Source organism: Facklamia sp. P12950 (assembly GCF_050409465.1).
Taxonomy (GTDB): domain Bacteria; phylum Bacillota; class Bacilli; order Lactobacillales; family Aerococcaceae; genus Facklamia.
This window is the reverse complement of record NZ_JBNUPK010000002.1, coordinates 173,014-230,684: the sequence shown is the minus strand read 5'-3', so window position 1 is coordinate 230,684 and position 57,671 is coordinate 173,014. Positions and strand designations below refer to the sequence as shown.

48 protein-coding genes and 1 riboswitch (2 of these 49 only partly in view) are annotated in these 57,671 nt (G+C 38.9%); of the genes, 47 read left to right on the top strand and 1 reads right to left on the bottom strand.

The genetic code is table 11. From position 1 onward, the window contains the following. The 47 genes from recG to ACQV2Q_RS02805 all read left to right on the top strand — a co-directional run. On the top strand, window positions 1-1,217 hold the 3' portion of the coding sequence (gene recG / locus ACQV2Q_RS03035) for an ATP-dependent DNA helicase RecG (RefSeq protein WP_428881888.1). The gene continues 820 nt to the left of window position 1, outside the view; 1,217 of the gene's 2,037 nt are visible here — the last part of the coding sequence; its start codon lies off the left edge, out of view; the stop codon is at window positions 1,215-1,217. A 14-nt stretch (window positions 1,218-1,231) separates the two neighbouring features. Then, entirely contained in the window at window positions 1,232-2,257 is a 1,026-nt protein-coding gene (plsX, locus tag ACQV2Q_RS03030) for a phosphate acyltransferase PlsX (protein WP_428873768.1), read from the top strand. A gap of 58 nt (window positions 2,258-2,315) precedes the next feature. Next, the gene (gene acpP, locus ACQV2Q_RS03025; RefSeq protein ID WP_428873749.1) at window positions 2,316-2,558 is read left to right on the top strand and encodes an acyl carrier protein; all 243 of its coding nucleotides are present in this window, start codon (window positions 2,316-2,318) and stop codon (window positions 2,556-2,558) included. A gap of 35 nt (window positions 2,559-2,593) precedes the next feature. After that, entirely contained in the window at window positions 2,594-3,604 is a 1,011-nt protein-coding gene (locus ACQV2Q_RS03020; protein WP_428873748.1) for an ABC transporter ATP-binding protein, read from the top strand. After that, complete coding sequence (locus ACQV2Q_RS03015) at window positions 3,604-4,566, top strand: ATP-binding cassette domain-containing protein (protein WP_428873747.1); 963 nt, start codon at window positions 3,604-3,606, stop codon at window positions 4,564-4,566. Before ACQV2Q_RS03020 ends, ACQV2Q_RS03015 begins: the two co-directional genes overlap by 1 nt. Continuing rightward, the gene (opp4B, locus tag ACQV2Q_RS03010) at window positions 4,567-5,529 is read left to right on the top strand and encodes an oligopeptide ABC transporter permease (RefSeq protein WP_428873745.1); all 963 of its coding nucleotides are present in this window, start codon (window positions 4,567-4,569) and stop codon (window positions 5,527-5,529) included. 11 nt (window positions 5,530-5,540) lie between these two features. Beyond that, the gene (locus ACQV2Q_RS03005) at window positions 5,541-6,464 is read left to right on the top strand and encodes an ABC transporter permease (RefSeq protein ID WP_428873744.1); all 924 of its coding nucleotides are present in this window, start codon (window positions 5,541-5,543) and stop codon (window positions 6,462-6,464) included. Between the two features lie 382 nt (window positions 6,465-6,846). After that, window positions 6,847-8,631 carry an oligopeptide ABC transporter substrate-binding protein gene (locus ACQV2Q_RS03000; RefSeq protein ID WP_428874813.1) on the top strand — a complete coding sequence of 595 codons (1,785 nt, stop codon included), beginning with the start codon at window positions 6,847-6,849 and terminating at the stop codon, window positions 8,629-8,631. 147 nt (window positions 8,632-8,778) lie between these two features. Next, window positions 8,779-9,474 (top strand): ribonuclease III, encoded by a 696-nt coding sequence (gene rnc / locus ACQV2Q_RS02995; RefSeq protein WP_428881886.1) that lies wholly within the window; start codon window positions 8,779-8,781, stop codon window positions 9,472-9,474. Window positions 9,475-9,478: 4 nt separating this feature from the next. Next, window positions 9,479-13,045 (top strand): chromosome segregation protein SMC, encoded by a 3,567-nt coding sequence (smc, locus tag ACQV2Q_RS02990; RefSeq protein WP_428881884.1) that lies wholly within the window; start codon window positions 9,479-9,481, stop codon window positions 13,043-13,045. Between the two features lie 5 nt (window positions 13,046-13,050). Then, window positions 13,051-13,860 (top strand): Cof-type HAD-IIB family hydrolase, encoded by an 810-nt coding sequence (locus ACQV2Q_RS02985; protein ID WP_428873740.1) that lies wholly within the window; start codon window positions 13,051-13,053, stop codon window positions 13,858-13,860. Between the two features lie 15 nt (window positions 13,861-13,875). Beyond that, complete coding sequence (gene ftsY, locus ACQV2Q_RS02980; RefSeq protein WP_428881882.1) at window positions 13,876-14,901, top strand: signal recognition particle-docking protein FtsY; 1,026 nt, start codon at window positions 13,876-13,878, stop codon at window positions 14,899-14,901. Between the two features lie 81 nt (window positions 14,902-14,982). After that, window positions 14,983-15,984, top strand: a complete 1,002-nt coding sequence (locus ACQV2Q_RS02975; protein ID WP_428876367.1) for a helix-turn-helix domain-containing protein — start codon at window positions 14,983-14,985, stop codon at window positions 15,982-15,984. A 3-nt stretch (window positions 15,985-15,987) separates the two neighbouring features. Then, the gene (pgsA, locus tag ACQV2Q_RS02970; protein WP_428873737.1) at window positions 15,988-16,569 is read left to right on the top strand and encodes a CDP-diacylglycerol--glycerol-3-phosphate 3-phosphatidyltransferase; all 582 of its coding nucleotides are present in this window, start codon (window positions 15,988-15,990) and stop codon (window positions 16,567-16,569) included. A 95-nt stretch (window positions 16,570-16,664) separates the two neighbouring features. Next, window positions 16,665-17,942, top strand: a complete 1,278-nt coding sequence (locus ACQV2Q_RS02965; protein ID WP_428873736.1) for a competence/damage-inducible protein A — start codon at window positions 16,665-16,667, stop codon at window positions 17,940-17,942. A 44-nt stretch (window positions 17,943-17,986) separates the two neighbouring features. After that, window positions 17,987-19,048, top strand: coding sequence for a recombinase RecA (gene recA, locus ACQV2Q_RS02960; protein ID WP_428874803.1), 1,062 nt, complete (start codon window positions 17,987-17,989; stop codon window positions 19,046-19,048). Window positions 19,049-19,300: 252 nt separating this feature from the next. Next, a complete protein-coding gene (gene rny, locus ACQV2Q_RS02955) occupies window positions 19,301-20,863 on the top strand; it encodes a ribonuclease Y (RefSeq protein WP_428874802.1) in 1,563 nt (520 codons plus the stop codon). 238 nt (window positions 20,864-21,101) lie between these two features. After that, window positions 21,102-23,666: a DNA mismatch repair protein MutS gene (gene mutS / locus ACQV2Q_RS02950; protein ID WP_428881881.1), complete on the top strand. Its 2,565-nt coding sequence runs from the start codon at window positions 21,102-21,104 to the stop codon at window positions 23,664-23,666. Window positions 23,667-23,681: 15 nt separating this feature from the next. Further along, window positions 23,682-25,565 (top strand): DNA mismatch repair endonuclease MutL, encoded by a 1,884-nt coding sequence (gene mutL, locus ACQV2Q_RS02945; RefSeq protein ID WP_428881879.1) that lies wholly within the window; start codon window positions 23,682-23,684, stop codon window positions 25,563-25,565. Continuing rightward, window positions 25,558-25,995 (top strand): peptide-methionine (R)-S-oxide reductase MsrB, encoded by a 438-nt coding sequence (gene msrB, locus ACQV2Q_RS02940; protein WP_428873731.1) that lies wholly within the window; start codon window positions 25,558-25,560, stop codon window positions 25,993-25,995. The genes mutL and msrB overlap by 8 nt, the downstream gene beginning before the upstream one ends. Window positions 25,996-25,998: 3 nt before the next feature. Continuing rightward, window positions 25,999-26,586, top strand: a complete 588-nt coding sequence (ruvA, locus tag ACQV2Q_RS02935; RefSeq protein WP_428873730.1) for a Holliday junction branch migration protein RuvA — start codon at window positions 25,999-26,001, stop codon at window positions 26,584-26,586. Between the two features lie 19 nt (window positions 26,587-26,605). Further along, entirely contained in the window at window positions 26,606-27,610 is a 1,005-nt protein-coding gene (ruvB, locus tag ACQV2Q_RS02930; protein WP_428873729.1) for a Holliday junction branch migration DNA helicase RuvB, read from the top strand. 13 nt (window positions 27,611-27,623) lie between these two features. Further along, the gene (gene queA / locus ACQV2Q_RS02925; RefSeq protein ID WP_428873728.1) at window positions 27,624-28,661 is read left to right on the top strand and encodes a tRNA preQ1(34) S-adenosylmethionine ribosyltransferase-isomerase QueA; all 1,038 of its coding nucleotides are present in this window, start codon (window positions 27,624-27,626) and stop codon (window positions 28,659-28,661) included. Between the two features lie 29 nt (window positions 28,662-28,690). Further along, window positions 28,691-32,038 (top strand): DNA polymerase III subunit alpha, encoded by a 3,348-nt coding sequence (dnaE, locus tag ACQV2Q_RS02920; protein ID WP_428881877.1) that lies wholly within the window; start codon window positions 28,691-28,693, stop codon window positions 32,036-32,038. A gap of 91 nt (window positions 32,039-32,129) precedes the next feature. Next, on the top strand, window positions 32,130-33,101 hold the full coding sequence (locus ACQV2Q_RS02915) for an ATP-dependent 6-phosphofructokinase (protein WP_428873726.1): 972 nt from the start codon (window positions 32,130-32,132) through the stop codon (window positions 33,099-33,101). Between the two features lie 18 nt (window positions 33,102-33,119). Further along, complete coding sequence (pyk, locus tag ACQV2Q_RS02910) at window positions 33,120-34,877, top strand: pyruvate kinase (protein ID WP_428881875.1); 1,758 nt, start codon at window positions 33,120-33,122, stop codon at window positions 34,875-34,877. Window positions 34,878-35,116: 239 nt separating this feature from the next. Continuing rightward, window positions 35,117-35,989 carry a CvfB family protein gene (locus ACQV2Q_RS02905; RefSeq protein WP_428881872.1) on the top strand — a complete coding sequence of 291 codons (873 nt, stop codon included), beginning with the start codon at window positions 35,117-35,119 and terminating at the stop codon, window positions 35,987-35,989. Then, window positions 35,982-36,902: a site-specific tyrosine recombinase XerD gene (gene xerD, locus ACQV2Q_RS02900; protein ID WP_428881870.1), complete on the top strand. Its 921-nt coding sequence runs from the start codon at window positions 35,982-35,984 to the stop codon at window positions 36,900-36,902. The genes ACQV2Q_RS02905 and xerD overlap by 8 nt, the downstream gene beginning before the upstream one ends. 22 nt (window positions 36,903-36,924) lie before the next feature. Next, a complete protein-coding gene (gene deoB / locus ACQV2Q_RS02895) occupies window positions 36,925-38,091 on the top strand; it encodes a phosphopentomutase (protein ID WP_428873721.1) in 1,167 nt (388 codons plus the stop codon). Window positions 38,092-38,100: 9 nt separating this feature from the next. Beyond that, window positions 38,101-38,898, top strand: a complete 798-nt coding sequence (locus tag ACQV2Q_RS02890) for a purine-nucleoside phosphorylase (RefSeq protein ID WP_428874794.1) — start codon at window positions 38,101-38,103, stop codon at window positions 38,896-38,898. A gap of 86 nt (window positions 38,899-38,984) precedes the next feature. Continuing rightward, on the top strand, window positions 38,985-39,416 hold the full coding sequence (locus ACQV2Q_RS02885; RefSeq protein ID WP_428873719.1) for a hypothetical protein: 432 nt from the start codon (window positions 38,985-38,987) through the stop codon (window positions 39,414-39,416). After that, complete coding sequence (locus ACQV2Q_RS02880) at window positions 39,416-40,180, top strand: segregation and condensation protein A (protein ID WP_428881868.1); 765 nt, start codon at window positions 39,416-39,418, stop codon at window positions 40,178-40,180. Before ACQV2Q_RS02885 ends, ACQV2Q_RS02880 begins: the two co-directional genes overlap by 1 nt. Next, window positions 40,173-40,754 (top strand): SMC-Scp complex subunit ScpB, encoded by a 582-nt coding sequence (gene scpB / locus ACQV2Q_RS02875; protein WP_428873717.1) that lies wholly within the window; start codon window positions 40,173-40,175, stop codon window positions 40,752-40,754. Before ACQV2Q_RS02880 ends, scpB begins: the two co-directional genes overlap by 8 nt. Before the next feature lie 9 nt (window positions 40,755-40,763). Further along, the gene (locus ACQV2Q_RS02870; RefSeq protein WP_428873716.1) at window positions 40,764-41,489 is read left to right on the top strand and encodes a pseudouridine synthase; all 726 of its coding nucleotides are present in this window, start codon (window positions 40,764-40,766) and stop codon (window positions 41,487-41,489) included. Between the two features lie 47 nt (window positions 41,490-41,536). Next, window positions 41,537-41,658: riboswitch (FMN riboswitch) on the top strand. A 102-nt stretch (window positions 41,659-41,760) separates the two neighbouring features. Next, window positions 41,761-42,390, top strand: coding sequence for an ECF transporter S component (locus ACQV2Q_RS02865; RefSeq protein WP_428876360.1), 630 nt, complete (start codon window positions 41,761-41,763; stop codon window positions 42,388-42,390). A 148-nt stretch (window positions 42,391-42,538) separates the two neighbouring features. Next, window positions 42,539-43,141 (top strand): LysM peptidoglycan-binding domain-containing protein, encoded by a 603-nt coding sequence (locus ACQV2Q_RS02860; protein WP_428881866.1) that lies wholly within the window; start codon window positions 42,539-42,541, stop codon window positions 43,139-43,141. A gap of 61 nt (window positions 43,142-43,202) precedes the next feature. Continuing rightward, complete coding sequence (gene cmk, locus ACQV2Q_RS02855) at window positions 43,203-43,868, top strand: (d)CMP kinase (protein ID WP_428873712.1); 666 nt, start codon at window positions 43,203-43,205, stop codon at window positions 43,866-43,868. 351 nt (window positions 43,869-44,219) lie between these two features. Then, window positions 44,220-45,500, top strand: coding sequence for a 30S ribosomal protein S1 (rpsA, locus tag ACQV2Q_RS02850; protein ID WP_428874828.1), 1,281 nt, complete (start codon window positions 44,220-44,222; stop codon window positions 45,498-45,500). 98 nt (window positions 45,501-45,598) lie between these two features. Continuing rightward, entirely contained in the window at window positions 45,599-46,912 is a 1,314-nt protein-coding gene (der, locus tag ACQV2Q_RS02845) for a ribosome biogenesis GTPase Der (RefSeq protein WP_428881864.1), read from the top strand. Window positions 46,913-47,044: 132 nt separating this feature from the next. Continuing rightward, window positions 47,045-47,320 carry an HU family DNA-binding protein gene (locus tag ACQV2Q_RS02840; protein WP_428873710.1) on the top strand — a complete coding sequence of 92 codons (276 nt, stop codon included), beginning with the start codon at window positions 47,045-47,047 and terminating at the stop codon, window positions 47,318-47,320. A gap of 160 nt (window positions 47,321-47,480) precedes the next feature. Beyond that, window positions 47,481-48,677, top strand: coding sequence for a tetratricopeptide repeat protein (locus ACQV2Q_RS02835; protein ID WP_428881862.1), 1,197 nt, complete (start codon window positions 47,481-47,483; stop codon window positions 48,675-48,677). A gap of 33 nt (window positions 48,678-48,710) precedes the next feature. After that, on the top strand, window positions 48,711-49,241 hold the full coding sequence (locus tag ACQV2Q_RS02830) for a YpiB family protein (RefSeq protein WP_428873708.1): 531 nt from the start codon (window positions 48,711-48,713) through the stop codon (window positions 49,239-49,241). 4 nt (window positions 49,242-49,245) lie between these two features. Next, on the top strand, window positions 49,246-50,460 hold the full coding sequence (locus ACQV2Q_RS02825; RefSeq protein WP_428881860.1) for a CCA tRNA nucleotidyltransferase: 1,215 nt from the start codon (window positions 49,246-49,248) through the stop codon (window positions 50,458-50,460). A 26-nt stretch (window positions 50,461-50,486) separates the two neighbouring features. After that, window positions 50,487-53,021, top strand: coding sequence for a 3'-5' exonuclease (locus ACQV2Q_RS02820; RefSeq protein ID WP_428881858.1), 2,535 nt, complete (start codon window positions 50,487-50,489; stop codon window positions 53,019-53,021). Between the two features lie 36 nt (window positions 53,022-53,057). After that, window positions 53,058-53,534 carry a hypothetical protein gene (locus tag ACQV2Q_RS02815; RefSeq protein WP_428881856.1) on the top strand — a complete coding sequence of 159 codons (477 nt, stop codon included), beginning with the start codon at window positions 53,058-53,060 and terminating at the stop codon, window positions 53,532-53,534. Between the two features lie 15 nt (window positions 53,535-53,549). Then, complete coding sequence (asnS, locus tag ACQV2Q_RS02810; protein ID WP_428881855.1) at window positions 53,550-54,848, top strand: asparagine--tRNA ligase; 1,299 nt, start codon at window positions 53,550-53,552, stop codon at window positions 54,846-54,848. Between the two features lie 19 nt (window positions 54,849-54,867). Beyond that, window positions 54,868-55,596, top strand: coding sequence for a DnaD domain-containing protein (locus ACQV2Q_RS02805; protein ID WP_428875889.1), 729 nt, complete (start codon window positions 54,868-54,870; stop codon window positions 55,594-55,596). A 117-nt stretch (window positions 55,597-55,713) separates the two neighbouring features. On the opposite strand, the gene ACQV2Q_RS02800 is transcribed toward ACQV2Q_RS02805, so the two are convergent. Beyond that, window positions 55,714-57,671, bottom strand: partial view of a transglycosylase domain-containing protein gene (locus tag ACQV2Q_RS02800; RefSeq protein WP_428881853.1) — the 3' portion only. 514 nt of this gene lie beyond the right edge of the window; 1,958 of the gene's 2,472 nt are visible here — the last part of the coding sequence; the start codon falls outside the window, past its right edge; it ends in the stop codon at window positions 55,714-55,716.

The window sequence follows — 57,671 nt, the reverse complement described above, 5'->3', positions numbered from 1 at the left end:
ATCCAATGAACCGCTTATTGCAAGGAGATGTAGGTAGCGGTAAGACCTTAGTTGCCTTCTTGACCATGATTGCTAGTGTGCAAGCAGGTTACCAAACAGCCTTGATGGTTCCAACAGAAATATTAGCTCAGCAGCATTATCAATCTTTTAATCAATATTTTGAAAAGAGTGGTTTTCATGCAGAAATATTAACTTCTGAGAGGCAAGTTTCAGAAAAAAAAGCTGTTTTACAAGGTCTAAAAACAGGACGCATCCGATTGATTATCGGTACCCATGCTTTAATTCAAGAGGGTGTAGATTTTAAATCACTCGGCTATATCGTTATAGATGAGCAACACCGCTTTGGTGTTGGCCAAAGACAGAACTTATTAGAAAAAGGTCTGGCTGGTCAAGAAGCCAATGTCCTGCAAATGACAGCAACTCCCATACCCAGAAGTTTGGCTCAGACCCTTTATGCCGACCTTTGCGTCTCAACCATGGAAGGTCTACCGCGTGGAAGGGTTGAAATTAAGACACAAGCCGTTAGTGATAAGCACATTGCCACAGTCTATGACCGTATGCAAAAAGAATTAGATAAGGGTCATCAAATCTATTATGTATTGCCTTTAATTGAAGCCAGTGAATTTATGGAACAAGTTGAAAATGTACAAGAGACTTGTCAACGTTTAAGAGAAATATTTCCACGAGTTACAATCGATAGTTTGCATGGTCAATTGAGTAAAGAAGAACAAAAAGAAGTGATGAAAGCTTTTAAGGCTCAAACAATTCAAATTTTAGTAGCAACCACTATGGTTGAAGTCGGTGTGGATGTACCGAATGCAACGGTCATGGTCATTCAATCAGCCGAACGTTTTGGTTTAGCCCAGCTCCATCAGTTAAGAGGGCGGGTAGGGCGAAGCCCATTACCCTCTTACTGCTTTTTAATTGCCAACCCAACGACCCAACAAGGAAAAGAACGTCTGATTAAGATGGTCGAAAGTCAAGATGGCTTTGAACTATCAAAAGCGGATATGGAAATTCGTGGCATGGGAGATGTCCTAGGACGAAATCAAAGTGGAATTGCCCAATTTACATATGGACATCCCTTACAAGACGAAGCCATTATGACAGCAGCTTATCAAGCAGTCGACCATTTAATGAGACAACCAGATATAGTGACTGAGAAAGAAACAAAAACAATTGAAAAGTATACCCAATTAATTAAATTAGAAATTTAGGAGTGGAATTTATGATTAAAATAGCGATTGATGCAATGGGTGGCGACAATGCACCACAAGCCGTATTTGACGGAGTTCTAAGAGCCTTAGATGCTTATAAGGACATCGAAATTCATCTTTATGGCGACGAGAAAGCCCTTAAAAATCTTCCAGATATGTTTGATGACCGTTTAATCCGAATACCGACTACTGAGGTTATCAAAGGAGAAGATGAACCGGTAAAAGCTGTTCGTCGCAAGAAAGATGCTTCAATGGTGGTTGCTGCCAAGGCGGTAAGAGAAGGTAAAGCAGATGTACTGCTTTCGGCTGGGAATACAGGCGCCTTATTAACAACCGGCTTATTGGTGGTTGGTAGAATTAAAGGTGTCGATCGACCGGGATTGATGCCGGTCATCCCAACCATTAATGAGAAATCTCCTCATTTAATTTTAATGGATGCCGGAGCCAATGCGGAATCAAAAGCAGAGCACCTCTTACAATATGCTCAACTAGCTAGCTATTATGCTGAGAGTGTTTTAAAAATAGAGCAAGCAAGAGTAGGGCTTGTTAATAATGGAACAGAGGCTGGTAAGGGAGATGAATTACGTAAACAAGCTTACCAACTCCTCAATCAAGCGAGTGGTTTAAATTTTGTAGGCAATATTGAAGCCAAAGATCTTTTAAATGGGCAGGTAGATATTGCGGTGACAGATGGCTTTACCGGTAATGCTATCCTAAAAACATTGGAAGGAAGCCTAAAATCCATCTTCAAATTACTCAAACGAACTCTAAGTGAGAGTAGTATCACCAATAAAATTGGTGGCCTTCTCATTAAACCCTCATTAAAAAAGATGGCTGAAAATTTTGATGATAGCAAGCAAGGAGGAGCAGTCCTTTTAGGGGTTAAAAAGCCAGTAATTAAAGCGCATGGATCAGCAGATGACATCGCCATTTATCATGCTATTCGACAAGCTCGTGAAATCGTTTTATCAGGTTTTTCCGAAGAAATAAGCACTTTTTTTGAAAATAGTGACAAAAATGATAGACAGATTAGAAAATAATCGTTATTATAATATAACCGGCATTGTGGTATAACTTTTTAATTAAGGAGTGGAAAATTTGAAGACAGAAACATTTGAAAAAGTTAAAACTTTATTAGTAAAGCATTTTGATCTTACTGAAGATCAAGTAACTGAAAATCTAACCTTTGAAGACCTAGGCGCCGATTCTTTAGATATGGTGGAATTCGTGATGGGGATTGAGGAAGAATTTGATATAGAATTCGAAGATGAAAAAATTGAAAAGCTCTCAGATATTAAGGACGCCGTTTCTTATATCGACCAATTACGATCAGAAAAATAAATGGATGTCATAGTCATTGATAAAGGAGGCCTCAAATGGAATCAAAAGAGATATTATTAGAAGTTAAAGATTTGCACACTGGTTTTCGCATTAAAGACCAGTATTTCGATGCTGTCGATGGGGTTTCTTTTACCCTAGCGCGTAATGAAAAGTTAGCCATTGTTGGGGAGTCAGGCTGTGGAAAATCAACCCTGGCCACTTCAATCATAGGCTTACACAATCGCATGAATACAAAAATTACCGGGGAAATTAATTACAAGGGTGATAATCTCGTTAATTATGATGAATCAGATTATGACAAAATTCGCGGGAATGATATTGGCATGATCTTCCAAGACCCTTTAGCGTCATTAAACCCTTTAATGACAGTAGGTGAGCAGATTGAAGAAGCTTTGTATTATCATACTAAGTTAGATGGACAACAACGAACTCAGCGCGTACTTGAATTACTCGACCAAGTAGGTATTGAAAACCCTCAAAGAATGGCCAAGCAATATCCACATGAATTATCAGGTGGAATGCGTCAGAGAGTAATTATTGCCATTGCATTATCTTGTAAACCACCAATAATTATTGCAGATGAGCCGACAACTGCTTTAGATGTAACTATTCAAGCACAAATTTTGGATCTTTTGAATGAAATTCAAGAGGAAACCGAATCAGGAATTATTTTGATTACTCACGATTTAGGAGTAGTTGCAGAGACGGCTGATCGAGTAGCAGTTATGTATGCAGGACAATTTGTTGAAGTTGCAAGTGTCGAAGAACTCTTCAATGATCCGAGACATCCTTATACCCGCTCACTCTTAAAGTCCATTCCGCAATCCAATGATTTAGTTGATGAAAAGGGCGATCTACATGTAATACATGGGGTTGTACCTCCATTAAACCGTTTAGAACGCAAAGGCTGTCGTTTTGCTCCTCGTATTCCTTGGATTCCTGAAGAACATCATGAAGAGCATCCAGTTCTCCATGAAGTAAAACCAGAACATTGGGTACGTTGTACTTGTCATGAACACTTTTATTTCACTGAGGAGGTGGACTAATGTCAGAATTTCTTACAATTGAAAACTTAAAGGTTCACTATCCAATTCGATCCGGTTTCTTTAACCGTATCACTGACCATGTCTACGCAGTGGATGGTGTGGACTTAAGCTTTGAGGCAGGAAAAACTTATGGCCTGGTGGGTGAATCAGGCTCAGGTAAATCAACTATTGGAAAAGCTATTATCGGTTTAGAAAAATTGACCGAGGGTAAAATTATCTATGAAGGGGAAGACGTTTCGAATGCTGCATCCAGTCGCAGGTCAAATTATCGGCGCAATGTTCAGATGATCTTCCAAGATTCATATTCTTCTTTTAATCCGAAGAAGAGGATTCTAGATATTATGGCGGAGCCCTTGCGTAATTTCACCCATTTAACGATTGAAGAAGAAAAGAGAAAAGCAAGTGAACTGTTAGAAATAGTCGGTTTGACTTCAGAAGCTTTAGTCAAGTATCCGCATGAATTTTCAGGAGGACAAAGACAAAGAATTGGGGTAGCTAGAGCTGTTGCGCTGAACCCTAAATTAGTCATTGCTGACGAACCGGTTTCAGCTTTAGACTTATCGGTTCAAGCTCAAGTCTTAAACTTTATGAAACGTATTCAAGAAGAATTTAATGTTTCTTACTTGTTTATTTCGCATGATTTAGGCGTGGTGAAACACATGTCTGACGAATTGGCCATTATGTATCGTGGAAGATTTACTGAATATGGCTCTAATTATGAAATTTATAAAAATCCTCAACACATATATACTAAAAGGCTTTTATCAGCTATACCGCATGTTGATCCAAACAATCGAAGAGAGCACCATATAGAGCGTCTCCGAGTGGAGAAAGAATATCATGAAAATGCCAGTCAATATTTTGAGGAAAGTGGACGGGTCTATGATCTGAAGAAGATTAATGATCACCACCAAGTGGCTTTAAAAGAAGTCGGCTTTGCTCAAAGAGAGGAAGTGAAATAAATGTGGAAGACGATTTTAAGAAGGGTCATTTTGATGATTCCTCAAATTTTTCTTTTAAGTATCATTGTCTTTGTTTTGGCTGCTTTGATGCCAGGGGATGCGTTGACGGGTTTACAAGATCCAAATGTGGACCCTGCTCAAATAGCAGCCATGCGGGAGCAACTAGGACTAGATAAACCGTGGCCAGAGCGTTATGTTGATTGGATTACTGGTATCTTTCAAGGTGATTGGGGACGGTCTTGGCATCACCGTCAACCGACTCTAAAGATTATTGGTCAAAGAGTTTGGCCCACCTTACAATTATCTTTATTAACAGTGATCATTTCGTACGGAATCGCTTTACCATTAGGTCTGTTTTCTGGTCGTTATCAAAATTCCGTTTTTGATAAAACCGTTAACTTATATACCTTTGTAACTTATGCTATTCCATCTTTCGTATTGGGTTTATTTATGATTTGGTTATTTGGTTATATTCTTGGCTGGTTCCCTACAACTGGAACAGTAGACCCGGGTCTTGAGCCTGGAACGCTTGATTTTGCTTTGTCAAGATTTAAACACATTATTTTACCAGCTATTACAATGGCACTTTTATCAACAACCTCTACTATTCAATACTTAAGAACAGGAGTCATTGATGCTAAAACGGAAGATTATGTTCGCACAGCTAAGGCTAAAGGCGTTCCAGAAAATGTTGTTTATCGCAAGCACATCTTCCGGAATTCAATCCTACCAATTGCTGCCTTTTTAGGCTTTACCATCACTGGTTTGTTAGGCGGATCTGTCTTCACTGAGACAGTCTTTAATTATCCAGGAATGGGAAAATTATTTGTCGAATCAATCGCTTTACGTGATTTTTCTGTAATGATAGCTATTACATTGATCTACGGATTTACGACCCTTTTAGGTTCGTTATTATCAGACATCATTATGGTTTTTGTTGACCCTAGAATTCGAATTAAATAGGAGGTGGAATAATGGCTGAAAATAATACACAGGTAACAGTAAATGAAGAACTATTGCAAGACCAAGTTTCCACTCCACCGATGGGTTGGGAAGTTATTCGTCGAGAGTTTGCACGTGATAAAATTGCTGTTTTATCATTAATTCTTTTATTAATTATTGTCGTAGCGGCGGTCTTATCAGCATTCTTTATTGATTCCGATGCTGCAGGCATAGTTAATATTTTTGACCGCTTTACACCGCCAGGAGAAAAAGGCTATCTTTTAGGTACCGATGAGGGTGGAAAAGGCATTTTTGAACAGCTTTTACTAGGAACAAAAAATTCCTTAATTATCGCTTGGGCTGTCACTATATTAACAGCAGGTTTTGGGACGATTATTGGTTTGATTGCCGGTTATTATGGGGGTCGAGTGGATGATTTCATTATGCGTGTGGTAGACTTTTTAATCGTTTTACCGAGAATCATGATTATTATTGCGGTCGTAACAATCGTTAAACGCTTCGACCCTTGGACTTTGATTTGGATTATATCTTTATTTGGTTGGATGGGGCAGACCCGTTTGATTCGAACGGCTTCTTTATCAGAAGCATCCAAGGATTATATCAAGGCATCAAAAACCATGGGGACTAGAGATTGGAAAATTATGCTCGGCTCCTTATTACCGAATCTTTCTTCGCTAATGATCACCAACTTAACCCTATCCTTTGCCGGTAATATCGGTTTAGAAACAGGACTTTCTTTCTTGGGCTTTGGTTTGCCTGTTGGAACACCTTCTTTAGGAACGCTAATTGGTTACGCTAGAACACCAGATATTATTGAAAATAAATGGTGGGTTTGGTTGCCAGCTGCCTTGTTAGTATTGATCATGATGTTATCAATTAACTATATCGGACAAGCTTTCCAACGTGTAGCAGATTCAAAACAAAGAAGAGGATAAAAATTTTAAGAGCTTTACCCTTTATTTACTTTAGCGTTAAGCGATGAGTAAGAAGTGGGGCTCTTTTTTTATGAGAAAATTTTAATCTTACAGAAAAGTTTTCGTTTTGAAATTTTATTATATCTTGTAAGTGCTAAATAAAAATCAAAAGATTTTTCTGCTAGAAATTACTAGTTGGGTCATAAGCTTTAAAATAATGAAAAGACATTTTCATGAAAAACCTTTAAGACAAGTGAGCTTTGGAAACTTTTCATAAATAAACCCCTAATAAAGCTTGTTTTTATTAGAAAAAGATAAAAATATTAAAAAAAAATTAGAAAAGACTTGATTTAATCATATAATTTCTATATGATAGGATTATCACATTTAGAGGAGGCTTAGTATGAGAAAATCATTAGAAAAACATCTTATACAGTTTATGACAACAATGACAATCGGTTCCTTGGTATTGAGTTCCCTACCTATGGTCCAAGCTGAGGAAGCAGATGGAGAAGGAGCCCCCGCACCGGACATTTCGACTTCTGTAGAGCATGAAGGTGAAGTCATGGAGGGTGGAACACTTAAGGTAGCCTTTGTTTCCGATACCGCATTTGCAGGTGTCTTCAATAATATGTTTTACACAGGAAACCCAGATGCAACCGTAATTGCTTACTTTAACCCTGGCCTATACGGCTACGACAATAACTTCAAGATCGATGATTCCGGTTTTGCCAAAGTGGAAATGGATGTTGAAAATAAACAAGTAACTATCACAATCCCAGAAGGAGTTAAGTGGGATGATGGCGAACCGATTACGATAGATGACGTTATTTTTCCTTACTATGTAGTAGGACACCCTGATTATACCGGCATTCGTTATGGTAGCGATTTTGAGAATGTGGTAGGAATGGACGAGTATCATAACGGCGAAGCCGAGGAAATTTCTGGGTTGGAACGTGTCGATGATTATACCCTAACCGTTACTTATAAGGCTTTTCCGAACTCAATGGTTCAAGCTGGTGGAGGAATTTCTTCTTATATCGAACCTGAGCATGTCTTTGAAGGTATCGAAGTAGCTGATATGGAAGACTCTGCACCTGTACGTGAGAAACCAGTAGGCTTTGGACCTTTTAAGGTGGAATCAATGACACCAGGTGAAGCAGTCACTTATACTGTAAATGAAAATTATTATAAGGGGCGTCCTAAATTAGATGGAATGACGATGAATGTCATCAACCCTAATTCAATTGTTGCTGAATTAAAGGCTGGTAATTTTGATATTGCAACCTTACCAACTGATAAGTATGATACTTATAAAGATGCAACGAACTTTACTACCATTGGTTATGAGCAGAATGCTTATACATACATTGGCTTCAAGATGGGTAAATGGAATGAAGAAGAAGGTAAAAACGAATTTGATCCTGAATTAGTTACATCCAATAAAGCTCTTCGTCAAGCGATGGCTTATGCCATGGATAATGATTCAGTCGGTCGTGAATTCTATCAAGGATTGCGTCGTGCTGCAGACTCAATGATTACACCAAACTTTGTAGAATACTTAAATCCTGACGTTAAGGCCTATGAATACAATCCAGAAAAAGCTAAGGAAATTCTAGCAGAAGCTGGCTTTAAGGATGTGGATGGTGATGGTCTAGTGGAAGATCCTAATGGCGAGAAATTCACCTTGAACTTCGCTTCAATGTCAGGTGGTGAAACAGCTGCTCCATTGGCTCAGTACTATGTACAAGCATGGAACGCAGTCGGTATTCCTGTAGAGCTATTAGATGGACAATTACTAGAGTTTAATTCTTTCTATGAACGTATTAAGAAGGATGATCCAGAAATACATATTTTCCAAGCTGCTTTTGGTACTGGTGGCGATCCAAATCCAAATGGATTATTTGGTGAACGAGCACAATTCAACTACAGTCGCTATGTGAATGAAGAACATAACCAATTATTAGCGGATATTGAATCAGACGAATCGTTTGATGATGACTACCGTCAAAAAGCCTTCTACGCTTGGCAAGAATTTATGCATGAAGAGCTTCCTGTTATTCCAACGCTTTGGAGATATGAATTAACAGCCGTTAATAAGCGTGTGACGAATTGGGATGTTGAAATTGGAGCAAATCTTGATTGGACACAAGTAGGCTTAACTGCTGAAAGTCCAATTGCTGAATAATTTAAAATTTTAAAAGATGAAGATCAAGCATAGCTTTGCTTGATCTTTTTATTTATATACGGTATTTCATTTTTGTATTGCTGAATGACTTTGTGTAATCAGGGGATTTTTGGTAAAATCAGTGTATATTTGATAGGAGTCGAAGCCATGCATCAGTTAATAGAACACATCGAAAAAGAATTAAAAATTAAAGTTACTAACCAGAAGATTATTCAGCAAGCTTTCTACCATCGGTCATATATTAATGAGCAAGGTGAGAACTTAATTCAGTCCAATGAACGATTAGAATTTTTAGGCGATGCTGTGCTTGAGATTCTGGTTAGTCAATTTTTATATGGACAATACCCCCATAAGCCAGAAGGAGATCTTTCACGCATGCGAGCTCAGCTCGTCAGGGAACCAAGCCTGGCTTATTTAGCTAGACAAGTAGACTTTCCTCAATTTATCCAATTAGGTAAGGGGGAAAGATCGTCGGGAGGTAAAGAAAGAGATTCCATTTTAGCAGATACATTTGAAGCCTTTTTGGGGGCAGTTTATTTGGATACTGGTATGGATATGGTTGAAAACTTTCTGAGTAGAGTCCTCTTTGATCACCATCAAGAAATTTTGACACTAACCGTGCAAGATTATAAGACCAAGTTCCAAGAAATGGTTCAAGTCAAGGGAACAGTTAAGATTGAATACCGTCTCCTAGCAACCCAAGGACCTTCTCATGCACAAACCTTTACCATTGGGCTGTATTTAGAAAACGACTTAATAGCTAAGGCCAGTGGCAAAAGTAAAAAAGAAGCAGAAATGAAGGCCGCTAAAAAAGCCATTCACCATCTTCAAAAAGGAGTGTAGCTGTTTGTATTTAGAAAGAATCGAAATGACTGGTTTCAAATCTTTTGCTGATAAAACAGTCATTAATTTTGATCAGGGCATGACAGCAATAGTCGGTCCCAACGGTTCAGGTAAATCGAATTTATCTGAAGCCATTCGTTGGGTCTTAGGAGAACAATCGGCTAAATCCTTGCGTGGTAACAAGATGGAAGATGTTATCTTTAATGGTTCACTCGATCGAAAGCCAGTCAATATTGCTAAAGTATCCTTGGTTTTAAATAATGAGGATCGTTATATTGATATGGACCCCAAAACGATTACGATAACGCGTCAATATAACCGTAATGGTGAGAGTTATTTTTTTATCAATCAAAAAAATGTTCGCTTAAAAGATATCACTGATTTGCTGTTGGATACAGGCTTAGGTAAAAATTCTTTCGCCATGATTTCCCAAGGTAAAGTCGAGTCCATCTTTTTAAGTAAACCAGAAGAAAGACGAGGAATTTTTGAAGAAGCAGCTGGTGTACAAAAATATCAATACCGCAAACAAGAAGCTCAAAGAAAATTGCTGCGGTCACAAGACCATTTGAACCGTGTCAGGGATATTTTACATGAATTAAAAAATCAACTGCAGCCACTTAAAGAACAAAGAGAAAAGGCTTTGACCTACCAAGAGAAAGCGGCCCAATTGAAAGAAGAAGAAATATCCTTATATACCTTTCAAATACAAGACTTTAAAGCTAAATGGCAACAAGCCAAGGACCACTACCAACAAATAAAAGCTGAATTAGACCGAGTTAAGAATGATCAAAAAACTTTTTCGCAATCAATCGATGATAAACAGAACCAATTAGACTTGATAAATCAAAGCATTGATCAAGAAGAGATGGAAAGTCGAAAACTTATCCAATTGATTGAGAGATTAAAGGGCCAAATTGAAGTGTTTCAGCAAAAAATGCTTTATGCCAATCAATCCAGTCAAGAAAGAAAACTAAATCAAGATCGCTACCAAAATCAATGGGTTGACCACCAAAAACAACAAGAGGCCCTTAATCAAAATTTAAACTCATTAGAAGAAGGTATTCGAAAAGCAAAAGAAGAAGTAAAAGCATATAATCAACAACTTAATGACTTTCAAGCGCTAAAGAATGAAGAGTTAGATCAGTTAAGGGGAGAATTGATTGACTATTATCGTCAAGAGTCGGCTATAAAGAATCGCTTGCAACAATTTGATAAATTTAGCCAACAATTCGATCAACGCAAGGAAAGCTATCAAGACCAAATCAAGGAAAATCAAATTCAAATCCAAGCTCTTGAAGACCAAGAAGTTAGCTATCACGATCAAATAAAACAAGTGAAAGCAGACTTAGAAAGCCTTCAAACTGAAGGGGAAAAGGCCCACCAAGCATTGGATCAAGCCCAAGCCAATCGTGATCAATTAAGGAAAGTAATCTACCAAGCAGACCACCAAATCCAAATGCTCCACTCCAAGTATCAAAGCTTGCTACAAATGCAAGTGGAATATGCCGGCTATTACCAAGGAGTCCGAGTCGTGATGAACCACCGTGATCAACTACAAGGAATCATTGGAACGGTAGCCGAATTAATCGAAGTTGAAAAAAACGATCAAGTTGCTATCGACATTGCTTTAGGAGCTGGTTTGCAAAATATTGTTGTAGAAAATGACCAAGCTGCTAAGCAAGCTATATCACTTTTAAAAAACAAAAGAGCCGGACGAGCCACCTTTTTACCAAGAAGTAATATGAAAGCTCGGACCCTAAAGGCCCATCACCAAGAGCTACTCCAACAAAACCAAGGAGTGGTGGGGATTGCTAGTGAACGAGTTTCTTATAAAGCAGAAAATCAGCGAGTGATTCAGCAGTTATTAGGGTCTACAGTGATTGTTGATACACTTGAAAATGCCCAGTCACTTGCTAAGGCTAGCCATCAACAGTTAAAAATCGTAACACTTGAAGGCGACTTGATCCTTCCTGGAGGCTCTGTTACAGGGGGAAGAAATAAGCATAAGTCACAATCTGTAATGGGGCGCTCTCAAGAGATTGCAAGCCTTGAAAAAGAGTTGAAAGAACTAAAAAAGAGTCAAAAAGAACAAGTGGCAACTTTTGAAAGGTGTGATCAGAAGGTTTCGCAATTTCAAACGGCTTATCAAAAAGCTTTATCAGATCACCAACAACTTAGTCAAGACCACCAAAAATTGCTGAATTTAATTGAAAATATACAGTCACAGCGAGATCAAAAAAATAAACATCTATTGATTTTAACCGATGAATTCAAGCAAATGACTCAAGATTTTGAGACTTCTCACCAAGATTTTCAAGCAGCTGAGCAAGACTTACAAGCTCTAAAGGCTAAAATTGAAGAAGTCCATCAAACCATTCAATCCATGCAATTGTCTCAATCGGAAAAACAAATGAAGATTGGGCAACTTCAAGCCGACTTGAATGAAAGCAAAACCAATTTAGCGCTTTTGGAAATGGAAACCAAACAAAAAAGAGAAAGCCTGCAAAATGAAATTAAGCAAGCACAAAATTTAGAAGAATTAATTGCTTCCAGTCAACAGTTAGAAGAAAGTGACTGGAATGAAGTTCAAAACTTAGAAAAATCAATCAGTCAATTTAAAATGGATTTAAGCCAAGCAGAAGGCGATTTAGACCAAGTCAACGCTGATTTAAGCGTTCTACGCCAAGACCGCCAGAGTTTAAATGAAAGTTTAAGGAGTCATCAGCAGGCCTTAAAAAATAGCGAAGATCAACTTCAAAATCAATACCAAGCAGAGGCCAAATGCCAAGCTAAGATTGAAAGATATGAAGATCAGATGGATCAAGATTTACTCTATCTTAATGAAACCTATGCCTTGTCGTTCGAAGCAGCTACTCAATTAGCCCAGCCTGTAGAATCTGTTGCTCAGGTAAAAGAAGTGGTTAAAAAGTTGCGTAAGGAAATTGATCAATTAGGACCTATCAACTTAGCAGCAATTCAAGACTATCAAGAAGTGGATGAACGTTATCAATTGTTATTTGAGCAAGAAAATGACCTGTTAACAGCTATGGAGCAGCTAAATAATACCATTGATGAAATGGATTCAGAAGTGGGTAGTCGCTTTAAAGAAGCCTTTCAAGCTATTAACCATCAATTTCAAAAGACCTTCACTCGTTTATTTGCTGGCGGTAAGGCTAAGTTAGAATTAACCGACCCGACCGATTTATTAACTACCGGTGTCGATATTATTGCTCAACCACCCGGTAAGCGTAAGCAAAACTTAGCCCTCTTATCAGGAGGCGAAAGAGCTTTAACGGCCATTGCTTTATTATTTGCTATTTTGGAAACAAAGACCGTTCCATTTGTGGTTCTAGACGAAGTGGAGGCAGCTTTAGATGATGCCAATGTTTACCGTTATGGGGAATACATTCAAAACTTTACCCAAGAAACGCAATTTATTGTCATTACCCACCGCAAAGGGACCATGGAATATGCCGATATTCTATATGGAGTGACTATGGAACAAACCGGTATTTCTAAACTAGCAGCGGTGAAAATGAATGATTTTGTAGCATTAGACCATCAGGAGTAGATAAAATGATTCAATTACTAGCCATCGATTTAGATGGAACCTTATTAAATAGTTCCAAAGAAGTTACAGCTAAAAACCTTGAAGCACTTGATTACGCTCAAGAGCGAGGCGTTAAAGTCGTAATATGTACAGGTAGACCTTATTCAACCATGCATCATTTAATCGATCAAATCGGCTTAAAAAGTGAGGATGATTATTTAATTCTATATAACGGTGCCTTTGTTCAAAGAATTAGTGATGGGCAAGTCTTAATACAAGAAGAGTTAAGCAGCCAAGATCTTCACTCATGGTATCGAGAGTTAACAACTTTAAATTTACCTTTAAACGTTCTAGACCAGGATTTAGTTTATGAACCCTTAACTTACCCAAAAGGTTATGAAAGTTTTTATGTGGGCAATGTTTCTACAGCCCCCCATACCAAAATTGATTTTAATGATTTTGATGAAGCCCATCGTTTTATGAAATTTGTGGTCACGATTGATGAAGCCCATTTATCGCGGCAAATTCCACTGTTAAATAAAGAACTTGTCAGTCAATATACCCTATCAAGATCCCATCCTTTCCAATTAGAAATTATGAAAGCGGGAGTCAATAAAGGAAATGCTTTAAAAAAGTTGTCTGATCAGTTAAATATTCAACCTTCTGCTATAATGGCAATAGGAGATCAGATGAATGATGAGCGCATGATTGAATTTGCTGGTCTTGGAGTGGTGATGGGAAACGGCGCAGAGACTTTAAAGCAGAGGGCTGATTTCATTACTTTATCCAATGATCAAGAAGGTGTCGCTCATGCAATTTATCAATTTATTCAATAGAATGGAGGAAGTCATATGGGATTGTTTGATCGCATCAAACGTGCTTTTACAGGTGAAGATAAGGTTGTAAAAGAAGAGGTTTTAGACCAAGAAGAACAGATTGTCTTTGAGAAGTATGATAAAGGGATGGAAAAAACACGTAAATCCTTTTCTGACCGCATCACGGATTTATTTACTTCTTGGCGCGAATTAGATGATGAATTCTACGATGATCTAGAAGAAATCTTAATTTCAGCCGATGTTGGCTTCAAAATGACTCTAGCTTTAACGGATGCTATTCGTGATGCAGTAGAAGCTGAAAATGTTCATAAAGCTCAAGATGTTAAGCGTGTTATGTTAGAACAAATGGTGGCAATTTATGAAAAAGACCAACCAGTCAATCCTGATTTAATTGAAAATCCAAACGGGCCAACCGTAGTCTTATTTGTGGGGGTCAACGGGGTAGGCAAGACGACTTCTGTCGGTAAAATTGCTTATAATTTAAAACAATCCGGACATAAGGTTTTAATGGCTGCTGCCGATACTTTTAGAGCAGGTGCAGTTGAGCAACTAAATGTTTGGGGAGAGCGCTTAGGAATACCAGTAGTGACCGGAGCGGACCAAGGAGACCCTGCTTCTGTAGTTTTCGACGCTGTGAAAAAAGCCAATGCGGAAGAGTACGATTACCTTTTAGTTGATACAGCAGGGCGTTTACAAACTAAAGCAAATCTCATGGCTGAATTAGCTAAAATGAAACGGATTATCGAAAGAGAAAATCCGAATGGCGTACAAGAAGTTCTCTTGGTTTTAGATGCAACAACCGGACAAAACGCCTTAATTCAAGCGAAACAATTTAATGAAGCAACCGAGATCAGTGGACTAGTCTTAACAAAATTAGATGGGACAGCTAAGGGGGGCGTCATTCTTTCTATTCGCCATGAATTAGATATTCCAGTTAAATATATTGGTTTGGGTGAACAAGCGAGTGACCTACAAGCTTTTGACGCTGAGAAATATATGTATACGCTTATTCGTGACTTACTTGAGAAAGAAGCCAACTAAACTTAATTAGGGACTTTTATCTGACCCAAGGCTTTTAACTGTGCTATAATGTGAATGATAGAGATAGAAGGGGTCATAATTATGAGTGAATTAGGAACAAGATTACGTGAAGCACGCGTAAATAAAGGGTATACACTTAATACCCTGCAACAAATGACTAAAATTCAAAAAAAATATTTACAAGCGATCGAAGAAGGCCAACTGGAAGAACTACCGGGAAACTTCTATGCCCGAGCCTTTGTGAAACAGTATGCCGATATGGTAGGTTTAGATGGAGATACTCTTTTAAAGGAATATGCTAGTGAGTTGGAAGTGCAAAACAATGAAAGCAGTCCGATAAGAGAAGAAGAGGCTGAAATGCCAAGTCGGTTACGTAGCCGTCATTTAAATGATGAATCGAATCGGATGGAGAAAATCCTCTCTTATATTCCCATGGCTATTCTATCAGCAATTATTATCTGTATTATCGGTATCTTAATTTATACCATTCGTCAGATTTCAACGGAAGATAATCAAGTCGCTCAAACCAATAATAATGCTGATGTCTTAGAAATTGTTAAGCCGTCGGCTAATCCAGTCGATGGATCGACAAAAGAGCCAGAGGTGACTGAAAAAGCTAATAACAAAAAAGACTTAGCGGAAAACCAGCTTTTAGTTGGAAAAGAAGTAATTACTGAAATCTCTCAAGCTGGCGAGATTAAAACCTACCAATTAGAAGGTCCAATTGAAAATTATCAATTTGGTGCCAAAGGAAATGCCTTTGTTTGGGTCGGTATTTATGAAGAAGGAAGTATGGTAGTTGACCAAACGATTTCTAAAGATGAAGTTTTAGAACATCAAGCCAATGATACAACCAAGACTGTGCGGATGGAATTAGGTTATCCAGAAGGGGCTCAATTTATAGTCAACGGTAAAACAGTTGAGCCTGATCCGAGTGTTCCTGGCGTTATTATCTTTAAAGTTAAAGATGAAACGGCCTCTTCAACTGAAGAGCTAGCCATTGATGAGCTGGGAGAAAAGAATGAAGAAACTTCTTATGAAGGTCCAGCGGTATTAGACCCCAATTATTCATCAGGAGAGTAAATTATGAACATTGCTAATCGTTTAACTGTTTTTAGAATATTCTTAATCCCTATCTTTGTTTGTCTTTTAACTTTACCTTTGGATTGGGGCAATCTAACACTGTTAGGAACGACTCTTGCTACCCCTTACTTTATTGGGGGGCTCGTATTTGCCATAGCATCCTTTACGGACTATTTGGATGGTTACTTAGCGCGAAAATTACATTTAGTCACTTCCTTTGGTGTCTTTGCGGATCCAATGGCAGACAAGCTGTTAGTCATTGCAGCACTTATCCTGTTGGTTGAACACCAATTCATCCCAGCTTGGATCGTTATTATTATTATTAGTCGTGAGTTATTAGTGACCGGTTTAAGAGTTCTACTCGCTCAATCTAATGGTAAAGTAATGGCAGCGGCCTGGCCTGGAAAAGTTAAAACCTTCAGTCAAATGTTTGCCATTTTGTTCTTTCTTTGGAATAATGCTGGCTTTACATGGTTGCCTTTCTCATTGGCACATTTTTTAATGGGAGTTGCTTTATTCTTTACTGTATATTCAGGTGTAGAATATTTTTATAAAGCGAGACATCTTTTTACCGATATTAAGTAGATTATTTTCATTAAAAGTCATCGTTTTGATGGCTTTTTTTTAAAGAAAACACCTTTTTTAATTTTAATAGGTATATATAAAATGGAGGGCCTGCAATGAAGTTAGAAATTATCACAGTGGGGACCGAATTGGTTCAAGGACAGACCATTAATACCAACGCAGCACTACTAGCTCAAGCATTTGCTTCAATAGGTATTTTGTCTTTCAACCAACAAGTGGTAGACGACAATCCAACGCGACTTGAAGAAGCAATTAGAATCGCTGCGACTAGAGCAGAACTAATTGTTTTAGCTGGTGGGATAGGGCCGACCCATGATGATTTAACCAAAGAAAGTTTAGCCCACTTTCTTGGTCAAGAATTAATTGTTGATTTTCAACAATGGCAATACATTCAAGATTATTTTAAAAAACAAAATCGTCAACTTTCACCCTTAGAGTATAAACAAGCTTTAACCTTTAAAGAGGGGTATTGTTTTCATACAGAAGATGGCTTAGCCTGTGGCAGCTTATATTTTGCTGCTGATGCTAATCAATATTACCTATGTTTACCAGGCCCACCTAGTGAGTTAAAGGCCATGCTTGAAAAAGAAGTTTTACCTTATTTTAAAGAAAAAATTGACCAGACCATAGCAATTAAATCCATCTATTTAAATTTTTATGGGATTGGCGAGTCGCAAGTGGCCCATATATTAGATCCAATTATTAAAAAAACAAAAGAGCTGGAAATCGCGATTTATGCTAAGCCTAGACATATTCGCCTAGTCTTGAATCAAAAGCAAGAAAAAATAGCTGACAATAACCAATTATTAGATAAAACAGCCCAGCAAATAATCGCTAAATTAAAAGACTATTACATAGGTGAAGGAAGAGAACATACTATAGAAGCTTATTTGATTGATCGATTGAAGCAGCTGAATCTCACTCTTTCTGGTGCTGAGAGTTTAACAGGAGGTAAAATGCTCAGTCGCCTCACTCAGATTCCAGGTGCTTCAACAGTCATAAAGGGTGGCTTTGTGGTCTATCAAGCGCAAACCAAGGTAGATTTGTTATCGGTTGATCCTATGATAATTGAAGAATATTCAGTCTATAGTGAGCAATGCGCTTGTGCTATGGCCGAACAATGCTTAAAATTAAGTGGCAGTGACCTCGCTCTGGCTTTAAGCGGAGTAGCAGGTCCGGGCTCTGATCAAGGACATCCAGCTGGAGAAGTCTATCTGGCTTGTGCAAGTAAAAATCGTCCGACCGAATGGCAGAAACTCATGCTTCCCAATCGAGGGCGCGACTATGTACGGGACTTGGCCACTAATTATGGTTATGAATTAATTAAGAGAGTAGTCGAACAAAAGTTCGCAAAAAACTTGAGTTTGGACTAAATAATTGTTAAGATAAGATTACCTTGATGAACGGAGGAAATAATATGGTAGATGCCAACAGACAAAAAGCCTTAGATCAAGCGCTAAAAAATATAGAAAAAAGTTATGGAAAAGGTGCAATCATGCGTTTGGGTGATCGAACAAGCGTTGAAATTGATACAGTTCCTTCAGGCTCCCTCGCCCTAGATGTGGCCCTTGGAATTGGCGGTTATCCTCGAGGACGGGTCATTGAATGTTATGGACCGGAATCTTCTGGTAAGACTACTGTTGCCCTACATGCCATTGCATCTGTCCAAAAGAAAGGGGGCTTAGCTGCCTTTATCGATGCTGAGCATGCTTTAGATCCTGTTTACGCTGAGAAATTAGGAGTTGATATTAACGAATTATTACTCTCTCAACCAGATACAGGAGAACAAGCTTTAGAAATAGCAGATGCCTTGGTCTCATCAGGAGCAGTCGATATTGTAGTGGTTGACTCTGTAGCAGCCTTAGTACCACGAGCTGAGATTGAAGGTGAGATGGGAGATTCGCACATTGGTTTGCAAGCGCGTTTGATGTCGCAAGCCATGCGTAAATTGTCCGGCTCAATTAATAAAACCAATACGATTGCTTTCTTTATTAACCAGATTCGTGAAAAGGTGGGTGTAATGTTCGGTAACCCAGAAGTAACCCCTGGTGGTCGTGCCTTGAAGTTTTATTCTTCTATTCGTCTTGAAGTCAGAAGAACTGAAAGCCTTAAGCAAGGCGGTGATGTGTATGGTAACCGGACACGGATTAAAGTCGTTAAAAATAAACTGGCACCACCGTTTAAAGAAGCCATGGTCGACATTGTTTATGGTTACGGTATTTCGCAAATTGGAGAGCTTGTAGACATGGCATCTGATTTGGATATTATTAACAAGGCAGGTTCTTGGTATTCATATAAAGAAGAAAGAATTGGTCAAGGACGCGAAAGTGCTAAACAATTCTTAGAAGATAACCCACACATCTTTGAAGAGATTGATCAACAAGTTAGACAGCATTATCAAATTGGTGGACATTCGGCAGTAACTTCTGAAGAAGCCGATGAAGAAGCACTAGAAAAAATTAAAGAAATTAAAAAATAATTTTTTGAGATATTTTTTTAAAACTAGCAAAACGCAAATTATAAAGCTTAAAAAGGCCCCTCAATCCAATGAGGGTCTTCTTTTTTATAAAAAAAGCGTCAGAAAAATTTGAGGCTAAATAGTCATAATGATCCTTTGAATTATTTGACTATGGCTGCGATTAAAAGTATTATAAAAGTTGTGGAAAGCCACGATTAATTTTTACACCATATTAATTAATGAAAAAACTAAATAGATACGGAGGTGACTCTTATGGAAAATTTGATTCCACTCGCCTTCGCTATCGTTGCTTTAATTGCTGGTTTTGTTATTGGTTATATCGTTAAACAAAAATCAGATGAAAAAAATATTGCGGGTGCAAAAGCAAATGCCGAAGCAATTATTGATGATGCGATAAATCAAGCCCAAACTTTAAAACGCGAAGCGCTTTTTGAAGCGAAGGAAGAAAATATCAAATACCGTAATGAGATTGAAAACGAGCTGAAAGATCGTCGCCAAGAAGCGACAAAATTTGAAAATCGTTTAATTCAAAAAGAAGAAAACCTGGATAAGAAAAGTAATACTTTAGATAATCGTGAATCTCTATTAGAAAATAAAGAAGCAGATTATTTAAAACGTAAAGATGAATTGGTTGAAAAGGAAAGTGAAATTGAACAACTTATCTTAAAAGGCCAAGAAGAATTAGAAAGAATTGCTATGATGTCAAGAGATGATGCAAAAGAAATCATTCTTAAAGAGACAGAAGAGACACTTTCTAACGAAATGGCTGTCATGATACGTGATGCTGATCAAAAAGCTAAAGAAGAAGCGGACCGTAATGCGAAAGAAATCATTCTTCAAGCTATTCAACGTTCGGCAACAGACCTAGTCACAGATAATTCTGTATCGGTTGTGCACTTGCCAAATGATGATATGAAGGGTCGGATTATTGGTCGAGAAGGACGGAATATTCGCACCTTAGAAAGTCTAACAGGTATCGATTTAATTGTAGATGATACACCTGAAACAGTCGTTTTAAGTGGCTTTGATCCAATTCGTCGAGAAATTGCTAAGCTCGCTCTTGAACATTTAATTCAAGATGGCCGAATTCATCCTGCTAGGATTGAAGAAATGGTTGAGCGGGCACGTAAGGAAATGGATGAGCGCATCCGCGAAGTCGGTGAAGAAGCTGTCTTTGATGTTGGTATTCACGCTATTCATCCTGATCTAATTAAAATTATCGGTCGTTTAGCTTACCGGACTTCCTATGGTCAAAATGTCTTAAAACACTCTGTTGAAGTTGCAAAGTTAGCAGGGGTAATGGCCGGTGAATTGAATGAAGATGTAGTCTTAGCCAAAAGAGCGGGCTTACTTCATGATATTGGTAAAGCATTAGACCAAGAAATTGAAGGTTCTCACGTTGAAATTGGTGCAGAAATTGCTAATCGTTATAAAGAAAATGAGGTAGTTATTAATGCAATTGCTTCTCACCATGGCGATACTAAAGCAACTTCTGTTATTTCAGAACTAGTCGCAGCGGCTGATGCCTTATCTGCTGCAAGACCAGGTGCACGAAGTGAATCCTTAGAAAACTACATTCGTCGCTTGAAACAATTGGAAGAAATCGCCAATGAAAATGAAGGCGTTACTCAATCCTATGCTATCCAAGCAGGTCGAGAAGTACGTGTGATTGTCGCTCCAGACAAGATCAATGATGCTAAAGCGGCTGCTTTAGCAAGAAGTGTGAAACAACGCATTGAAAATGAAATGAAATATCCAGGAAATATTAAAGTAACGGTGATACGCGAAATACGAGCCGTAGAGTATGCGAAATAAAGACAAGGCACAACCCCTTTTGGAGTTGTGCTTTTTATATCATGATAATGATGAGAGCTTTTGCTAAAATAGAGCTAGTCAAAACCTTTACTTCTAAGAGAACCTTTGCTTAAATCTCAAATTGTTATTAATTAATTATTAACAAGCAAGTAGAAAGAAAGCTTATTTGGCTTATGTCATTATCATGATATCAATTCAAAACCAATCAACGATTAAATGAACTAGAGGATGAGTAGCCATGTCAAGTAAAGAAACCCCTATGATGCAACAATATCTATCCATTAAAGCCAAGCATCAAGATTCCATCTTGTTTTTTCGTTTAGGCGATTTTTATGAAATGTTTTATGAAGATGCTATTACTGCTGCAAGAGTATTAGAAATCACGCTGACTTCCCGTAATAAAAAAGCCCAAGATCCAGTGCCCATGTGTGGGGTTCCTTATCATTCAGCCACCGAATATATCCGTCGTTTAATCCAAGAAGGCTATAAAGTGGCTATTTGTGAACAATTAGAAGATCCACGACTCACCAAAGGAATGGTCAAAAGAGATGTTGTTCAAATCATTACACCAGGAACCATTTTGGTCGACCAAGCACTCAAACACAAAGAAAATAATTACCTAGCCGCTTTTTTAAAAGCAAAAAACACTTACCATTTGGTTTATGTTGATATTTCAACGGGTCAAAGTCGGATGACTCAAACAGAAGATTGGAATCAATTTGTCAGTGAAATTCAAACGGTTAAACCCAGTGAGTGGATTATCGATGAGGAAGGAAGATCAGGTTTTAGCCAAGAAGAACTGAGCCTACTGCAAGAAAGGATTACGGCTTTTAAATCAACCTTTACACCTGCCGCTTTAACAGAAAATTTCTTTAAGCTAAAAGAGGCAAGCCCTGTTCAAACAGAACTTTTAAAATACTTATCAGCTTATCTTAAATCGATACAACCCCATGCTTTTGATTATTTAAAAGAGGTAGAAGAATACACCCTATCTGCCTATTTACAGATGAATCAATACACTAAGGTGCAATTAGAATTAACCGAATCTTTAAGAACTCAAAAGCGAAAAGGGTCTTTATTGTGGCTGATAGACCGCACGCAAACGGCCATGGGAGGAAGACTATTACATCAGTGGTTGGATAAACCCTTATTACAAAAACAAGCTTTAATTAGCCGCCATCAAAAGGTAGCCGGTTTAATTAATCATTACTTTCTTCGCCTTGAATTAATCAATATTTTAAAAAATATCTATGACCTTGAACGCTTGGTAACAAAACTATCTTTACAGACTGCCAATGCTAGAGAAGTTGACCAATTGCGCCAGTCTTTAAAACAAATACCTCTTCTTAATCAGTATCTCCAACAATTGAACGAAAGCATGGATTCAGTGGATCAATTTCAAGCCTTGCCTGAATTTAATGAGCTTTTGGCTATTATTAATGAAGCTTTGGTCGATAATCCACCAATTTCATTAACAGAAGGTAGAATCATTAAAGACCGCTATCATAAGCAGTTGGATGGTTATCGTGATGCTTTAGATAATGGTGAAAGTTGGCTAATTGATTATCAAGAGCGTGAACGTCAAAGAACCGGCCTAAAAACCCTGAAAGTAGGCTATAATAAAGTCTTTGGCTATTACTTAGAGATGAGCCGTCTGCAAGCACAAGACTTTGACGATCCGACTTATGTCCGCAAGCAAACGTTAGCTAACAATGAACGCTATATTACAGACGAACTTAAACAAATAGAAAGTACCATTCTGGGGGCCCAGGAAAAGGCTGAAAAGTTAGAGTACCATCTCTTTATTGAATTACGCAATCGTTTAAATACCTATTCTAGCCAATTGCAAGAATTGGCACAAGCGGTAGCCACTCTAGATGTTTTATGTTCTTTTGCTGAATTAAGTGAGGAAGAAAACTTCACCCAAGCTCATCTGTCTGATCAAAGAAAAGATTTTGAAATAAAAGAAAGTCGTCATCCCGTTTTGGAGAAGTTAATCGGACGCGCTAAGTTTATCGCCAATGACTTTGACTTAGACCAAGATCAATTTGTTCTACTATTAACCGGACCTAATATGTCGGGCAAGTCGACTTATATGCGTCAAATCGCCTACAGTGTGATTCTTAATCAAATCGGTTGTTTTGTCCCTGCTAAAGAGGCGAGACTGCCCTTAGTCGATCAAATCTTTACTCGGATTGGATCTTCTGATGATTTAACCAGTGGGCAATCCACCTTTATGGTAGAAATGATAGAGACCAATTATGCCTTACAAAACGCCACAGACCGCAGTCTTATCCTCTTTGATGAGATTGGTAGAGGAACCGCCACCTTCGACGGTATTGCCCTAGCGGAAGCGATTCTTTACCATATTGCTCAAAAAGTGGGGGCTGCTACCATTTTCTCTACCCATTATCATGAATTAACGGACCTTGACCAAACACTTTCTCAAATAAAAAACATTCATGTTGGAGCAGTGGAAGAAGCCGGTCATTTAGTTTTTCTCTATAAGATCTTAGCTGGACCAGCGGATAAGTCCTACGGCATTCATGTAGGACGCTTAGCAGGCCTGCCGGAATCAGTCTTGCGACAAAGTCAAGTGGTGTTGGATGAGTTAGAAGCTAATGCCAAGCATTTACGCAACCATCAAGTTGATCCAATAGATCTCTTGCCAATCCCTGAAGAAGAGCAAACTAAAGAAAGCTCTTCGAAGATTGAAACGGCTCTTGAAGCAGTAGATGTTAATCAAATGACCCCCCTAGATGCTTTAAATTTCTTAGCCCAATTAAAACAAGAATTGAAATAAAGAAAGGAGGCCGCAATGGGAATTATTAAACAAATGGATATCGCTCTAGCCAATCAGATTGCAGCCGGAGAAGTGGTTGAAAGACCGGCTTCAGTCGTTAAAGAATTGTGTGAAAACGCCATTGATGCCAAAGCAGATCAGATTCAAGTGGAAGTAAAAGAAGCGGGTATTCAACAAATTATAGTGATTGATAATGGTCAAGGAATGGTGGAAGAAGATCTTCACCAATCCGTTTTAGCTCATGCGACCAGTAAAATATATTCCCTACCAGACCTTTTTCAGATTACTTCTTTAGGATTTAGAGGAGAGGCCCTAGCTTCTATAGCTTCAGTAGCCAAAATCAGAATTGAGTCGACTTGGAATGAAGCAAACCAAGCCAGTCAAAGTGGTCATTTTATTGAAGTTGAAAATTCAAAAATAATCAATCAAGGTTCTTGCCCGCCCCGTAATGGGACTACCGTGCAAGTGGATTCAATTTTTTATAATACACCAGCCCGACTCAAGCATTTAGCCAGTCTGCAAACTGAAATGCGCCATATTCTTAAGGTAATCCAGAATTTAGCTATAGCCTATCCAAGTATTTCTTTTACTTTAATTTCAGATGGAGATCGTTTGCTACAAACGGTCGGTAAGGGGGATTTGAAGCAAACCATTGCTCAACTGTACTCACCCCAGCAAGCAAGAGAAATGCTAGCCTTCAAGCAATCGGACATAGAGTTTGGCCTAGAAGGATTGATCTCACCACCCACCTTGACTCGAACTAGTCGCAATTATATTCACTGGATGGTCAATGGTCGAACAGTCAAGAGTCCTTTTCTTAATAATGTGTTGATCAAGGCTTATGGCAAGCAGTTAATGATCGGTCGTTTTCCTTTGAGTTTTATTCAAATAACAACGGATCCTCGCTTGGTAGATGTCAATGTGCATCCTACCAAACAGAGTATTCGCTTAAGTAAGGAAGCGGAACTGGCTAAACTATTAACTCAAGCCGTTCAAGCAAGCTTATTACAAAACCGCGCCATTCCTGAAGCAGGAGACAGCCTATTTAGACCTACTCGTTTCTACCAACAAAATAAGGGGCAATTAGACTGGATCAGCCAAACATCCCATCTAGCAGAAGATAAGCAAGCTATAGAGCTGTCTCGTCCTGATTCTAACCAGATAAAAATGGATGAGTACACAAAAGTCAGTGACTTCCCAACTGAAAAGACTCAAGGGATGATGGAAGCATTAAGCTCTCAAGTAGTAGAAAAAGAGGCATTGAATCAACAAGAAAAACCAAAGATGATTGATTTTAGTCAGCTACGCTATGTAGGTCAGATTCATGGCACCTATTTAATTGCTGAAGGTCCTTCTTCTTTCTACTTAATTGATCAACACGCTGCCCAAGAGAGAGTCCGTTATGAAAAATTAATGGCTGACCAAGTGGATGTTGACCAGCAGCAGGATTTTTTGATGCCCAAGCTATTTAGTTTTGATTTAAAAACGGCGCAAATGGCAGAAGAATATAGCGACCGTTTGGCCGAAATAGGGATTCACTTACAAGCTTTTGGTCCTAAATCCTATCAAATGCAAAGTCACCCCACCTGGTTAGAAGCCGATGAATTGGACCAGATAGTGCCAGACTTATTAGACCGTTTGAGCCGGCAAGAAGATCTTTCAGTTAATCAATTGAAAGAAGCGAGCATTATCATGCAGTCTTGTCGTGGTGCTATTAAGGCCAACCATCGCCTAGCAGACAGTGAGGCCATTCATCTACTTGCTGAAATGAACGATTTGCAAGATCCATTGCATTGTCCCCATGGTCGTCCAGTATTTATCGAATTCGATCCGACCACTATTGAAAAACTGTTTAAACGTATTCAAGATCATCATTTAGGAGGAAGAGAAAATGACTAAAAAAGATTATCAAGATAAAATTAAAAATTTAGACCCCATTCAATACCATGTGACACAAGAAGCAGGTACTGAAAGACCTTTTAGCGGTAAATATGACCAGTTTGACCAAAAAGGCATTTACGTTGATATTGTGTCAGGAGAGCCCTTATTTTCGAGTAAGGATAAGTTTGATGCTGGCTGTGGCTGGCCATCCTTTACTCAACCAGTTAAGGGAACTGAATTGCAAGAATTAGAAGACCATAAATTATCCAGACCTCGAACAGAAGTTCGCTCCAAGCAAGCGGATTCTCATTTGGGCCATGTCTTTAATGATGGGCCAAAGGATAAAGGAGGCTTGAGATACTGTATTAACTCAGCCGCTTTACGCTTTATTCCTTATGAGGAGATGGACCAAGCAGGTTATAGCGATTATAAGAAATGGGTGGAATAGTTAATGTATCAATACATTCAAGGACAAGTTAAGCAGATTCAACCCACTTACTTAGTTCTAGAAGCTAATGGTATAGGTTACCAAATCTGGTGTGCTAATCCTTTCCGTTGGCAAGAAAAGATGCAAGAAAGCATCACACTCTTTATCGAATTAGTAGTCAGAGAAGATGCAATGCTCCTATATGGTTTTATGGACGAGGCTGAAAAGAACCTCTTTTTACAATTGAATAAAGTTTCCGGTATTGGCCCCAAGTCGGCTCTATCCATTCTAGCGTTAGATGATCAAGTGGGCTTGGTGCAAGCTATTGAATCGGCTGATGCCAAGTATTTAATGAAGTTCCCAGGGGTGGGTAAAAAAACAGCCCAGCAAATGATTTTAGACTTACAAGGTAAGCTTGATTTGAGTCAAATGAAAGAAAGTGAAGACTTACCAACAGCTAAAAATAGTTATTTAGAAGAAGTAAAACAAGCCTTAGATGGTTTAGGCTATTCTAAGCGTGAGATTGAGCGCATCATGCCAAAAATAGAAAAAGAAGCCATCCAATCAACCCAAGAAGGTTTGAGTTTAGCCTTTAAGCTCTTAATAAAATAAGCAAGAGAAAGGAATCAATATGGATCAAGAAAGATTTGTATCAAGTGAAAGCTTGAGTGAAGATGATCAACAGCTTACCACTTTGAGACCCCAATTATTAAAAGATTATATCGGTCAATCGAAGGTTAAAAACGAATTGAATGTCTATATTCAAGCAGCCTTGAAGCGATCAGAAGCGCTCGATCATGTCTTACTCTATGGGCCTCCTGGCTTAGGTAAAACCACTCTTGCCATGGTGATTGCCAATGAGTTAGACGTTAAAATTCAAACAACTTCAGGCCCAGCTATTGAGCGACCGGGTGATTTATTAGCCATTCTTAATGAACTGGATGCTGGCGATATTCTTTTTATTGATGAAATTCACCGCTTACCTCGCATTGTTGAAGAAGTACTTTACTCAGCCATGGAAGATTATTATGTCGATATTGTTATTGGACAAGGAGCTAGTTCCCAGCCCATTCATTTTGAATTGCCACCCTTTACTTTAATAGGAGCAACCACACGGGCGGGGATGCTTACTCAACCCCTGCGTGATCGCTTTGGCATTATGGCCCACATGCAGTACTATGAGGTCAAAGATTTAGAAAAAATCGTTAAACGGTCTGCTAGAGTCTTTCAAATCGACATCGATGATCAAGCCAGTAAAGAATTGGCCGTAAGAAGTCGTGGCACGCCAAGAATAGTTAACCGTATGTTAAGACGGGTGCGTGATTTTGCACAAGTTCATGGCGATGGCAATATTCATATCAAGGATACCAAAGAAGCTTTAAAAGTCTTACAAATTGATGCTTTAGGCTTAGACCCGCTTGATCGTAAACTTTTAAAGACGATGATTGAATTTTATGGTGGAGGACCGGTTGGAATTGCCACCCTTGCTGCCAATATTGGAGAAGATATCGTGACCCTGGAAGATATGTATGAACCTTATCTTGTCCAACAAGGCTTTATTAAGCGTACGCCTCGAGGACGGATGGTTACCGAATTAACATATCGCCATTTAAATTATCCCCTGAAAGAAAAATAGAAAGAAGAAAACGATGACTTATACAACTAAAGATTTTGATTATCATTTACCAGAAGAATTGATTGCTCAAACTCCCTTAAAGGACCGCTCATCATCGCGTATGTTGGTCTTAGACCGTCAAAGTCAGCAAACAATCGATACAGACTTTAAACATATGCTTGATTATTTAAAGCCTGGGGATGGCTTAGTAATTAATGAAACCAGAGTTATTCCCGCGCGTTTATTTGGCGTTAAACCGGATACCGGGGGACATATTGAGGTCCTTTTATTAAAAAACACCCAAGGTGACCAATGGGAATGTCTAGTTAAACCAGGTAAAAGAGCTCGTTTAGGGACCGTCTTACATTTTGGCGACCAAGCCCAATTAGTGGGAACAATTATCGAACATAAGGAAGACGGAGGAAGAGTTATTGAGTTTTCTTATCAAGGTGTTTTCCTAGAAGTGTTAGAATCCCTAGGTCAAATGCCTTTACCACCTTATATAAAGGAAAAATTGGATGATCCAGATCGCTATCAAACGGTCTATGCCAAGCAAAATGGTTCGGCCGCTGCTCCAACAGCTGGCTTGCACTTTACTCAAGAACTAATGCAAGAGGCAATAAATAAAGGCATTGAGATTATTCCGATTGTGCTGCATGTTGGCTTGGGAACCTTCCGACCTGTTTTTGTAGAAAAGATTGACCAACACCAAATGCACGCTGAATATTATCAAATCAGCCCAGAATCGGCTGAAAAAATTCAAAACATTCGTAAAAGAGGTGGCAAGATCACAGCAGTCGGTACAACCTCTGTGCGCACCTTGGAAACAATTGCACGTGACCATCAAGGGCAAATTGTGCCAGCTTCTGGTTGGACGGATATTTTTATCACGCCAGGTTTTAAATTTCAAGCAGTTGATCATTTAATTACTAATTTCCACTTACCGCAATCAACCTTAGTTATGTTGGTTTCAGCCTTTTATGATCGCGATAAAATTTTACAAGCCTATCAACATGCAGTGGATCATAAATATCGTTTCTTTAGTTTTGGAGATGCGATGTTCATTCTCTAAATAAACACAGTGGAAGGTGAGAAAAGCAAATGCTATTCAATGTTCGTAGCTCTTATTCTTTATTGCAATCCACCCTTGATTTAAATCAATATGTAGCTAAAGCTAAGTCCCTAGGCTACACGCATCTTGGCTTAGCCGATCAAGGAGTCTTACATGCTAGTCTTAAGTTTTACCTAGCCTGCCAAAAAGCAGACCTTCATGCCATGATAGGGCTTAGCTTGAACTTGCCGGGACGCCTGGACCAAAGTCAAAGCTATCCTATAATTCTTTATGCCCTGAATTACCAGGGCTATTTAGCTTTGATTCAACTTTCTAAATTAATCAACCAAAGCCATCCAGATTATCAGCAAATTGATCATCTGATGAAAGAAGCTAGCCAATCATTGGTTATCATTACTGCCGGCAAGAAGGGAGAATTAGAACAAGCCCTTCTACATGAGAATTTTGAAGCAGGACAAGCGATTCTTCAGTCTTGGCTTCATATTTTTCCGCAAGACAATTTTTATCTAGGACTTTCGATTTATCCCTTCAATGAATTAGAAGTTTCATGGCTATCTCAATTTGCTCGTAACCACCAATTAAAGATGGTTTGTAACCAAGCAGTCGAAAGTCTCACCAGTGAAGAAGGTTTTGCTATAAGGATTTTACAAGCGATTGATCGCGGTGAAAGCTTGGATCCTTCAATTATGACCTATCGGACGTCTCATTATTTATACGGCCGTAATGAATTAGAAGACTTGTATTTACAAAAGGGACTGGAGCAGGTAGTCACCAATAGTCATGCTTTGGAAGAACGTATGCAAGTGCAGCTGCCCATTAATCAGTCGCTCCTACCTAAATTTAAAACACCAAATAATATAGCTGCTAAAGACTATTTAAAACACCTATGTCAAAACAAGCTAGCAGAGTTAAAAGTTGATCAAGTGCCCATTTATCAAGAACGCTTAGACCATGAATTAACTACCATCGATCAAATGGGTTTCAATGATTATTTCTTAATTGTTTGGGAAATTATGGCCTTTTGTTATGAATATAATATCCGAACGGGTCCAGGGCGAGGGTCTGCTGCTGGCTCTTTAGTAGCCTATCTATTAGGAATTACTAAGATAGACCCGATAGAATATGATTTACTCTTTGAACGCTTTTTAAATCCTGAACGCTACAATATGCCCGATATTGATATCGATATTCCAGATGATAAAAGAGACCAAGTGCTTCGTTATGTCGCCCAAAAATATGGCAGCCAGCAGGTAGCTCAATTGGTGACTTTCGGTAGTTTTGGGGCCAAGCAATCACTACGCGACACCCTCAGAGTCTTGTCCTATCCTAAAATGGTGCAAGATCGCTGGTCCAAGACCATACCAACTGAAGTGTCCATCCGCTTGCAGGATGCTTATCAAAAGTCTAGCGCTTTAAGACAGTTAATTGCTGAAGATTCTGTAAATGAACAAATTTTTAAAACTGCTCTCACCATTGAGGGCTTGCCACGACATACTTCTACCCATGCTTCAGGAGTTGTGATTGCCGATCAAGATTTGAGTCGCTGGGTGCCCGTTACAACAAGAGAAGGCCAAATACAGCTTACGCAATTTGATATGGAAGATGTCGAACGAGTAGGTTTGTTAAAAATGGACTTTCTGGGCTTGAAAAACTTACAAATCCTAGATACTATTTTGAATTTAATTAAGCAAAATCAAGGCTTAGCCATTGACATCGATGCCATTGATCGTGAGGATTCAGCCACTTTAAGACTTTTCCAAGAAGCTAACACCCAAGGAGTCTTCCAGTTTGAATCTGAAGGAATTCGCCAAGTTTTAAGAAGATTAAAACCGGAAAGTTTTGAAGATATTATCGCAGTCAATGCTTTATACCGACCGGGGCCTATGCAACAAATTTCTCATTTTATCAACCGCAAGCATGGTAAGGAAAAAATTGATTATATCCATCCGCTTTTAGAAGGAATTTTACAAAAAACCTACGGAATTATCGTTTATCAAGAGCAAGTTATGCAAATCTGCCAAAAGTTGGCTGGTTTTAGTTTAGGGCAAGCCGACCTCTTGAGAAGAGCCATGGGTAAAAAAGAGATGGACCTAATGAAAGACCAACAAGTTGCTTTTCTAAAGGGTTGTCAAGAGCGTGGACTGGATAGTCAAACCAGTCAGCAAGTTTTCCATTATATTTATCAATTTGCCAATTATGGTTTTAATCGGGCGCACGCTGCTGTTTATTCGACTTTGGCCTACCAACTAGCTTATTTAAAGGTTCACTATCCATTAGAGTTCTTTACAGCCCTCTTAAACCATGGGCGATCAATTCATCAAAGTTTGGATGAATACCTATTAGATGCCAAACGTACGGTAGGACCCTTTTTAATGGTGGATATCAATCGCTCACATACTAATTTTAAAATTGAAAAAGGGGCTATTCGAATTGGTTTAATGGCTATCAATGGACTCAGACATGATTTTTGTCAAGTCATTTTAGATGAGCGCAATTTAGCTGGGCCTTTTACCGATTTCCAAAACTTTCTATCACGGATGCCCCTTAAATTTCTAAAGACCAATTTAATTCAAGCGCTAATAGATGCCGGTGCACTCGACACCTTTGGCTACACACGAGCGACCTTGACCGAGAACTTAGAACATTTTATTCAATTTCGCAAGATTTCAGGCAATCATATTAACTTATTAAAAGAGATTGAACCTAAAATTAATTTGGTCAGAGAGTGGCCTAAAGCCCATTTACTCAAGCGTCAACGTGAAGTACTAGGCTTGCAATTAGCTGGCCATCCTATTGATGAGTTTTTAAAACTGATTGAAGGAGATCAAAGCTTTCTATCTATTGGAGCTTTAAAATCCTTAAAAATGCCTAAAGGTAAAAAAGTAAAAGTTCTAGCCTATATCGAGCACATGAAAGTCATTGAAACTAAGAAAAAAGACCAGATGGCTTTTTACCGTCTCAATGATGGCAGTCAAAATATTTCTCTGGTTAGTTTCCCTGAAAGTTATCAACGATTTGGCCACCAGCTCAAAGAGGGTCAAGTGGTGGCTTTGCAAGGCCAACTAAGCCTAGATCGACAAGGTCAGCCACAAATTGTTTTGGATAAATTACTGCCCTTACCAGAAGATGAAAAGCAATCCCATTCATCACCAATTCGTCAAGTATTTATTAAATTACTAGCCGGGGCTTCTAGTCAGCAATTAGTGGAAAAATTAAAAGCTTTAGCGGTAGAAAACCCAGGTCCTTTAGAAATAATCATGGTCGATGCCAACCGCAATGCTTGGAAATTAGAGTCTTTATATAATATTTCTATGGCAGATCGGGTGGTGGATGAGTTAAAAGCTCTTTTTGGAGAAAATAATGTCTATTTTAAATAATGAATCTGACTGATAATCATATCAACGGACAGGCTTTTTAATTCATGTTAAAATATTATTAAGAGAGTTAATGAATAAGAAGAGGTGACTTATGAGACGTTTAGCAGTGCTAACAAGTGGAGGTGACGCTCCCGGAATGAACGCCGCTATTCGAGCTGTTGTTGAACAGGGCCTCCATCATCAAATTGAGGTAGTAGGTGTTCAACACGGTTTTAAAGGTTTAGTGGAAGGTGAATATAGGAAAATAGGGATCAACGACCTCACTCATGCCATTCGTAGAGGAGGAACCATCCTTTATTCAGCCAGGTACCCTGAATTTAAACAGTTAGAAGTACAAAAAAAAGCCATTCAACAAATGGAATCCCTAGGAATTGAAGGCTTAATTGTTATTGGAGGAGATGGCTCCTTCCAAGGAGCTCTAGCTCTTACTAAATTAGGTTTTCCAGCTATTGGTATTCCAGGAACCATTGATAATGATATTCCAGGGACCGAATATACGATAGGGTTTGACTCTGCCATGTCGGCAGCGATTGAAGCCATCGATAAAATTTCTGACACAGCGGCCTCACATAACCGTACCTTTGTAGTCGAAGTGATGGGACGTAACGCGGGGGATATTGCTATATGGGCCGGAGTGGCTGTGGGAGCCGATGCCATTGTTATTCCTGAAGAAGATTTCTTTATCGGTGACATTGCTCGCAGAGTCAATACGGCTCTTAGTCATGGGAAAGACCATGCTTTAATCGTGTTAGCCGAAGGTGTCATGGGTGTGGAAGAATTTATCAAAGAATACAAAAAAGAAGCCCCTGATCAAAGTGTTCGTGGGGTTAACCTCTCCCACATTCAAAGAGGGGGTAATCCAACAGGTCGTGATCGTGTTTTTGCTACATTAATGGGTGCTAAGGCAGTGGATTTAATTCTTCACGGACAATCGGGTATTTTCGTCGGCATTACCAATGAAGAATTATCCGTTTGTGACATCGTTGAAACCTTAACCAAATCCAAGCACAAAGTAAGAGATGATTTGTACGAAATTAATCGTAGCTTAACGGATCGCTATTGAGCATGAAAAGGAGTTAATATGAAGAAAACAAAGATCGTTGGCACAATGGGGCCGGCAACTCAATCAAAGAAAGTAATGGTCGATCTGCTTCACGCAGGAATGAATGTAGCCCGTTTTAATTTTTCTCACGGTGATCAAGCATCGCAATTAAACCATATCAACTTATTTAAAGAGGCCCGTCAAGAAGCCGGTGTTATAGCTGGTATCTTATTAGATACCAAGGGACCTGAAATAAGAACGCATAAGATGGAACATAATGGCATTCTATTAGAAAAAGGTCATAAAATCCGGATAGCGATGACTGAGGTTTTAGGTAGTGCTGATAAGTTTTCTATCACCTATGAAGGCTTAATTGATGATGTGACTATCGGTTCGCTTATTCTAATTGATGACGGTTTAATTGAATTGGAAGTTGAAGCCATTGATGATCAAGCCAAGGAAATTGCTTGTGTGGTAGTCAATTCAGGTGTCTTAAAATCACAAAAGGGTATTAATGTACCAGGTATTTCTTTAAATATTGCGGGTATCACTGAAAAAGACAAGCAAGATATTCGTTTTGGCGCGCGTCAAGATGTTGACTTTATAGCGGCCTCCTTTGTGCGCCGTCAAAATGATGTGATGGAAATACGTGCTATTCTAGAAGAAGAAAACAAGACCAATATTAAGATTATCTCTAAAATTGAAAACCGGCAGGGTGTCGATAATATTGATGAAATTATAGAAGTATCGGATGGGATTATGGTTGCCCGCGGAGATTTAGGGGTCGAAGTGCCAACAGAAGACGTGCCCCTTATTCAAAAAATGATTATTAAGAAATGTAATCGAGCAGGTATTCCAGTCGTGACAGCTACACAAATGTTAGATTCTATGCAAAGAAACCCTAGACCTACACGAGCCGAAGCAGGAGACGTGGCCAATGCTATTTTTGACGGAACGGATGCTGTCATGCTTTCTGGGGAAACAGCGGCAGGGGATTATCCTTTAGAAGCTGTGAAAATGATGGCTAAGATATGTGAACGGACTGAATCACAATTATTAGGTCAGGATGCCTTTACCTTGAAGAAATTCAATCAGTCAGACTTGACTGAAGCTATTGGTCAAGCGGTGGGACATACTGCTCGTAATCTGGGGATTCAAACCATCGTGGCAGCAACCTCTTCTGGCTATACGGCACGTATGATTGCTAAATACCGGCCGTCTTCTAATATCTTAGCAGCTACCTTTGAGGAAGAAGCACAACGTTCACTCACACTGGTGTGGGGGGTTCAACCTTTCGTTATTGGTAAGCCTGATTCAACCGATGAGATGTTAGATTCTGCTTCAGCCATGGCAGTAAGGCAAGGTTTTGCTAAAGAAGGCGACTTGATTATCATTACTGCGGGCGTTCCGGTTGGTGAAAAAGGCACGACCAACATTATGAAGATTCAATTAATTGGAACCAAGTTAGCTGAAGGACAAGGTGTTGGCAGTGGCAACTTCATTGGTAAGGCAGTGATTGCTCATACCGCTGAAGAGGCTAATGCTTATGTCAAAGAAGATACTGTATTAGTCACTAGCCAGACCGACCGTGATTACACTCCAGCCTTAGAAAGAGTGGGCGCTATTATCTGTGAAAGCGGAGGTATTACTTCCCATGCCGCTATTCTTGGCTTAGAAAGAGGCATACCGGTAGTAGTAGCAGTAGAAGGTGCTATGGAAGCTATTAAACAAAATGAACTGATTACTGTGGATGCTCGTCGTGGAATTATCTATCGCGGAGCAACGGTATCCATCTAGTATAGCAGAGTTCTATCTAAGACACTTATTTTAAGACATTTCTTGGCTTATTTATTGATGGGCTGAAGAAATGTCTTTTTGCTTGCCATCTTTTCTCTTTGCTTACAGAATGTGTTAAAATTGTTAATAGAAGACTAAGCGACTAGAATTAATTGTCTTTTGCTTAGGATAGAGTCGGTCTTTACTTTAGGATAGCTCAATCAGCTTGAAGAGAGTTTGATCAGATAGGAGAATGAAAGATGAAATTAGGAAGAATTACCGAATGTAAGATAAGTGACGAGAATGAAAACAGTTATTTTGCGCAAGTGGAAGGGACAACCTTTCGCTTAGACAAGGATCAAATCCAAGGTCAAAGTTATCACTTAGGCGACCAAATTAAAGGGCTTATTTATGAGGATATGAATCGTGAGGCCCGTATTCAATTAGACATCCCTAAGGCAGCTAGTGGTCACTATGATTGGGGCACAGTAACTCAAGTACGTAAAGACTTGGGTGTGTTTGTGGATATTGGACTTTATCAAAAGGACCTAGTAGTTTCTTTGGATAATTTACCAGATGATAAAAGTCAATGGCCTCAAAAAGGGGACCAGCTCTACTTGACAATGACTGTGGATAATAAGAACCGTTTTTGGGGCGAATTAGCAAGTTTTGACCAGATGGAAGAATTGTTTATCAAGGCAGCTGACCGTTTGATGAATCAAGATTTAGAAGTAACCATTTTTCAATTGAAATTAGTAGGAGCTTTGGCAATTTCTAAAGAGAACTTCTGCAGCTTTATACATGAGAGCGAATGGATGTTACCCCCGCGTTTGGGTCAAAAAATCAAGGGACGGGTAGTCAAGGTACAAAGTGATGGGTCTTTAAACTTGTCCTTAAAACCAAGAGCCCATGAAGCCATTAGCGATGATGCGACTATGTTAATACGTCTATTAGAAAAGACGCCCAATCATTTCTTACCTTTTCACGACAAGTCTGATCCTGAAGCTATTAAGCGAGAATTTGGTATTTCTAAGGGACAATTTAAGCGCGCGGTTGGTTCCTTAATGAAGAATAAGCAAATTCGTCAAGAGGCTAATCAGGGGATTTACTTGGTGACGTCAGAAAATGAATAAGGTGGTCAATCAACAGTTACAAAATTATTTAGCGGATTTTAAGCGCTATTTACAAATTGATCAAGTCAAATCAAAAAATACAATCCAAGCCTATGTAAGAGATTTAAAAAAGTTTATAGACTACCATCAAGACCATGCTACACAAAGCTTAGACCAAATCGATTATAGCTACATGCAAGGGTTTTTAGCCCATTTACACCAGCAAAATTATGCCACATCTTCTACTTCACGGCTTTTATCAGCTATGAAACAGTTTTTTCATTATTTGTTAAAAGAAGGGGTTATCCAGCAAAACCCCTTGCAATTAGTTCAAGGACCCAAGCAAGCCAAAAGCCTACCTAAAGTTCTATCAATGGAAGAAGTGGAAGCCCTTATTCAAGCACCGAATATAGCCACTTTAACCGGTTTAAGAGACCGAGCCATCTTAGAAGTCCTTTATGCTTGTGGCCTACGTGTGAGTGAATTAACTCAGCTTCAGTTAGCTGACTTACACTTAGACTTGGGTTTTGTTCAAACTTTAGGTAAGGGCAATAAGGAAAGAATCATTCCCTTAGGGGATGAAGCCATCTATTGGGTTGATCAATACTTACAAGATGCCCGAGGTGTTTTTGCTAGTAAAAAGACTGCTCAAGCAGGCCAGATTCTCTTCTTAACAGAAAGAGGAAAGGCCTTCACCCGCCAAGGCATCTGGAAAAATCTTAATAAATATGTTCAACAAGCAGGAGTCAATCAAAGAGTTTCACCACACATGTTGAGGCACTCTTTTGCCACTCATTTGTTAGAAAATGGTGCCGATTTACGCATGGTTCAAGAACTGTTGGGTCATGCAGACATATCGACCACTCAAATATATACACATATTTCACATCACCGCTTACAGGAAGTTTACCGTAAGAACTTTCCACGCGCTTGATGCGATTAAAGGAGGAAATAAAATGTTTAAAAGAATACACTTAATCGTTATGGACTCTGTCGGAATTGGACAAGCACCCGATGCAGAAGAATTTGGAGACTCTAACGTTCACACCTTAGGCCACATTGCCGAAAACTTTGATTTAAACTTAAAAAATATGGCTCAAATGGGTCTGGGTAAAATTGACACCATCAAAGGGGTAGAAGCCGTCGATCAAACTTCCGCCTACTGGACTAAATTACAAGAACGTTCAGCTGGTAAAGACACCATGACTGGCCACTGGGAAATGATGGGTCTTTATATCGACCAGCCCTTTAGAGTCTTTCCAGCTGGTTTCCCACAAGAGTTGATTGAAAAATTAGAAAAATTTGCTAAGCGTAAGGTAATTGGGAATAAGGTGGCTTCTGGAACCGAAATTATTAAAGAATTAGGACCCGAGCAATTAGAAACGGGGGCATTAATTGTATATACATCAGCCGATTCTGTTTTACAGATTGCTGCCCACGAAGAAGTCATTCCTTTAGAAGAACTTTACAAGGTCTGTGAATATGCCCGTGAGATTACTCTGGAAGATCCTTACATGATTGGTCGGATTATTGCCCGACCTTATGTCGGTCAAATAGGTAATTTCGAAAGAACCAGCAATCGTCATGACTATGCCTTGGATCCCTTTGGCAAAACGACCCTTGATTTCTTAAAAGATGACGGCAAATCGGTCATTGCAGTGGGCAAAATTAATGACATCTTTAATGGAGCGGGTATTACTCAAGCGATTCGCACTAAGTCCAATATGGACGGTGTCGATCAATTACTCAAGGTCATGGGGGAAGATTTTGAAGGCCTATCTTTCACTAACTTAGTGGACTTCGATGCCAAATATGGTCACCGTCGTGACCCTCAAGGCTATGGTCAAGCCTTAGAAGACTTCGACGCCCGCATTCCTGAACTAATTCAAGCCATGAATGAAGAGGACTTGTTATTAATCACAGCCGACCATGGTAATGATCCGACTTATAAGGGAACCGATCATACCCGTGAATATGTGCCTTTATTGGCCTATTCTAAAAAGTTTAAAGCGGCAAGTGAACTACAAGCGCAGCACTTTGCTGATATCGCGGCCACTATTTCTGATAACTTTGGTGTTAAACAGACAGATCAAGGACAGTCGTTTTTAGCACAATTAAAATAGGAGAAGATTATGTATCAAAAAACCTTAGAATATTTAAAAGACCACGGTATGGTAGCCCCTCGAATTGGTTTAATTCTAGGCTCTGGTTTAGGAGATTTGGCAGATGAAATTAAAAATCCGGTTAAAATCCCTTATGAAGCTATCCCAAGTTTTCCAGTATCAACTGTTGAAGGTCATGCTGGTCAATTGGTCTATGGCAGCCTAGCTGGACAAAAAGTAATAGCATTACAAGGACGTTTTCACTATTACGAAGGCTATGACCTTGAAACAATCACCTTTCCGATTCGGATTTTTAAAGAATTAGGGGTCGAAAGTTTGATTCTTACAAATGCAGCCGGTGGGGTTAATAATAGTTTTAAACCTGGAGATCTAATGGTCATCAAGGATCAACTTAATTTTACAGGCGAAAATCCTTTGATTGGTAAAAACAATCCACAAGGTCCGCGCTTTGTTGATATGAGTCAAACTTATAGTAAAAGAGGCATTCAATTGCTACATCAAACAGCTAAAAGTTTAGGTTTTAGTTTACAAGAGGGAGTTTATGCATGGATGACCGGTCCTTCTTATGAGACCCCAGCTGAAATTAGAGCCATTCGTTTGATGGGGGGCGATGCAGTGGGAATGTCTACTGTTCCCGAAGCTATTGTAGCAAGACATGCTGGGCTGGAAGTCTTGGGAGTGTCTTGTATTACCAACTATGCAGCCGGTATGCAGGAGACACTTAACCACCAAGAAGTGATGGCTGTTTCTAGAGAAGTGAAACCACGATTTAAGCAATTAATTTATCAAGTGATTGAACAAATATAGGACTTTGTAAAGCTTTAAGTTGAAATTTCAGTCTTTGCATGGTAATATCTCAAGGAAATCTAATTAGAGATAGGAGGTCGCAAAAAATGCTAGTTCATTCAACGCATAAGAATGAAAAAGTTGTCTTAGGACTCTTAAGTTTAACTTGCGAAGGTGAAGATCAAATGGCTCAAGCAGGCGAAATTTTAACTAAATATCGCGACCAAGAAGGTTTCGACCTTTACTTATATAAAGATCCTGAAACAAGCAACTTCGTTGGTTTAATCGGTATTGAGCAGCGTAAAGTTGAAACGGATCCCCAAGAAAATCTTTCGACAATAATCGTTCACCTTATATCGGTTATTCCTTCCTTTGAAGGAGAGTCCGTGGATTATCAATTGTTCAAAGAACTTAAAGATATGTTTCCACAAATTCAAATCTCAGGTTCCATTCAATCAGAAACCCAAGATATGATTGCCCAGTTTGCTGAGAAATATCGTCAGCAGATAAAAGCAAATAGTGAAGGGGAAGCCAATTAATGCAAGAGGATCGAACCAATCAAGACTTAACCCTTAAATTAACGGCCTTTCAAGGGCCGTTTGATTTGCTTTTACACCTAATTAAAGAGTTAGAAGTCGATATTAACGATATACCCATGACGGAAATTACTGACCAATATTTGGCTTATATTGACCAGATGCAGGAATTAGACCTCGATAAGGTCGGAGAATATTTAGTGATGGCGGCCACTCTATTAGAGATCAAGAGTCGTCTCTTAATTCCCATTGAACCGGATGAATTGGATGGTGATTTAGAAGACCAAGATCCGCGGAGTGGTCTGGTTCAGCAACTGCTCATTTATCAACAATTTCAGCTAGTAGCGGACACCTTAGAAGATATGCAAGTGGATCGTAGTAAGCACTATTCAAGACCAGCGGCAGATCTTTCAAACTTTATAGCTTTTATTCCCTTAGAAGAAGGTGAGCTTTCGCTAGAGCAATTACAAACCAGTTTGAAGAGCGTTTTGCAAGCGCAAGAACAAAGACAACCTAAAGAAAAAGAAGTTCATCATGATCAAGTTTCAGTGACGGACAAAATGCAATTCATTCGGCAACAATTTCAATCCATTAAGCCTAATCAATCCATTGCTTTTTCGTCTCTTTTATCGAATGGCTCTCGACCAGAAATTATTGCCACATTTATTGCTGTTTTAGAAATGGTCCGTAAGCAAGTTCTGGTTTTTCAACAAGAAAGTTATCTAGATAGCATTGAACTGCGTTTGAGGGAGGAAGGTTATGCTTAGAAAAATAGCAGGCATTATTTTTGTTGCCGGGGAAGAAGGCGTGACCTTGAATGAGTTAGCCGCTCTTTTAAATCTCTCACCAACAGAAATTAAGCCTATGATTGAAGAAGTCCAGCAAACTTTAAAAGACCATCCACTATCGCCAATTGATTTGGTCCAATTTGGCGAACGCTTCTTGTATGTAACCCAAGCAGACTTAGACCCCTTGATTGAAAATTTTGCTCAATCGCCACTGCAACAAAAGTTAAGTCGACCGGCTATTGAGACCTTGGCTATCGTAGCTTACCGTCAACCGATTACACGCATGACCATTGATGAAATTCGGGGCGTTTCTTCCCAAGCCATGCTACAAAAATTAGTCAGCCGAGACCTCATTAAGGAGGTAGGTAAGTTAGAAGCGCCTGGTAGACCCATACTTTATGGAGTCACCGATTACTTCCTCAATTACTTTGCGCTATCTTCCTTAGAGGATCTACCACCTATTGAAGATTTAGCCCTCAACAGTCAAACCGCTTCAGAAGAACTTTTTTCATTAAAAAGATGGGAAATTAATTTATTTGATCAAGAAGAATAAGGAGGAACTATGGAAAGACTACAAAAAGTTATGGCTCACGCAGGGGTTGCCAGTCGACGCAAATGTGAAGACATGATTAAAGAAGGTCGCGTCAAAGTAAATGGACAAGTGGTTCGTGAATTAGGAACCAAAGTCACCAGCAATGACCGTATTGAAGTAGACGAGGTGCCAATTTATAAGGAAGAACCACGCTATATCTTACTTTACAAGCCAAAAAACTATATTTCAGCTGTGGCTGATGACAAGGGCCGTCCGGTGGTTACCGATTTAATCCATGGTATTGAAGAACGTATCTATCCGATTGGCAGATTAGACTTTGATACGACAGGCTTACTCTTATTAACCAATGATGGTGACTTTGCCAATCAGATGATGCATCCTAAGCATCAGATTGATAAGACATATATTGCGAAATTGGGTGGCATTCCTACAGCTAAGGAATTAAGACAATTAGAAAAGGGCGTAATGATTGATGGTCAAAAGACCTCCAAAGCTAGAGCTCGTCTCATTTCTAGCAATCAAGATAATCGTACAGCCGTTGTCCAATTAACCATCCATGAAGGCTGGAACCATCAAGTTAAGAAAATGTTTGAAGCCATTGGATATCCCGTCTTCAAATTGAAGCGCGAATCTTTTGCTTTTCTTGGCTTAGATAATTTGAAACCGGGTATGTGGCGAGAGCTAACTGCCTTTGAAGTGGATAAATTAAGTAAGATGGCTTTAGATAGTGAATAAGAGCTTGCTTAAATCCGAGATAAATGCTATAATTCATTTAAATTAAATAACGTCTTCGGGGCAGGGTGAAATTCCCGACCGGCGGTAGAGTCCGCGAACTTAGCTGTGGCTAGGTTGAACTGGTGTAATTCCAGTACCGACAGTAAAGTCTGGATGGTAGAAGATAAGATATTGATAAGTTTATGCTTATTTAGGCTACCATCCTCTCATTTTGAGTGGATGGTTTTTTATCAATGGACCCTCCTAAAGACGTAAAAAAAGGAGAATCGTTATGAAGAATCGAAAAGTTCAGAAAGTCACACTTTTAGCCATTTTAGGAGCTTGGGCAGTCGTTCTACGTTTTTTTGACTTCCCAATCTTGCCATTTGCACCTTTTCTTAAGGTTGATTTTTCGGATCTTATGGCCTTAATTGGTATGTTAATTTACGGACCACAAGGCCTAGTTGCCGTGGCCTTCATTCGTGATTTGGTTAATTATATCCTTAAGGGAGGGGAAGCTGGTATTCCGATTGGGATGTTAATGAGTATGACAGCGACCTTAGCCATGTTTTTACCAAGCCACTTCATTTTGAAGTATTTAAAAGAAAAAGGGCAAGCTATTAAATTTTCTTTAATCTCTCTTAGTCTTGTCTTTAGTTTAACTCTCTCCATGGCTTGCTTTAATTACTATCTGGCTTTACCTATTTATGTCAAAGTCATGAACTTTCCCATTGATGATTATATGACTTATATCCTATCTGTCATTGTGCCATTCAATTTAATCAAGGGCTTAATCATGGTTGTCGGTCAAATTTTTGTCATTAAATCAATGAAGACCATATTGGGTCGCCGCATTAACTTCTATGATGGTTACATAGGAAAAGGTTACCGTTCTGCTACTAGAATATTACAACAGCAATAAGTAATTTACTTTTTTAGGTCAATTGTGTTTGCATCAAGTTTAGAGTTTGCTATAATATAAGAAATTGGACTCATATGCTAACCTAGCCTTTTTAGGTTTGTTGCTATGAATAGATATCTTAATATCGATTAGTGTAGGAGGAAGCTTGATGGCAAAGGATAACGAACGCTTTGATCAACCTGAAGATAAGGATCAAGGTTTAAATGAAAAAGCAAAAACCAAAAAATTTACTGCCCCATGGAACAATAAGTTTGGTGAGGATGAAAATTTCAAGAATCGTCAATTTTCACGCTCGGCTAGAAATCAACCGAAGCAGGAAGCAACCGTTTTATCAAACGCTTTGCTATTCTTCTTAATTTTCACTTTGATTTTCCCGTTTGCATTGTATGCTTATATCGACTCACAAAAGAGTGATAAGCCTTTAGAAAGTAAAACGGCTGAACAGGTTGTTCTAAGTAAGAGCACAACTGAAGAAGCAACGACAACCAAAGAAGAGAAGACAACAACTACTGAAGCTGTTACGCGTGAAATCGAAGCAACAACTACGACTCAAGCGCCTGTACCGACTCAACCACCAGTTGAGACTTCTGCTCAACCACAAGCAGCATCAACTTACCATACCGTAAGTGCGGGTGAATCATGGTGGTCAATCTCTCAAGCTTATGGTGTTGATGTTTATGACTTAGCTGCTGCCAACGGAACTACAATTGACGGTACTTTGATGCCAGGCTCACAAATCGTCATTCCATAAAAGAATAAGAAGGTTAAGGCTGAGTTAATTCTCAGCCTTTTTATGAGAAAGGAATTAACCAATGTTTTCAATTGCAATCGATGGCCCAGCGGCTTCTGGTAAGTCAACCGTCGCTAAACTTATCGCAAAAAAATACCAACTGACATATATCGATACTGGCGCTATGTATCGCGCAATCACTCTAGCTTGTTTGCTAAATAAAATAAATATTAATGATCCCCATCGTTTAGGAGAAATTTTACAAGCAGTCAAAATTTCTTTTGAAATGGATGGCGACCAACAAAAAGTTTTAATCAATGGGCATGATGTCAGTCAAGAAATTCGTTCGGTGGAAGTGACACAAAATGTTTCTAAGGTTTCTGCTAATCTAAGGGTCAGACAAGCCTTAGTCAAGCAGCAACAAGCTATAGCTAGTGAAGAAGCAGTGGTGATGGACGGACGAGATATTGGCACGGTAGTTCTACCAGATGCCAGTCTTAAGTTTTATCTTGTAGCTTCCAGTCTAGTAAGAGCTCAAAGACGCTATGAAGAAAATCTAACTAAGGGCATGGAGACCCAATCCCTAGAAGAGATTGAAGCTGAGATTATTAAACGCGACCACTACGATAGCAATCGTCAACACAGTCCTTTGCAAAAAGCAGAAGATGCTATTGAAATGGATACTTCAGACTTATCCATTGATCAAGTGGTTGAAAAATTAAGTGACTATATCGATTCTATAAAATAATTTTAAAAAGGAGGCTGATGAGCCTTTTTTTATTTTGATGAAACTATATAATCAGATCTCGTTTAAATGAATAAAAGTCAGTAATAATAAATTTATTGATAATATCGGCCTTATTCGCAATATTCGCTAGACGATATCCCTTTCTTTTGTTATAATGTTTCTTAGAGTGCTTGCATAGTGTCTATTAGTAGACTCTATGTAAGTAACAATTTTTATAGGTAACGCTTAGGAGGAACGGGTAGAATGTCAGAGTTTGTTGAGAATAATGAAGTAAATGAAGAAGTAGAAGCAACGGAAGAGGTTGAGACTACTCAAGTAGAAGAAAGCAATGGTTCAGAAACTATTGAAACAATGGAAGATGCTTTAGATAGTGTCTTAGATATTAAAAGTGGCGATACCGTTTACGGTGATGTTTTAGCTTTTGATGAAAATAATCAAGTACGTGTAGCAATTAAAAACAGTGGTGGATTAGAAGGGGTTATCCCAGCTAACGAACTAGCTGCAACACGCGTTGAAGATCCTACTGAAGTTGTAGCAATTGGTGATGAAATCGAATTAGTAGTTATCAAGCCAATCCAAGATAAAGAAAATGGCAACTTCTTATTATCTAAAAAACGTGTCGATGCTAAAAAAGTATGGGCAGAATTAAAAGAAAAATCAGAAAATGGCGAAACAATTGAAGCACCTGTTAAAGATGTTGTTAAGGGTGGTTTAGTAGTTGACGCTGGCGTTAGAGGATTTGTACCAGCTTCAATGGTAGAAGATTTCTTTGTGGATGACTTCTCACCTTATAAGGGTCAAACATTAGAGTTCAAGATTATTGAAATTGATGAAAACGACAACCGTTTAATCTTATCTCATAAAGAAATTGCACGTGAAAAACGTGAAGCTGAACGTGCTCAACGCATGGAAGAATTAGAAGAAAATACAATTGTAGAAGGTAAAGTAGCTCGTCTAACTAACTTCGGTGCTTTCATCGATTTAGGTGGCGTTGACGGATTGGTTCACATCAGCCGTATCGCTCACGAACACGTTAAACATCCAAGTGATAAATTAACTGTTGGTGAAACAATTGAAGTTAAAATCTTGTCAATCGACAAGGAAGAAGGACGTATTTCACTTTCAATCAAGGATACCTTAGAAGGACCTTGGGAAAATATTGAAGAAAAAGCACCAGAAGGTTCTGTACATACAGGAACTGTTAAACGTTTAACTAACTTTGGTGCCTTTGTGGAAGTATTCCCTGGTGTTGAAGGTTTAGTACATATTTCTCAAATTGCTCATGAGCATATTGAAACTCCTCAAGATCGTTTAACTGAAGGCCAAGAAGTTGAAGTGAAAGTTCTTTCAACAGATGCAGAAGCTCAAAGATTATCCCTTTCCATTAAAGCTTTATTAGACAAGCCTGAAGGTTACGAAGAGCCAGTTCGTCGCGAACGTCAAGAATCAAATGATTCAGATCGTCCACGTCGTCCAAGAAGAAACCGTAATACAAATAATCAAACAGCTAACCGTTCTAACCAAGCCCGTCAAAACACTAACTCAATTAATGATGCAGCCAATGAAGGAAGCTTCACATTGGGTGACATGTTAGGCGATGCATTCAAGTCTTTACAAGACGATGCTGAGTAATCGATTCTAATAACATTACTTACTCCAATTGTTTCTTCCATTTTGCTGATTAGCTTAATGGAAGAAACAATTGGTTTTTAATTTATGGAGGTGAAAGTATGGAAATACCAGTAGTGGCTATTGTGGGCCGACCGAATGTCGGTAAGTCCACCTTATTTAATCGCTTAATTGGCGATCGTCTTTCGATTGTAGCCGATTATGAAGGGGTGACACGTGACCGAATCTATGCTACCGGATCATGGTTAGGTCGTGAATTTCGACTGATTGATACCGGTGGTATCGATATGAGTGATGAACCCCTCATGCATAAAATTAAATATCAAGCTGAAATTGCAATGGAAGAAGCCGACGTTATTATTTTTATGACCTCAAGTCGAGAAGGCGTCACCGATGCGGATGAAGCCATAGCCCATTATTTACACCGCACCCACAAACCGGTGGTTTTAGCAGTCAATAAGGCGGACAATCCAGAACAAAGGCAGCAAGTCTATGAATTTTATGCTTTAGGTCATGGCGATCCCTATCCCATATCGTCTTCGCACGGAACCGGAACAGGGGATTTATTAGATCAATTAGTATCTCACTTTCCAGCCGATAGTCCGGATGCAGATGATCGCGAACGCATTCGTTTTTCTTTTATTGGACGGCCAAATGTCGGCAAGTCTAGCCTGGTTAATGCCTTATTACAAGAAGAACGTGTGATTGTATCCAATATTGAGGGAACAACCCGTGAAGCAGTCGATACCGATTTTGTTAGTCAATCTGGACGCCATTTTACAGCAATCGACACAGCAGGTATTCGTAAGCGAGGCAAGGTTTATGAAAATACCGAAAAATATTCTGTCATGCGAGCCTTATCAGCCATTGACCGTTCAGACATTGTCTGTCTAGTAATCGATGCAGAGACTGGCATTCGTGAACAGGATAAGAGGGTAGCAGGATACGCTTTTGAAGCCAATAAGGGCATGGTTATTTTAGTCAATAAATGGGATGCCGTCGATAAGACCGACAAATTATTTGAGAAATTTACCGATGATATCCGTAACGAATTCCAATACTTATCTTTTGCGCCCATTCTTTTCGTTTCTGCCAAGACGGGCCAACGTTTAGAGAAACTACCGGCTATTTTGGAAGAAATCTATGAAAACCGCTATCGTCGCATTCAATCTTCGGTCTTGAATGATGTTTTGATGGATGCGATTGCCATGAACCCTACACCCACTGATAAGGGACGTCGGCTTAAGATTTATTATATGACTCAAGTGGCTGTCAATCCACCAACCTTTGTCGTCTTTGTTAATGATACAGAATTAATGCACTTCTCTTATGTAAGATTCTTAGAGAACAGGATGCGTGATTCCTTTTATTTTGACGGTACACCGCTCAATCTAATTATTCGTAATCGAAATTAAGAGATAGGAAGATTTTGTTGTAAAATCAAGGTCAATTCGTTGTCTTAACCTTGATGTTATGTTATTCTATACAAGAAATAATCAACAGATGATTATTTTCCAATCTATAGAAATAAAGGAGGAGATTTATTAATGGCAAATAAAGCAGAATTAGTAGAACGTGTAGCTGGAAAAACTAACTTAACAAAGAAAGATGTAACAGCCACTGTTGAAGCATTATTCGAATCAGTTCAAGAATTTTTATCTGAAGGTGAAAAAGTTCAGATTATTGGTTTCGGAACTTTCGAAGTTCGCGATCGTGCAGCTCGTAAAGGACGCAACCCACAAACTGGTGAAGAAATTGAGATTGCAGCCACTAAAGTTCCTGGCTTCAAAGCTGGTAAAGCTTTAAAAGAGGCAGTTAAATAATTAAGCATTAGATTGGTGATGAAAGTTTCTGGCTTTCATCACTTTTTTATTTAGCAGTCTTTATCCTCTAATAGTAATATGAAAATAGATTCAAAGGGATGATCTATTTGGTTGTCTTTGTCTAGCATGGTATAATAGGCTAGACATGGAGGGAACCAAAATGGATAATTTTTTCAGCTTAATGGAGTCTACTAATCAGATTGAGGAGCAATATAAGCTCTTTAAACGCCATTTAAAAAGAATGGATGGAATGGATGAAGCTTTTTTAGCGCAAATATTAGACCGAATGGCTTTTTGGGGTCAATCAGGCTACCGACATCTGCAGATTCAAGCTTATGAAGCTCTTTATCAAAAATTTCCGTCCTCAGTGTTAGCTTTTCTTTTAGGGTATAGTTATTCCGCAGTTAGTCAATATGACAGGGCTTATCAATGGTTGGATAAAGTCGATAAGCAAGACTTGGGCCTAGAAGGTCGCTTATTGCTAGCGGATGTCAATCTTAAGCTAGGACACTTAAATGAAGCGCGCAAAGAATTACAAGCTATCATTAACGACCATCCAAGAGATTATCGAGCTTATCATCAAATGAGTGAATTCTATCGCATGCAGGCTATTAATGAAAAAGCAATCTACTATCTTGAGACCTTAATGGAATATTTTATCTCAGAGGATGATTCTTTAAGGCGCCAATGGCGAACAGATCTCTTAGCCCTTTATTTAAGTAGTGAGAGAATCGACACTGAAAAAATCAGTGCATTATTTGATCAAGATAATGAAGATTTGACGATTGAAACAGCTGATGAATGTTATTTATTGGCGCATTTTTATGCCCAAATTAATGATTTCAATCGATCAAATCATTTCTGCGAGTTAGGCCTTCAAATCGATCCCGACCATTTTGAATTAAGACTCTTACAATTAGAAAATTTAACCTATCTACAAGAAACTAGCCGATTTGCCAATCAGTTAGATCAACTACTAAAAAGCCTACCTCCATATGATGGAGTGGTTATGGATTGCCTGCGTTTGGCTGATCGAATGGGAGTCTTTACAGCCAAGCTCATTCAATTATTGGAGGATTACTACCCTTTATTGGATAATGCTGAGGATCAATTCTTAGTTCTCTCGGCCTATGTGGCTTATTATCTTGATCAAAAAGACTATCAACAGGCAAACTTGTTTATGGAAAAATTTGATTTACAAGCCATTGACGAGTCACTCTTGGCCTATTTAAAAGGCAAAATCTTATTTCATCAAGGACAAAAAGAGCAAGCTAAGGCTTATTTAGATCTAGCATGGGATCAACAAGTTCTTGCTAAAGATTTACCTGACATGATCCAGCAATTGTCCAATCTCTAGTCAATCTTAAAAACTCATGAGGGAGGTAAGACCATGGAAAATATTCAAGATAAACACTTATTTTTAAATTGGATGATTCTCAACCATCCTCATCCCAATCGCGAGATAATGATCTTTTTAGCCTATTTACAAATGAGGCCTAGTGAGCTGCAATGGGTTGAGTTTTCGCATGATGTCATCTATGCTCCAAGAGGAATAAAGATATCCTATCCCCCCTTGCAAGAGCCCCCCTTGGTCTATTATAAAGAAGATTATATCTACCATCAGATTGATCAAGCCTTTCACGATTTCCGGTTGAACTCACTTAAAAAGGGTCAAAGCTTTTACATAGAGTTTGATTTAGCCGATTATCAACTAGAGGCGATGCAAAGAGGTCTTTTAAAAGAAAATCCATTTGTCCCCATCCAAATGAAGGCTTTAGATCAAGTCAATCAAAGCTTACATCAAATTAGTCGCCAAGCTTATAAACAAATGATCATGGAAAAGATTGACGGTGCGTTAGAAACAAATAATTACGATCAAATTGAGCAATGGCTTGATCAATTTCAATCCGGTTTGGAGTGATAGCATGCAAATATCTTTAGAGGATTCGCTTTTTCAAGCGTCTATTCCTGTATTAAAAAAAATTGAGTCTCATGGCTATGAGGCTTATTTTGTTGGAGGGGCCATTCGCGATGTGCTATTAGAAAAATCAATAGGGGATATTGACATTGCGACTTCCGCCTTTCCTCAAGAAATTCAAACCATCTTTCCCAAACACTTTGATGTAGGCATCCAACATGGCACCATTGTGGTTTTATATCAAGGAAACTCTTATGAAATAACTACTTTCCGTACCGAATCGACTTATTCGGATTATCGAAGGCCCGACCATGTAGAATTTGTCAGAAATCTTGAGTTAGATACTCTGAGACGAGATTTCACGATCAACGCCATGGCAGTAGACGCCAAGGGCAATTTATATGATTTTCATGGGGGCTATCAAGATTTGAAAGATAAGTTGCTGAGGGCTGTCGGCGAGCCATTGGAACGTTTTCAAGAAGATGCCTTAAGAATCATGCGTGGCATTCGTTTTGCCTCTCAGTTAGGCTTTCAATTAGAAGAAAAAACTTTCCAAGCCATGTGCCAATTAGCTAGCAATCTGTCTAAAATTTCCATTGAACGCATCCGCATTGAATTAGAAAAGATGATGGCAGGGTCTTATTTAACACAAACCATTTCATCCTTTAAAAAGGCTAAGCTAGACCAAGCTTTCCCTCAAGCCAATCAATTTGATTATGTAGAAGGTTTGACTTACTTGGTAAATCAAACAACAGGACAAGCAGGCCTTAGTCCACTTATCACTTGGTCCTTGCTATTAAAGGGAATGGAAATTAATGATGAAAAGACTCAAAGACACTTGATGAAGCAGTGGACCTTATCTAATCGTTTAATGGATCAAGTAGTCGCTTTTTTAAAGCTTGACCATGAAATTAGCCAGCAGACCTTCACCATCGAAACCGTCTATGGCTATGCTCAAGAAGTGATTGATCAAATGAATACTTATTTAGAAATCACTGATCAAATGGCTACCAAAAAAGAAATAGAAGCTTTAATAAGTAATTTACCTATTAGAAAGCGGCAAGAACTAGCCATTAATGGTATGCAAATTATGCAAGCACTTAAAATGACAAAAGGCGGGCCGTTGATTGGACAATTGCTCGATCAAATCGAAGCAAAGGTTATTAGAGGAGAATTAACTAACCAAACCGCTGCCATTATTGACTGGCTCAAAGACCAATAAATATATTAAAAGAGAGGAGGGACTTCATGAAATATGCCATCGTCGACCTCGAATCAACCGGACCACGTCTAGACAGTGGAGACCGAATTATTCAAATTGGGGCGGTTCTTATTGATCAAGGTCAAATCATTGGTCAATATGAAATGCTGATTAATCCTGAACGTGAGGTCCCACAAAACATCCAACAATTAACCGGTATCTCACAAGAAGAGGTTGATCAAGCACCTCTTTTTGAATCAGTTGCAAACTTATGGTTCAAGCGTTTAGAAGGTTGTCTTTTTGTAGCGCATAATCTCAACCATGACTTGACCTTTATGCAACACCATTTCCAAGCGTGTGGCTATGATTTTAACCCTTTGGCCATTGATTCCGTCAAGTTAGCTAAAATTATCTTCCCTCAGGCCACAGGATTCAATTTAACAGATTTAAGCTTCTATTTAGACATTCCCTTTAACCAGGCACATCAAGCTTTAGCAGATGCCAAAATAACCGCAAAAATATTAAATGCGATGGCTAGCAAGTGGATGCAACTGCCTAAAAAGACACAAACCCTCTTATTGGATTTAGCTCAGGCTTTAGATAAGCAGGAAATTATTTTCTTTCAACAACCGCAGCAATTCATACTCAATCAAGCAGCAGACACTCAATTAGATAAAAAACCACCATTTGATCAAGAAAATCTTCTAAGTACGAAAGCAAAAGCTCAAATTAATTGGTTGTTAGAAAAAATGCAGACTACAAATCGATTAGTAGTAGAAGGACAATGGCGGCCAATTGATCCACTAGTGGTAAAATATTGGTTGCTTGAAGTTTTAGCTAAAAATAAGTCTTCGCTGGTATTAGCTGTTTCTAGTCAATCGGCTCTCGAAGAATGGGCTACTTTCTTCAAGCAAGAAGAAATCCCTTTTTCTTACTTATTGAGACCGAGTCAATATTTACATTTAGATCATTTTAAACGCTACCTTGATCAAGTGGTGATTTCTCAATTAAATCAGCAAGAAATTTTAGTGATTGCTTCAACCTTAGTCTGGCTAGAAGAGACCCAAACAGGCTTACTGATGGAAATGAACCAAGAATTGAAGATTAGCGATCAAATTAATCGCTTTAATCATGGGCTTTATCCGAATTATCGAGCCTCCTATTTTTACCAAAAAGCTTTATCCAATCATGATAAACAAGCAGTAGTACTGACTCAAACCAGCTATTTGATGGAAGAAGCGAGTCAAGAGGGCAGTTTTAGTAAACAGCAGCTCCTAGTGTGTGATAATCTCAGTCTATTAAGCAGACAATTGTCCTTTTTCCACCAAATTCAGTTGGCTTATAGTCAACTCTTAATTTTGTGCCAACAAGTCTTGGATATCTTATATCATCAGGATCGAACGCATGCTGCTATTCAAGCTTCAATCTTAAGAATGGATCATTTAATTATTCTAATCCGGCAAGTATTGAATCTTTTAGAAAGTGAAATTCTAAATCACCACTTCCGAGCGGTTGAGCGGGAGTCCAGCAGAGAAGTCAAGGTGTCCTTGTCAACTACTCGAGCTATCTTAAGCATTCAACAGCAAATGCATAAGGCTTTAAAAACACTGCTTCAAGAACAAGCATTAAAAGATCTTTTAGCAAGCAAGCCACATCATCTTAAGATAAAAATGCTGCACCTACAGGCCTTTTTAAATAATTTAGATAACTTTCAAGCTAAAATTAGTCAGTCCGAAGGTTATTTAACTATTCGTGTCAGCCAAATAGAAGATCGTTATTATCAATTCCAACTGACATGGAAACCCATTCGTTTAGTTCAAGAATATCAACATGCCTTTGAAAGCTTTCAACAAGTCTTACTCTTTAGTCCAGGGGATCTGCATTTTCGCTTAAATAGCGGGAGTTATTATCAGTTAGGACTCGATCTATATAACTACTTGCAATTACCACAACCAATGGAAAAGTTAGTCATTGACGTACCATTCGATTGGATTGCTAAAAAAAGTCAAGATTCTCAAAGAAATCAAGAGCAAGGTCGCTTAATCGGTGAAAACTTGCTTGAAAGCATTGAAGCTGATCAGCTGCCACCCTTAAGTCTGATTATTGTAAACAATCGCCAGCAAGCTATTGATGTTTATCGCCAAATAAAAGGCAAGTTAAAAGATCAAGAACAAGTTCGATTGTTGGGTCAACATGTATCTGGATCCTTAAATAAAATCAGACGGTTGGCTATGGATGATTGTGATACCATTTTAGTCATTCAATGGCAGTCGCTCTTAAATGAAAACTGGCTGTTAGATAAGCGACCTTGCCATATATTCTGGCTACGCTTACCTTTTAGATCGTTAGAAGATGCTTATATTTTAGCATTAGCAGACCACTTGAATCTGCCGTTCGAACTAATCTTTGATCACTTATTAATCGATCGAATGCTAGTCGATTTTGCCATTGCTTTCGACTATTTAGACCGCCACTTTAACTGTCAAAATTTCTGTTTGTTAGACGATCGTGTCTTTACCAAATATTATTCTAAAGAAATCAGACAGAAGCTTGAACATCTGGTAGAATTTAATTTACAATAAGGAATAGAATATTTTAGAGGGGAAGCATAGAAACTTATGAGTAAACGGACAGTTTCAATCTTGACATTCATCACCTTGTCAATCATGATAGCCTTATTAGCTGTTTTTATGAAAAGTCAGACAGCTTATAACTTGGCTCAAGAAGAAGCAATCGCTTTAGTGACATATGATTATGCGGTAGAAAAGGTTAATAATTTTTATTGGACCACCGTTGATCAAGCAACCTTCGCTCTTGATTTTTTTGACGAGAATAATCAGCAACACTATGCTATTATTGAACGAGAAGGTGGAGACATTCATTACTATTCAGTGAACGAATTATTTACTGAAGAAGAAGCAAAATCCGTGACAGCTAGCCAAATTGAAGAGCCAAAGATTATGCAAGCTCGCTTAGGTCTTTATCAATCGGAACCTGTCTGGGAAATGACTTTAAAGAATGACAACAACACCATCACTTATTTTCTACTCTCTGCCAAGACCGGCAAGTGGATTCAAACCATATCAAACATATAAGTAGGAGGAAAATAAATGGAAACTATCACAATGAACCAAGCGGCATCACACTTAAACCAAAAAGTACAAATTAACGCTTGGTTAACAAACAAACGCTCTTCCGGTAAAATTGCCTTTTTACAACTACGTGACGGCAAGACTTACTTCCAAGGAATCGTCTTAAAAGCTGAAGTGGGAGATGAAGTATTCGATACTGTTAAGAGCTTGGGGCAGGAATCAAGTCTAAAACTAATCGGAACTGTTCAAGCTGACGACCGTTCTGCTTTAGGCTATGAACTTTTAGTTCATTCAGTGGAAGTGATCGGCGAAAGTCATGACTATCCAATTACACCTAAAGAACACGGGACAGACTTTTTAATGGATCACCGTCATTTATGGTTGCGTTCTAGTCGCCAGCATGCCATTATGCAAATTCGTAACGAAATTATCCGTGCAACTTATGAATTCTATAATGACCGTGGCTTCATTAAGATTGACCCACCCGTTCTAACTGGGTCAGCACCGGAAGGAACCACTGAACTGTTCCACACTAAGTATTTTGAAGAAGATGCTTATCTTTCTCAATCTGGTCAATTATATATGGAAGCAGCCGCTATGTCCTTTGGTAAAGTCTTCTCATTCGGACCAACTTTTAGAGCAGAAAAATCTAAAACTCGCCGTCACTTGATTGAGTTCTGGATGATGGAGCCTGAAATGGCCTTTACCGACCACGAACAAAGCTTAAAAGTCCAAGAAGAATATGTGGCTTACTTGGTACGTAATACGATTGACAACTGCAGCATGGCCTTGGAAACACTAGGGCGTGATATTGATGTGCTTGAAAAGTATACTCAAGTTCCTTATCCACGTATTGAATACACTGAGGCCGTTCAATTATTAAAAGATAATGGTTTTGATGATATTGAGTGGGGCGATGATTTCGGTTCACCACACGAGACTTTTATTGCTAACCAACATGAACAACCAGTCTTCATTGTCAACTGGCCACGCTCTATCAAACCTTTCTATATGAAAGTCAATCCTGACAACCCAGAAACCGTTTTATGTGCCGATATGATAGCGCCAGAAGGTTATGGCGAGATTATTGGTGGTTCACAAAGGATCGACGATTATGAGACTTTAGCAGAGAATATTAAGGCCTTTAATTTAGATCTAGCCGTTTATGCCTGGTATCTCGATCTAAGAAAATATGGTAATGTGCCCTGTTCTGGTTTTGGTTTAGGTCTTGAAAGAGCTGTTGCTTGGATTTCTGGTATTGAACATATCCGTGAAACATCACCATTCCCACGTTTGTTAAACCGTCTCTACCCATAAAAAGTAAGGAGTTGGACCAATGGCAAACTCAGTTTACGATTGGATGAAAACGGGTTACACCATGGTACCGAATCTTTTGATTGATCACTTTGGTCAACTAGGCCTTAATTCAAATGAATTTTTATTTATTACTTATCTCTTGAAGCAAATTAATCAGTCCCAATCTGCAGATACTATTATAAACTTATCCAATCAATTTGCTTGGGAGAGTGACCTTCTCTACGAAACACTCAATTCCTTGTTAGATAAGAACTATCTTAATATTGAATTAGTACCAGATGAAGAGGGTAAACAAACGGACCATTATACCTTGCGTCCCTTGTTTGATAAGTTAGATCAATTAGTGGCTGACCAAAAAACAAGTCAGACAGAAGCTCTGTCCAATAAACAAGTTCAAGCTGACCAGAAAGTTAAGGCCGGACAATTGATTCAAGTCTTTGAAGAAGCATTCGGCCGTTCACTTTCAAGTGTAGAATTAGAAACGCTCTACCAATGGATTCAAAAGGATGGTTATCAGCCAGATCTAGTCTATCAAGCACTTAAAGAAGCGGCTATTCGTCAAGTCTTTAATCTAAAGTATATTGACCGCATACTGCTGAATTGGCAAGAACAAAACATTCATACTGTAGATGAGGCTATAGTGGCAAGCAAGCAATACAACCACCGTAATCAAAGTATTCAATCAGAAAAACCCAATCAAACATCCAAATTTAAAATACCCATTTTAAAATGGCATAACAAGGACTAAAGAACCCGCCTAGCTGATCGGTGAGATTTATCGAACAGCTAGGCTTTATTTTGTACAAATAAAAGCTTCATCTTCCTATATAGGGAGGATGAAGCTTTTGAATAGGAGCCTAAATTTCTAAGGTCCGCCAATACTTTCGACAGTATTCAGATTGTCTTCTGGATCAGATGGATTAGGATCTGGAGCCAGAGTCGTTTCGCTAATTTCTAAGGTAGTTTCTTCACTAGTAGTCGTTTCTTCGACAGATAAATCAAAGGTAATAATTAATTGATCAGAGGCAGAATGGCCATCGACAATGCGTAAGCCTAATTCATAATAGCCAGGAGCAGGTGCTGGAACTTTAAATTCAGTATCTGTTCCTGAATAGACGATTTCACCATTCAGTCTTAACTCAAAGCTAGCTTGAATGGTTAATGGTTCCCACTTGGCTTCAATTTCTTCAGTCTCTTCATTGTACTCCGCATCGAAACCACTTGGTGAAGCTAATACTTTATAAACAGGTGAAATCTGGGTCGGTTGACTACCTTTTACAAAGAGTTCATTTGACCGCATATTGGCAGGTGTTTGGGGACTTGGTTTTTGCAGTGGCTGGGTATATTTTTCAATTTCAGCTACTTCGACCGAGTCTGGTTTTTGCCAATCAGCTATCGGGACTTCTTGCATCAGATATTGAATCATCTGGCTGTAAATCAGCTGTGGAATAAGTGAATCCTGATAGCTCAATTGATTACCAGCCTTATAAGGATCATCATAGCCCACCCAAGTGGCAATGGCATATTGCGGTGTAAAACCAGCATACCAAGCATCGGGTGCAGCAAAACTTTGTGGATCAATGCCAATTTCCGTTCTTTGTTGGTCGGAATAGTTGGTTGTTCCGGTCTTACCAGCATGGTAGAGACCATTGACGCCTGCTTTTTCAGCAAAGGTTCCAGGAACACCCTTTAAGATATCCACTAACATATAAGCAGTAGAGTCTTTCATAGCTTGACGACTTTCCGCTTGGAATTCTTGAATGGTTCCTGCTTGAGTAACGACTTTGTTAACGGTATAGGGTTTATGATAGTGACCATAATTAGCAATAGTCGCATAGGCAGCCGATAATTGAATGGGCGTCATTTCACCCCCAATGGCATTGGATTCGACTAATTCGCGTTGGTTATTGTTCTTAATATTTATATCCATCTTTTGTAGGAAGGAATAAGACTTGTCTAAGCCCACTTCTTGTATGAGTTTCAAGGCCGGAATATTACGTGAACCTACTAAGGCTTCTCTAAGTGTTTGTTTTCCCTTGTAGTCTCTATCATAATTATAAATTTCATCCCCCGAGGTATAAGTGTAAGGTTCATCAACGACCGTTTGGCCAGTTGAATAATTGAGGTATTCAATCGCTGGTCCATAATCGGCTAACGGTTTCATAGTGGAACCGATACTGCGGTTAAGGGTGGCTGTGCGGTTAAGTCCCATAGCCACTTCTTGGTTACGTCCACCGGATAGGGCGGTGAGCTGTCCATTATCGACATTGATGATAGAAACAGCTGTTTGCATTTCATCATTAGGGAAGAGATTGCCATTAGCATCTTGAACCGTTTGATAGAGATATTTTTGAGCGTCTATATCGAGATTGGTGTAAATTTCTAGACCATCTGTATAGACATTTAAGTTCATTTTATCTTGAACTTCTTGAGCGACGACATCGATATAGGCATCGACTATTAAGTCCATTTCACTAAGGGTGTCATCATTTAAAGGAGACAGCATGGAAGCCACTGGAATAGCCACAGCTTCATCATATTGAGCCTGACTAATCATTTGACGTTTGAGCATGACCTGTAAGACCGTATCCCGACGCTCTTGGGCGACTTCAGGATAAAGATAGGGATCATACTGCGTAGGGGCTTGCGGTAATCCAGCCAAAAGAGCAGCTTCTGCTAGAGTCAGATCTTTTAAGTCTTTATCAAAGAAAGACCGAGCAGCTGTTTTAGCCCCATAAACATTGTTAGAATAAAACAATTTATTGAGATAGAGAGAGAGGATTTCTTCTTTGGAATATTCTTGCTCCAACTTCAAGGACAACC

Coding starts and splice junctions, on each gene's coding strand:
- mutS (WP_428881881.1), top strand. CDS start 21,102: ATGTCAAGTAAAGAAACCCCTATGATGCAACAATATCTATCCATTAAA.
- ACQV2Q_RS02905 (WP_428881872.1), top strand. CDS start 35,117: ATGAAATTAGGAAGAATTACCGAATGTAAGATAAGTGACGAGAATGAA.
- mutL (WP_428881879.1), top strand. CDS start 23,682: ATGGGAATTATTAAACAAATGGATATCGCTCTAGCCAATCAGATTGCA.
- ruvB (WP_428873729.1), top strand. CDS start 26,606: ATGGATCAAGAAAGATTTGTATCAAGTGAAAGCTTGAGTGAAGATGAT.
- ACQV2Q_RS02870 (WP_428873716.1), top strand. CDS start 40,764: ATGGAAAGACTACAAAAAGTTATGGCTCACGCAGGGGTTGCCAGTCGA.
- ACQV2Q_RS02975 (WP_428876367.1), top strand. CDS start 14,983: ATGAGTGAATTAGGAACAAGATTACGTGAAGCACGCGTAAATAAAGGG.
- ACQV2Q_RS02865 (WP_428876360.1), top strand. CDS start 41,761: ATGAAGAATCGAAAAGTTCAGAAAGTCACACTTTTAGCCATTTTAGGA.
- pgsA (WP_428873737.1), top strand. CDS start 15,988: ATGAACATTGCTAATCGTTTAACTGTTTTTAGAATATTCTTAATCCCT.
- ACQV2Q_RS03000 (WP_428874813.1), top strand. CDS start 6,847: ATGAGAAAATCATTAGAAAAACATCTTATACAGTTTATGACAACAATG.
- ACQV2Q_RS03015 (WP_428873747.1), top strand. CDS start 3,604: ATGTCAGAATTTCTTACAATTGAAAACTTAAAGGTTCACTATCCAATT.
- rpsA (WP_428874828.1), top strand. CDS start 44,220: ATGGAAGATGCTTTAGATAGTGTCTTAGATATTAAAAGTGGCGATACC.
- ACQV2Q_RS02885 (WP_428873719.1), top strand. CDS start 38,985: ATGCTAGTTCATTCAACGCATAAGAATGAAAAAGTTGTCTTAGGACTC.
- ACQV2Q_RS02890 (WP_428874794.1), top strand. CDS start 38,101: ATGTATCAAAAAACCTTAGAATATTTAAAAGACCACGGTATGGTAGCC.
- ACQV2Q_RS02840 (WP_428873710.1), top strand. CDS start 47,045: ATGGCAAATAAAGCAGAATTAGTAGAACGTGTAGCTGGAAAAACTAAC.
- rny (WP_428874802.1), top strand. CDS start 19,301: ATGGAAAATTTGATTCCACTCGCCTTCGCTATCGTTGCTTTAATTGCT.
- ACQV2Q_RS02880 (WP_428881868.1), top strand. CDS start 39,416: ATGCAAGAGGATCGAACCAATCAAGACTTAACCCTTAAATTAACGGCC.
- ACQV2Q_RS02835 (WP_428881862.1), top strand. CDS start 47,481: ATGGATAATTTTTTCAGCTTAATGGAGTCTACTAATCAGATTGAGGAG.
- ACQV2Q_RS02985 (WP_428873740.1), top strand. CDS start 13,051: ATGATTCAATTACTAGCCATCGATTTAGATGGAACCTTATTAAATAGT.
- der (WP_428881864.1), top strand. CDS start 45,599: ATGGAAATACCAGTAGTGGCTATTGTGGGCCGACCGAATGTCGGTAAG.
- cmk (WP_428873712.1), top strand. CDS start 43,203: ATGTTTTCAATTGCAATCGATGGCCCAGCGGCTTCTGGTAAGTCAACC.
- ACQV2Q_RS02830 (WP_428873708.1), top strand. CDS start 48,711: ATGGAAAATATTCAAGATAAACACTTATTTTTAAATTGGATGATTCTC.
- ACQV2Q_RS02965 (WP_428873736.1), top strand. CDS start 16,665: ATGAAGTTAGAAATTATCACAGTGGGGACCGAATTGGTTCAAGGACAG.
- queA (WP_428873728.1), top strand. CDS start 27,624: ATGACTTATACAACTAAAGATTTTGATTATCATTTACCAGAAGAATTG.
- ruvA (WP_428873730.1), top strand. CDS start 25,999: ATGTATCAATACATTCAAGGACAAGTTAAGCAGATTCAACCCACTTAC.
- ACQV2Q_RS02860 (WP_428881866.1), top strand. CDS start 42,539: ATGGCAAAGGATAACGAACGCTTTGATCAACCTGAAGATAAGGATCAA.
- ACQV2Q_RS03005 (WP_428873744.1), top strand. CDS start 5,541: ATGGCTGAAAATAATACACAGGTAACAGTAAATGAAGAACTATTGCAA.
- ftsY (WP_428881882.1), top strand. CDS start 13,876: ATGGGATTGTTTGATCGCATCAAACGTGCTTTTACAGGTGAAGATAAG.
- rnc (WP_428881886.1), top strand. CDS start 8,779: ATGCATCAGTTAATAGAACACATCGAAAAAGAATTAAAAATTAAAGTT.
- ACQV2Q_RS02820 (WP_428881858.1), top strand. CDS start 50,487: ATGAAATATGCCATCGTCGACCTCGAATCAACCGGACCACGTCTAGAC.
- opp4B (WP_428873745.1), top strand. CDS start 4,567: ATGTGGAAGACGATTTTAAGAAGGGTCATTTTGATGATTCCTCAAATT.
- ACQV2Q_RS02915 (WP_428873726.1), top strand. CDS start 32,130: ATGAGACGTTTAGCAGTGCTAACAAGTGGAGGTGACGCTCCCGGAATG.
- pyk (WP_428881875.1), top strand. CDS start 33,120: ATGAAGAAAACAAAGATCGTTGGCACAATGGGGCCGGCAACTCAATCA.
- msrB (WP_428873731.1), top strand. CDS start 25,558: ATGACTAAAAAAGATTATCAAGATAAAATTAAAAATTTAGACCCCATT.
- asnS (WP_428881855.1), top strand. CDS start 53,550: ATGGAAACTATCACAATGAACCAAGCGGCATCACACTTAAACCAAAAA.
- ACQV2Q_RS02815 (WP_428881856.1), top strand. CDS start 53,058: ATGAGTAAACGGACAGTTTCAATCTTGACATTCATCACCTTGTCAATC.
- ACQV2Q_RS03020 (WP_428873748.1), top strand. CDS start 2,594: ATGGAATCAAAAGAGATATTATTAGAAGTTAAAGATTTGCACACTGGT.
- ACQV2Q_RS02825 (WP_428881860.1), top strand. CDS start 49,246: ATGCAAATATCTTTAGAGGATTCGCTTTTTCAAGCGTCTATTCCTGTA.
- ACQV2Q_RS02805 (WP_428875889.1), top strand. CDS start 54,868: ATGGCAAACTCAGTTTACGATTGGATGAAAACGGGTTACACCATGGTA.
- scpB (WP_428873717.1), top strand. CDS start 40,173: ATGCTTAGAAAAATAGCAGGCATTATTTTTGTTGCCGGGGAAGAAGGC.
- dnaE (WP_428881877.1), top strand. CDS start 28,691: ATGCTATTCAATGTTCGTAGCTCTTATTCTTTATTGCAATCCACCCTT.
- xerD (WP_428881870.1), top strand. CDS start 35,982: ATGAATAAGGTGGTCAATCAACAGTTACAAAATTATTTAGCGGATTTT.
- deoB (WP_428873721.1), top strand. CDS start 36,925: ATGTTTAAAAGAATACACTTAATCGTTATGGACTCTGTCGGAATTGGA.
- recA (WP_428874803.1), top strand. CDS start 17,987: ATGGTAGATGCCAACAGACAAAAAGCCTTAGATCAAGCGCTAAAAAAT.